Source organism: Psychrobacter sp. NC44 (assembly GCF_904846655.1).
GTDB lineage: Bacteria > Pseudomonadota > Gammaproteobacteria > Pseudomonadales > Moraxellaceae > Psychrobacter.
Genome location: NZ_CAJHBN010000013.1, coordinates 1 through 57,671 on the forward strand (window position 1 = coordinate 1; position 57,671 = coordinate 57,671).

At 43.2% G+C, this 57,671-nt stretch carries 52 protein-coding genes and 4 tRNA genes (1 of these 56 running past the window's edge); 26 read left to right on the plus strand and 30 right to left on the minus strand.

Annotated elements, in window-relative coordinates; genetic code table 11:
- Positions 1-99 precede the first annotated feature (99 nt).
- The 3 genes from JMX95_RS09990 to hemA form a co-directional block, all read right to left on the minus strand.
- Positions 100-1,233, minus strand: a complete 1,134-nt coding sequence (locus JMX95_RS09990; RefSeq protein ID WP_109591092.1) for an aminotransferase class V-fold PLP-dependent enzyme — start codon at positions 1,231-1,233, stop codon at positions 100-102.
- A gap of 388 nt (positions 1,234-1,621) precedes the next feature.
- Positions 1,622-1,798 (minus strand): hypothetical protein, encoded by a 177-nt coding sequence (locus JMX95_RS09995; RefSeq protein ID WP_170108286.1) that lies wholly within the window; start codon positions 1,796-1,798, stop codon positions 1,622-1,624.
- 100 nt (positions 1,799-1,898) lie between these two features.
- Positions 1,899-3,254, minus strand: coding sequence for a glutamyl-tRNA reductase (hemA, locus tag JMX95_RS10000; RefSeq protein WP_055123581.1), 1,356 nt, complete (start codon positions 3,252-3,254; stop codon positions 1,899-1,901).
- Between the two features lie 551 nt (positions 3,255-3,805).
- On the opposite strand from hemA, the gene JMX95_RS10005 reads away from it, so the two are divergent.
- From JMX95_RS10005 to JMX95_RS10050, 10 genes are all read left to right on the plus strand, one after another.
- The gene (locus JMX95_RS10005) at positions 3,806-5,782 is read left to right on the plus strand and encodes a tetratricopeptide repeat protein (RefSeq protein WP_201552503.1); all 1,977 of its coding nucleotides are present in this window, start codon (positions 3,806-3,808) and stop codon (positions 5,780-5,782) included.
- A gap of 156 nt (positions 5,783-5,938) precedes the next feature.
- The gene (gene lolB, locus JMX95_RS10010; RefSeq protein WP_087814722.1) at positions 5,939-6,571 is read left to right on the plus strand and encodes a lipoprotein insertase outer membrane protein LolB; all 633 of its coding nucleotides are present in this window, start codon (positions 5,939-5,941) and stop codon (positions 6,569-6,571) included.
- A gap of 66 nt (positions 6,572-6,637) precedes the next feature.
- Positions 6,638-7,600, plus strand: a complete 963-nt coding sequence (gene ispE, locus JMX95_RS10015; RefSeq protein ID WP_109591088.1) for a 4-(cytidine 5'-diphospho)-2-C-methyl-D-erythritol kinase — start codon at positions 6,638-6,640, stop codon at positions 7,598-7,600.
- 167 nt (positions 7,601-7,767) lie between these two features.
- Positions 7,768-7,843: transfer RNA gene (locus JMX95_RS10020), tRNA-Gln, on the plus strand.
- Between the two features lie 244 nt (positions 7,844-8,087).
- Positions 8,088-8,163, plus strand: a tRNA-Gln gene (locus JMX95_RS10025).
- A 110-nt stretch (positions 8,164-8,273) separates the two neighbouring features.
- Complete coding sequence (locus tag JMX95_RS10030) at positions 8,274-9,221, plus strand: ribose-phosphate pyrophosphokinase (protein ID WP_045452669.1); 948 nt, start codon at positions 8,274-8,276, stop codon at positions 9,219-9,221.
- Between the two features lie 421 nt (positions 9,222-9,642).
- Complete coding sequence (locus tag JMX95_RS10035) at positions 9,643-10,317, plus strand: 50S ribosomal protein L25/general stress protein Ctc (protein WP_045443278.1); 675 nt, start codon at positions 9,643-9,645, stop codon at positions 10,315-10,317.
- A 196-nt stretch (positions 10,318-10,513) separates the two neighbouring features.
- Positions 10,514-11,095 carry an aminoacyl-tRNA hydrolase gene (gene pth / locus JMX95_RS10040; RefSeq protein ID WP_109591086.1) on the plus strand — a complete coding sequence of 194 codons (582 nt, stop codon included), beginning with the start codon at positions 10,514-10,516 and terminating at the stop codon, positions 11,093-11,095.
- A 100-nt stretch (positions 11,096-11,195) separates the two neighbouring features.
- The gene (panD, locus tag JMX95_RS10045; RefSeq protein ID WP_045443274.1) at positions 11,196-11,576 is read left to right on the plus strand and encodes an aspartate 1-decarboxylase; all 381 of its coding nucleotides are present in this window, start codon (positions 11,196-11,198) and stop codon (positions 11,574-11,576) included.
- Between the two features lie 294 nt (positions 11,577-11,870).
- Positions 11,871-12,851 carry a calcium/sodium antiporter gene (locus JMX95_RS10050; RefSeq protein ID WP_060490271.1) on the plus strand — a complete coding sequence of 327 codons (981 nt, stop codon included), beginning with the start codon at positions 11,871-11,873 and terminating at the stop codon, positions 12,849-12,851.
- Between the two features lie 62 nt (positions 12,852-12,913).
- On the opposite strand, the gene JMX95_RS10055 is transcribed toward JMX95_RS10050, so the two are convergent.
- The 3 genes from JMX95_RS10055 to JMX95_RS10065 all read right to left on the minus strand — a co-directional run bounded on the left by JMX95_RS10055 (position 12,914) and on the right by JMX95_RS10065 (position 14,162).
- On the minus strand, positions 12,914-13,567 hold the full coding sequence (locus JMX95_RS10055) for an RDD family protein (protein WP_109591084.1): 654 nt from the start codon (positions 13,565-13,567) through the stop codon (positions 12,914-12,916).
- A gap of 241 nt (positions 13,568-13,808) precedes the next feature.
- Positions 13,809-13,885 (minus strand) — tRNA-Arg (locus JMX95_RS10060).
- A gap of 187 nt (positions 13,886-14,072) precedes the next feature.
- Positions 14,073-14,162: transfer RNA gene (locus tag JMX95_RS10065), tRNA-Ser, on the minus strand.
- A gap of 351 nt (positions 14,163-14,513) precedes the next feature.
- Here JMX95_RS10065 and JMX95_RS10070 point away from each other — a divergent pair.
- The gene (locus JMX95_RS10070) at positions 14,514-15,320 is read left to right on the plus strand and encodes a hydroxymethylpyrimidine/phosphomethylpyrimidine kinase (RefSeq protein WP_109591082.1); all 807 of its coding nucleotides are present in this window, start codon (positions 14,514-14,516) and stop codon (positions 15,318-15,320) included.
- 102 nt (positions 15,321-15,422) lie between these two features.
- Here JMX95_RS10070 and JMX95_RS10075 read toward each other — a convergent pair whose 3' ends face one another.
- Both JMX95_RS10075 and proC read right to left on the minus strand, forming a co-directional pair.
- Positions 15,423-15,992, minus strand: a complete 570-nt coding sequence (locus tag JMX95_RS10075; protein WP_060490268.1) for a YggT family protein — start codon at positions 15,990-15,992, stop codon at positions 15,423-15,425.
- 152 nt (positions 15,993-16,144) lie between these two features.
- Complete coding sequence (gene proC, locus JMX95_RS10080) at positions 16,145-16,978, minus strand: pyrroline-5-carboxylate reductase (protein WP_198332257.1); 834 nt, start codon at positions 16,976-16,978, stop codon at positions 16,145-16,147.
- Between the two features lie 218 nt (positions 16,979-17,196).
- Here proC and JMX95_RS10085 point away from each other — a divergent pair, with 218 nt between their 5' ends.
- Complete coding sequence (locus tag JMX95_RS10085; RefSeq protein ID WP_201552492.1) at positions 17,197-17,709, plus strand: GNAT family N-acetyltransferase; 513 nt, start codon at positions 17,197-17,199, stop codon at positions 17,707-17,709.
- A gap of 43 nt (positions 17,710-17,752) precedes the next feature.
- Here JMX95_RS10085 and tilS read toward each other — a convergent pair whose 3' ends face one another.
- From tilS to ppx, 3 genes are all read right to left on the minus strand, one after another.
- Positions 17,753-19,363 (minus strand): tRNA lysidine(34) synthetase TilS, encoded by a 1,611-nt coding sequence (gene tilS / locus JMX95_RS10090; protein WP_201552490.1) that lies wholly within the window; start codon positions 19,361-19,363, stop codon positions 17,753-17,755.
- 230 nt (positions 19,364-19,593) lie between these two features.
- On the minus strand, positions 19,594-20,397 hold the full coding sequence (locus JMX95_RS10095) for an acetyl-CoA carboxylase carboxyltransferase subunit alpha (protein WP_201552481.1): 804 nt from the start codon (positions 20,395-20,397) through the stop codon (positions 19,594-19,596).
- A gap of 226 nt (positions 20,398-20,623) precedes the next feature.
- Positions 20,624-22,150 (minus strand): exopolyphosphatase, encoded by a 1,527-nt coding sequence (ppx, locus tag JMX95_RS10100; protein ID WP_201560748.1) that lies wholly within the window; start codon positions 22,148-22,150, stop codon positions 20,624-20,626.
- A 472-nt stretch (positions 22,151-22,622) separates the two neighbouring features.
- Between ppx and JMX95_RS10105 the strand changes: the two genes are divergently transcribed.
- Positions 22,623-22,961 (plus strand): DUF962 domain-containing protein, encoded by a 339-nt coding sequence (locus JMX95_RS10105; RefSeq protein ID WP_227676045.1) that lies wholly within the window; start codon positions 22,623-22,625, stop codon positions 22,959-22,961.
- Positions 22,962-22,980: 19 nt separating this feature from the next.
- Here JMX95_RS10105 and JMX95_RS10110 read toward each other — a convergent pair whose 3' ends face one another.
- The 3 genes from JMX95_RS10110 to JMX95_RS10120 form a co-directional block, all read right to left on the minus strand.
- Entirely contained in the window at positions 22,981-24,729 is a 1,749-nt protein-coding gene (locus JMX95_RS10110) for an AMP-binding protein (protein ID WP_201560750.1), read from the minus strand.
- A 281-nt stretch (positions 24,730-25,010) separates the two neighbouring features.
- The gene (gene hemL / locus JMX95_RS10115; protein WP_201554985.1) at positions 25,011-26,312 is read right to left on the minus strand and encodes a glutamate-1-semialdehyde 2,1-aminomutase; all 1,302 of its coding nucleotides are present in this window, start codon (positions 26,310-26,312) and stop codon (positions 25,011-25,013) included.
- Between the two features lie 111 nt (positions 26,313-26,423).
- Positions 26,424-26,777 carry a zinc ribbon domain-containing protein YjdM gene (locus JMX95_RS10120; RefSeq protein WP_055123598.1) on the minus strand — a complete coding sequence of 118 codons (354 nt, stop codon included), beginning with the start codon at positions 26,775-26,777 and terminating at the stop codon, positions 26,424-26,426.
- A 326-nt stretch (positions 26,778-27,103) separates the two neighbouring features.
- Here JMX95_RS10120 and JMX95_RS10125 point away from each other — a divergent pair, with 326 nt between their 5' ends.
- Complete coding sequence (locus JMX95_RS10125) at positions 27,104-27,877, plus strand: YgfZ/GcvT domain-containing protein (protein WP_109590736.1); 774 nt, start codon at positions 27,104-27,106, stop codon at positions 27,875-27,877.
- A gap of 74 nt (positions 27,878-27,951) precedes the next feature.
- The gene (locus JMX95_RS10130) at positions 27,952-29,277 is read left to right on the plus strand and encodes a D-amino acid dehydrogenase (protein ID WP_109590734.1); all 1,326 of its coding nucleotides are present in this window, start codon (positions 27,952-27,954) and stop codon (positions 29,275-29,277) included.
- Positions 29,278-29,360: 83 nt separating this feature from the next.
- On the opposite strand, the gene JMX95_RS10135 is transcribed toward JMX95_RS10130, so the two are convergent.
- Positions 29,361-31,574 carry a molybdopterin oxidoreductase family protein gene (locus tag JMX95_RS10135; protein ID WP_201560751.1) on the minus strand — a complete coding sequence of 738 codons (2,214 nt, stop codon included), beginning with the start codon at positions 31,572-31,574 and terminating at the stop codon, positions 29,361-29,363.
- 251 nt (positions 31,575-31,825) lie between these two features.
- Complete coding sequence (locus JMX95_RS10140; RefSeq protein WP_170108277.1) at positions 31,826-32,515, minus strand: TetR/AcrR family transcriptional regulator; 690 nt, start codon at positions 32,513-32,515, stop codon at positions 31,826-31,828.
- A 503-nt stretch (positions 32,516-33,018) separates the two neighbouring features.
- Between JMX95_RS10140 and JMX95_RS10145 the strand changes: the two genes are divergently transcribed.
- The 3 genes from JMX95_RS10145 (at position 33,019) to JMX95_RS10155 (ending at position 35,310) form a co-directional block, all read left to right on the plus strand.
- Complete coding sequence (locus JMX95_RS10145; protein ID WP_201560752.1) at positions 33,019-33,222, plus strand: CsbD family protein; 204 nt, start codon at positions 33,019-33,021, stop codon at positions 33,220-33,222.
- A 758-nt stretch (positions 33,223-33,980) separates the two neighbouring features.
- A complete protein-coding gene (locus tag JMX95_RS10150; protein WP_109590728.1) occupies positions 33,981-34,643 on the plus strand; it encodes a PepSY domain-containing protein in 663 nt (220 codons plus the stop codon).
- 295 nt (positions 34,644-34,938) lie between these two features.
- Complete coding sequence (locus tag JMX95_RS10155; RefSeq protein WP_109590727.1) at positions 34,939-35,310, plus strand: hypothetical protein; 372 nt, start codon at positions 34,939-34,941, stop codon at positions 35,308-35,310.
- 9 nt (positions 35,311-35,319) lie between these two features.
- Here the strand turns inward: JMX95_RS10155 and JMX95_RS10160 are convergent, their stop codons facing one another.
- Complete coding sequence (locus JMX95_RS10160; RefSeq protein ID WP_109590725.1) at positions 35,320-35,631, minus strand: NGG1p interacting factor NIF3; 312 nt, start codon at positions 35,629-35,631, stop codon at positions 35,320-35,322.
- A gap of 53 nt (positions 35,632-35,684) precedes the next feature.
- Complete coding sequence (locus JMX95_RS10165; protein ID WP_109590723.1) at positions 35,685-36,332, minus strand: DNA-3-methyladenine glycosylase; 648 nt, start codon at positions 36,330-36,332, stop codon at positions 35,685-35,687.
- A 229-nt stretch (positions 36,333-36,561) separates the two neighbouring features.
- Between JMX95_RS10165 and JMX95_RS10170 the strand changes: the two genes are divergently transcribed.
- Positions 36,562-37,881: a short-chain fatty acid transporter gene (locus tag JMX95_RS10170; protein ID WP_060490252.1), complete on the plus strand. Its 1,320-nt coding sequence runs from the start codon at positions 36,562-36,564 to the stop codon at positions 37,879-37,881.
- A 260-nt stretch (positions 37,882-38,141) separates the two neighbouring features.
- On the opposite strand, the gene purC is transcribed toward JMX95_RS10170, so the two are convergent.
- The 3 genes from purC to dapA form a co-directional block, all read right to left on the minus strand.
- Complete coding sequence (purC, locus tag JMX95_RS10175; RefSeq protein ID WP_109590721.1) at positions 38,142-38,855, minus strand: phosphoribosylaminoimidazolesuccinocarboxamide synthase; 714 nt, start codon at positions 38,853-38,855, stop codon at positions 38,142-38,144.
- Between the two features lie 130 nt (positions 38,856-38,985).
- Positions 38,986-39,300 (minus strand): hypothetical protein, encoded by a 315-nt coding sequence (locus JMX95_RS10180; RefSeq protein ID WP_227676039.1) that lies wholly within the window; start codon positions 39,298-39,300, stop codon positions 38,986-38,988.
- Positions 39,301-39,335: 35 nt separating this feature from the next.
- A complete protein-coding gene (dapA, locus tag JMX95_RS10185; protein ID WP_109590717.1) occupies positions 39,336-40,241 on the minus strand; it encodes a 4-hydroxy-tetrahydrodipicolinate synthase in 906 nt (301 codons plus the stop codon).
- A 45-nt stretch (positions 40,242-40,286) separates the two neighbouring features.
- Between dapA and JMX95_RS10190 the strand changes: the two genes are divergently transcribed.
- Positions 40,287-40,589, plus strand: a complete 303-nt coding sequence (locus tag JMX95_RS10190; RefSeq protein WP_201560753.1) for a hypothetical protein — start codon at positions 40,287-40,289, stop codon at positions 40,587-40,589.
- Positions 40,590-40,679: 90 nt separating this feature from the next.
- Here the strand turns inward: JMX95_RS10190 and JMX95_RS10195 are convergent, their stop codons facing one another.
- Together JMX95_RS10195 and JMX95_RS10200 are read right to left on the minus strand one after the other, a co-directional pair.
- Positions 40,680-41,888 carry a hypothetical protein gene (locus tag JMX95_RS10195; protein ID WP_198330898.1) on the minus strand — a complete coding sequence of 403 codons (1,209 nt, stop codon included), beginning with the start codon at positions 41,886-41,888 and terminating at the stop codon, positions 40,680-40,682.
- A 273-nt stretch (positions 41,889-42,161) separates the two neighbouring features.
- Positions 42,162-43,526 carry a Do family serine endopeptidase gene (locus JMX95_RS10200; RefSeq protein ID WP_374220445.1) on the minus strand — a complete coding sequence of 455 codons (1,365 nt, stop codon included), beginning with the start codon at positions 43,524-43,526 and terminating at the stop codon, positions 42,162-42,164.
- A 972-nt stretch (positions 43,527-44,498) separates the two neighbouring features.
- Between JMX95_RS10200 and JMX95_RS10205 the strand changes: the two genes are divergently transcribed.
- Complete coding sequence (locus JMX95_RS10205) at positions 44,499-46,874, plus strand: cation:proton antiporter (RefSeq protein ID WP_227676040.1); 2,376 nt, start codon at positions 44,499-44,501, stop codon at positions 46,872-46,874.
- Positions 46,875-47,027: 153 nt separating this feature from the next.
- Here JMX95_RS10205 and tmk read toward each other — a convergent pair whose 3' ends face one another.
- Positions 47,028-47,750, minus strand: coding sequence for a dTMP kinase (gene tmk / locus JMX95_RS10210; protein ID WP_201560755.1), 723 nt, complete (start codon positions 47,748-47,750; stop codon positions 47,028-47,030).
- Positions 47,751-47,848: 98 nt separating this feature from the next.
- Positions 47,849-49,141: an endolytic transglycosylase MltG gene (gene mltG / locus JMX95_RS10215; protein WP_201560756.1), complete on the minus strand. Its 1,293-nt coding sequence runs from the start codon at positions 49,139-49,141 to the stop codon at positions 47,849-47,851.
- A gap of 153 nt (positions 49,142-49,294) precedes the next feature.
- Here mltG and JMX95_RS10220 point away from each other — a divergent pair, with 153 nt between their 5' ends.
- Positions 49,295-50,194: a DNA adenine methylase gene (locus JMX95_RS10220; RefSeq protein ID WP_201560757.1), complete on the plus strand. Its 900-nt coding sequence runs from the start codon at positions 49,295-49,297 to the stop codon at positions 50,192-50,194.
- Here the strand turns inward: JMX95_RS10220 and JMX95_RS10225 are convergent.
- Positions 50,191-50,871 carry a hypothetical protein gene (locus JMX95_RS10225; RefSeq protein ID WP_201560758.1) on the minus strand — a complete coding sequence of 227 codons (681 nt, stop codon included), beginning with the start codon at positions 50,869-50,871 and terminating at the stop codon, positions 50,191-50,193. The two genes, JMX95_RS10220 and JMX95_RS10225, sit on opposite strands and share 4 nt — an antisense overlap.
- 11 nt (positions 50,872-50,882) lie before the next feature.
- Entirely contained in the window at positions 50,883-51,095 is a 213-nt protein-coding gene (locus tag JMX95_RS10230; protein ID WP_201560759.1) for a helix-turn-helix domain-containing protein, read from the minus strand.
- Positions 51,096-51,187: 92 nt separating this feature from the next.
- On the opposite strand from JMX95_RS10230, the gene JMX95_RS10235 reads away from it, so the two are divergent.
- Entirely contained in the window at positions 51,188-51,436 is a 249-nt protein-coding gene (locus tag JMX95_RS10235; protein WP_201560760.1) for a hypothetical protein, read from the plus strand.
- Positions 51,437-51,438: 2 nt separating this feature from the next.
- On the plus strand, positions 51,439-52,269 hold the full coding sequence (locus JMX95_RS10240) for a DNA-methyltransferase (protein WP_201560761.1): 831 nt from the start codon (positions 51,439-51,441) through the stop codon (positions 52,267-52,269).
- A gap of 5 nt (positions 52,270-52,274) precedes the next feature.
- Here JMX95_RS10240 and JMX95_RS10245 read toward each other — a convergent pair whose 3' ends face one another.
- The gene (locus JMX95_RS10245; protein WP_227676041.1) at positions 52,275-53,261 is read right to left on the minus strand and encodes an aminotransferase class IV; all 987 of its coding nucleotides are present in this window, start codon (positions 53,259-53,261) and stop codon (positions 52,275-52,277) included.
- A gap of 3 nt (positions 53,262-53,264) precedes the next feature.
- On the minus strand, positions 53,265-53,930 hold the full coding sequence (locus JMX95_RS10250; RefSeq protein ID WP_201560762.1) for a hypothetical protein: 666 nt from the start codon (positions 53,928-53,930) through the stop codon (positions 53,265-53,267).
- A 444-nt stretch (positions 53,931-54,374) separates the two neighbouring features.
- On the opposite strand from JMX95_RS10250, the gene aroE reads away from it, so the two are divergent.
- Positions 54,375-55,235 (plus strand): shikimate dehydrogenase, encoded by an 861-nt coding sequence (aroE, locus tag JMX95_RS10255; RefSeq protein ID WP_201560763.1) that lies wholly within the window; start codon positions 54,375-54,377, stop codon positions 55,233-55,235.
- Between the two features lie 94 nt (positions 55,236-55,329).
- On the opposite strand, the gene JMX95_RS10260 is transcribed toward aroE, so the two are convergent.
- Positions 55,330-56,457 (minus strand): FUSC family protein, encoded by a 1,128-nt coding sequence (locus JMX95_RS10260; RefSeq protein WP_201560764.1) that lies wholly within the window; start codon positions 56,455-56,457, stop codon positions 55,330-55,332.
- Positions 56,458-56,855: 398 nt separating this feature from the next.
- Here JMX95_RS10260 and JMX95_RS10265 point away from each other — a divergent pair, with 398 nt between their 5' ends.
- Positions 56,856-57,671: the start of an acyl-CoA dehydrogenase C-terminal domain-containing protein gene (locus JMX95_RS10265; RefSeq protein ID WP_201560765.1), read on the plus strand. The gene runs 1,005 nt beyond the window's last position; only the first 816 of its 1,821 coding nucleotides appear in the window; it begins with the start codon at positions 56,856-56,858; the stop codon falls past the right edge of the window.

Genomic DNA, 57,671 nt, shown 5'->3' on the forward strand with positions numbered 1-57,671 from the left:
ATATTATAAAATATAATAAATAGGTAAAAAAATACTGAACCCTCGTTACACGGGCTCAGTATTCTTTTTACTTAAAGAACATCTTACGAGATAAAGATATTATTTCGCCAATACTTCATCAAGTGCAGTTTCAAAACGCTGTACCGCTCCGTCTACATCGGTCAATTTATCTAGACCAAATAAACCTAAGCGGAACGTTTTAAAGTTATCTGGCTCACCAACTTTTAGCGGTACACCAGCAGCGATTTGCATGCCTGTTTCGGCAAACGCACTGCCTTTATGCATATCATCGCGATCGGTATAAGCAACCACAACGCCTGGCGCTTCAAAACCTTTTGCCGCAACGCTTTCAATGCCTTTAGCGGCTAATACTTCACGAATACGGTTGCCCAATTGCCACTGCGCGTCACGCAATTTATCAAAGCCAATCTCTTTTGACTCTAAAATAGTATCGCGGAATTGACGTAAGCTATCGGTTGGCATGGTGGCATGATAAGCGTGACCGCCATTTTCATAGGCGCGCATGACATTTAACCACTGCTTTAAGTCTAAGCTAAAGCTATCTGATTCTGTATTGTCTACTTTTTCGATTGCCGCAGCGCTTAGCATGACTAAGCCTGCACACGGAGTACTGCTCCACCCTTTTTGCGGGGCGCTGATGAGAACATCAATACCCAAGTCTTTCATGTCCAACCACACACAACCTGAAGCGATACAATCAATGACCAATAAGCCGCCAACGCTATGTACAGCCGCGCTTATCGCTTTGATATAGTCTGATGATAAAATAATACCCGATGAGGTTTCGACGTGCGGCGCAAAGACCACTGCTGGCTTCTCTGCTTTAATTTTAGCAACGGCTTCATCGATATCAACGGGGGCAAATGGTTTTGGTGACTCACCCTCTTCACGATGTGCCGTCAATACCGTAGACGACTTGGCGATTTTGCCTTTTTCTAAAATTTGTGTCCAGCGATAGCTAAACCAACCGTTACGAATAATGAGGCAATCTTCATCATTGGCCAATTGGCGCGCAACGGCTTCCATTCCATAAGTGCCAGCACCCGGCACAATCACCACCGCTTCGGCGTTATACACGGATTTTAGGTCGCTAGATAAGTCATTCATCACTTGTTGAAAGACTTTTGACATGTGGTTTAAGGCGCGGTCAGTATAGACCACTGAGTATTCTAATAAGCCGTTTGGATCAATATCTTGACGTAATGCAGTCATAGGAAGCTCCTAGTTTATAGTTAGATAGTTTAATTTTCTCAAGCATTGGCTATAGCAAAATCCAGATACTCTCTTAAACCAACCTGCCTTAATAACGCTAACCAATCTAGACAACTACTGTTCGCCAACTTAGCCAAATAATGCTTCTATTAGATAACATGGGTGTGAAATAACGTTTTTGTTAAATAATCTGGCTATCAAATAGCATTGCTGACCAATAGCATAGTCGTTAGATTGCATAGCAGCTAGATACTACTATGGGTAGTATTAACTGAATATTAATATTGGGTAATAGTCGAGAGCATGACGCAGGGTTGACGATATAGCACTTTATCCTAGCGCTATTGCCGTTGGTGATTGTGTTTTGCACGCCGTGTTTTTATTGATTTTAGACAAAGTCGTACAGAACAGGTGCGCCACTATAGGGGCTACGCGGTGGTAGGCTAATAATGGTCACTAACAACTGATGAGATGAATAGGCATCAAGCGAGAACATATACACTAAGGTTTTTGGAGAATAACCGCTCGCATATAACAAAAGATTATCATCGCTTAATATACTCATAACAGCTTGATATTAGCACTGATAATGCAGGTTGACAACGATATGTTTGCGCAATAATAACGTTTGCGCCACTTATGTTTTTTTGATCAGTCCATAATGGCTATCGACGTCCGCGATGAGCCTCTTGCAGCCCAGACACCACAAAGTCTAGCAACTCACTATCCCCTTCACGGGCAGCCTTGCGCATAAGCTTCGATGGTGCGTGGGTTAGCGTCTGCGTCAGGCGGCGTGACAGCTCAATGATAATATCTTCAGGACTGGCATTATCCTGTTGTAGCTTGGCAATGGATTCATGCAGGAGTTTATCTACTTGATCCTGCGTATGCGCGCGATACTGCTGAATGTCTTTACCGACTTGGCGCACTTGAAAGCTGCGATCCATCTCAACGACTAATTGGCTAACGAGCAATTCTGCATCAACTGCTGCTTGCCTCCGCTGTTCAATATTTCCAGCGATCACGTGTTGTAAATCATCGACAGAGTAGAGATAAACATCATCGATACGACTAATGGTCGAGTCAATATCGCGCGGTACGGCTAAGTCAATCATCAACATGGGCTGATAACGACGATGTTTCAGCGCGCGCAAAGTCATGGTTTTATCGATCAACACATCCATACTACCGCTACAGCTACTAACGATATCGGCTTCTGCTAAAACTTGTGGTAACTCTTGCAAAGGTCTGACTTCTACCAAGTGACCTGCGCGGCGCAGCTCCACTGCCAGCGCTTCAGCGCGCTCAGGGTTGCGGTTGCAAATAATCACGCGACCTACACCAAGCCCAGCAATGTGGGTGGCAACCAAACGGTTCATCTCACCTGCCGCGACCACCAGCAATGTGCGACTGGGTAAATCATCAAATATTTGCGTCACCAATTTGGCGGCCGCATAGCTAAGCGATACCGCTTGAGCACCCACTTGGGTCTCATTACGTACGCGTTTGGCAGCAGCAAATACTTGATCGATAATCCAGCCAAGCTGATTACTCAGGGCTTTTTGTTCTTGCGCGAGCTGTACTGAGCGCTTGATTTGACCGAGTATCTGCGGCTCACCCAATATCATAGAGTCAAGCCCTGCGGCGACCCTAAGCCAATGGGTCAGCGCGTGAGTGTCACGGTGTACATAAAGATAGGGATCAATCTCAGACAGTGACAACTGCTTAAAGTCAGCAAGCCACGCTTTAATTTTTAAGATATGAGCACTAATGGCCGCCGAAGATGTCTGAGCACCAACCGCGCCATTAGCAGACATAGAGGGGACATCTTGCGGCTCTGCTAGCTGCGGCACAAGCGCATAGATTTCCGTACGATTGCAAGTCGAAACAATCACACTGCCATCAGTAAAGGCCTCTAATTGTTTGAGCGCGATATTCACATCGTCACCCACAAGCGCCAAACGCTCTCTCAGAGCGACTGGTGCAGTTTTGTGATTGACCCCAATGACCACTAATCTCATTATTGATAGACCATAAACATGACGCTCACCTGCCAGCCCACGCTATCTCATTATTTTTAAAAGACAGTTGTAGACGACAGCGCTGAAAGGAAGACTTTAAAAGCCGCTTATTATATCATTATTGCCAGCTTTAATTAACACTCAGCTATCGATGATAGCTATTTGCTTGTATCTGGGCACATGAGTAACAAATCAACTACCGATACGATTGTTAAAACCAATATCTATGTTTTAGCGAGTGCTTATAGAAATGGATAGAAATCATTCGCTTACTTGACGTTAACTTGTTATATTTTCACAATATTTAGGCTAAGACTTACAACCAATGAAATACCTCGTTGATACAGGTTATCGGCCAATCCTACTTTGTTAGCAAAGACTTGGTAGAGCGGCGGCTATTAATAACGGAGTAACACGGGCACTATTGTTTATCCCATCAGTCTGCTTTTATAATGTCAGGCATGGGTACTCGTTACCAATAGTTAGTTTGAAATGATTAAAATAAAATTGTCTTATCGATATAGATGAACAATGGGCGAATACGGTTATCTATGATTTTTTTTGGGTCATTATTTCGATCACAACTTGCGCATGACGACCAATCTAATCTGCGTGCTCTATTGCATGCGGTTATCGAACGTCTGTGCCAGCGTTATAAGCTAACCTTGTCGTTGGCCTTTTGCCTATGCTTAGGATCGTCTTCCGTTCATGCCAGTCATCCTGATATCTCGCTCGAAGCCCATGTACCCAAACTATCCATTGAAGCCCATGTACCCAAACTATCCATTACTGATAAGAACGACAAGGCAGTCCGTAGCGACGGTATTGATAATAGCCGCTCAACGCTACCAGCAATTGCTCCTGCCAATACACAACCAATAGAAAATGTCGCCAATATTAATGGGTTAGCGCCAACTACCTTATGGCAACCTGAGCTCAAAGAGCCTAGCCTGTATGCGCTGCTTGATGCAGAATTCGCAGCAGATCGCGGTGATAGACAACGAGCGATTACCATCTATAAGCAGCAAGCATTTAAAGAAGATGCAACTGCCGTGTTTGAAAGAGCACTCAGCCTTTCTTTACGCACTGAAAGGGTTGAGAAATCGTTACAATTTGCCAAGTCATGGCAAGACCAAAATCCGGATCACGTGCCTGCTTGGTTTTATGTGGCGCATTTGGCCCTGCGAGCTCACGATTATCTGTTAGCTGGCGAAACCTTGAATCGTATTCTGCTTTATGATCCTCGAGCGGACTTAAGCGAAATCCTTATCGGTATCTATCCAAACAATGATGAAGACAAACGTGAATTACTTGCCGCTTTGCAACCACTAGATAGCGAGCTGAATGCCTCATTGTCGGTATTGAAAGCAGGGTTACTTTACCAATTTAACGAGCCTGAGATTGCCATTGTCCATATCAATCGTGCGCTAGAACGCCAGCCTGACTACGTACCTTTTATTACGCTAAAGGCAGACATACTGCGCAAAATCGTCACGGCTGAAACCGTCGTCAATTATGTGAGCCAAGCACGCCTGCGTAATCCCGATAGTAAAAGTCTCTATCTGTACGAGATTCGCTACTTGCTTGACTTAAAGCAAAGCCAAGAAGCGTGGCAATTATTGCTGGATGCCCATGGTCGCTTTGCTGATGATGCCGAGATTACTTTGTTGGCTGCGTTGGTGAGCTTAGACATCGAAGAATATAACAGTGCCGATGAGCTACTCAACATGCTCGCAAAAAACCCCGCTTACCTTGATCAAGCTTATTATTATCTTGGTATCAGTGCCGAGCGTCAGCAGTACTTTGACCAAGCCAAATACTATCTCAACGGTGTCATGCAAGAAGACTTGGTATTAGAGGCTCGTAGAAAAGTAGTGGCTTTTGAATTGCTTAACGATGATGTAGATGCGGCGATTGCCACTTTAGAAAAGCTGCGTAAAGACTTTAACGTCTTTGCGCCAGATACCTTTGTGCTACAAGCCGATATTTTATGGCAGCAAAATGAGTCCGAAGAAGCTCTGCGCCTACTAACCAAAGCTGCTCGCAAGTATCCTGATAATGAGATGCTCTTGTTTGCACGCGCCCAGCTCCTTGACGACAAAGACGACTATATCGTTAAGCGCACCTTGCTCAATCATCTGCAAGCACTTGACCCAACCAACCTCTCCTACCAGCTCAGTTATGCGCAGCTATTGCTAGCCAATGAACGCAGCTCTGAACAAGGATTGGCATTGGCCACCGCCATCATTCAGATTCGCTATGATGATCCACGTTATGACAATGAGGTGCACCTGCAAGCGCTGAATGTGCTAGCTGGCAATGCATTGGCCAATGAGAACTACCAACAAGTCATCGACTACCTGCAAACCCCTTACGATGTGTTTCCTACCTTGCGCTCTGGCAGCTTACTGCTGCGCGCTTATCAAGGTTTAGGCAACAATGAAAAAGTCAAGGCGTTACTCGCAGACTTGCAGCAGCGCTTCTCATTTGGGCAACACAATATCAATGACCGCATACAGCTTTACTGACCCGCCATTTTATAGTGGACAAATCGTTGCGTGCTATGATTACAAGGCACTCATAAGATACTAACAGCCACGCATAACTGAGTAACATACAACCATTAAGCTAATCTATTTTCGAAACAATGATTTCGTAAATTTGTCTATCTTTGAGGAAACATCATGTCAGTATTGGTCCATGCTAATAAGCCTAATAAATTGGCGCTATTCGCTGCCGTGACAACCGCGCTCGTCATCACGTCTGGTTGTCAATCACTAAAAACAGCCAACGCTACTAACCAACCCAGCACGACTTTACAAGGTCAAAACGCTGAGCCACCGCAAAAGCTTGAGAACTTTAATATCACTGGCAAAATTGGTGTGACGATGCCCGCCAATGACACCACAGGCACTCAAGGTGGTAGTGCGTTCTATGCATGGGGGCAGCAGAATGATCGCTTTGCCATTGAGCTGATCGGCGCGCTCGGCATTGGTAAAACCAACATCGAGTATAATGGTCAAACCGCCACTTTAGTCAGCGAAAAAACAGGTACCTTAACTGCTGATGATCCTGAGACTTTGCTCAAAAAAGCCACAGGGTGGCAAGCGCCTATTTCACAAATGCCCTATTGGATATCTGGTCGCCCAGCGCCTTCCGATAGCGCACCACAGCTCGATGATCAAAATCGTTTAATCAGCTCAGTAAATGGTGAATGGACCGCAAGCTTCACCTATAAAGGGTCTGATAAGTTACCAAATAAAATCAGTGCCGTGCTGCCACAAGGCAATAAGGTAGTAATGACGATCAATCATTAAGACGTCACGTAAATACGATGAAAACTGCTTATTACTTATTACCATAGCCGTCTACAACCAAACATTATGATTAAAAACCTAGCCGCTACGCCTACTTCCACCATCACCCGCTTATCACCGGCAAAGATTAATCTATTTTTGCATATCACAGGTAAGCGTGCTGATGGCTATCATAATTTGCAAACCGTGTTTCGCTTGCTCGATTGGGGCGATTATTTGCATTTTTCAGTCACGGATGATGTGGTGATTTCTACGGTAGATAATGCCTTAGATGCCAATGAGCTCTGTCACCAACTTGTAATATTGGCTGGTGCAGAGACTATAACTATCAATATAGAAGACAACTTAATATTTAAAGCAGCACGTGCATTGCTAGCGGCTGTCATACAGTCAAATACTCTACCTGAGCAGTTAGCACAGGTGCATATCGCTTTAGATAAGCATTTGCCGATGGGTGCAGGCTTGGGTGGCGGCTCATCCAATGCCGCAACGACATTGATGACACTTAATGAAATTTGGCAGCTTAAATTGACGCAAGATGAGCTGATAAAAATTGCTGCCACTATTGGCGCAGATGTGCCAATCTTCATCTTTGGTCAGGATGCGATTGCGATGGGTATTGGAGAGCAGTTAACCGCAATCAAGTTGCCCGACCAGCAGTATTTAGTATTGACGCCCAATGCTCACGTTAATACTACCCAGCTGTTCGCGCATCCTAAATTACAACGTGATATCGCTGTGCTATCGGTTGAGACAATTAAAAATAAACAAGCTGACTATGTACAACATTTAAACACGCCCTATCACAATGTCTTTACGCCAGTGGTGACGAGCCTCGCCCATACGGTCAGCGAAGCATTACGTTACTTGCAAGGGTTAAAAGCGCAAGCACTCGGCACAGCACGAATGACAGGCTCTGGTAGCGCGGTGTTTTTGCCTTTGGATGTAAGCGTGGCTACTGACAAAGCACTTTTAGAAAAGTGGATTGAAGAGGCGCCTTGTTCTGCCTATTTAGTTCGTAATCTATGAGTTAGATTTGAGCTGTAGTACGAAGATAAAATGATTATAGATACAACGTAAAGCGTTTTATTGACCCAATATTCGTTTTGTTTTTAACCTATTTTTCAATAAACGCCATAAAAAGCCGCAAATGACTTGCAAATTCTGAAAATTTAATTATAATAGGTCGCCTCAATAGGGGTATAGCCAAGTTGGTAAGGCATCAGGTTTTGATCCTGACATCCGTTGGTTCGAGTCCAGCTACCCCTGCCATTTTTTAGTACGAAGCGTTTGATATGCAGTGATCATAGGTGGTTTATAGATAGCCGCTTATCTTATTGACATTGACAACGTCATCCCAGTTTCGGTATAGTTCGCAATGGACACCGCTAGGGAACAGTTATGTTTTAAATGGTTTATCCGTTTACAATATAGCGAACAGGTCGTGACGCTATTCTAACAATGACTTTTATTAAAAGTTGCTATTAGATATCAACGTACACAGCCTAGACATTACAGGGGTATAGCCAAGTTGGTAAGGCATCAGGTTTTGATCCTGACATCCGTTGGTTCGAGTCCAGCTACCCCTGCCATTTTTTACTGTAATAGTAGTCATCAAAACTTTTCACCACTCTTTTCTGAATTTGAGCAGTTTGACACTGCTTAGCGGTCGCTGCTTGAGTCAATCAATAGGACTTCTGTCATGCCTTATTTGGCGATTTTTACGGGTAATGCCCACCCTGAATTAGCAAAAACCGTAGCCGATCATCTCCATATACCTCTTGGTAAAGCTGACATCACGCGTTTTTCTGATGGCGAAATCGCCGTAGAAATCAAAGAACACGTGCGCGGTAAAGACGTGTTTATCATGCAGCCAACTTGTGCACCAACCAATGACAATTTGATGGAAATCATGATGATGGCCGATGCGCTGCGTCGCTCTAGTGCGGGTCGCATTACAGCAGTCATGCCCTACTTCGGTTATGCCCGTCAAGACCGTCGTCCACGTTCTGCTCGTGTGCCTATCTCTGCTAAAGTCGTTGCTGATATGCTCAATATCGTTAGTATCGATCGGGTGATGACTGTTGATTTGCACTCAGACCAAATTCAAGGTTTCTTTGACATTCCTGTAGACAATATCTACGGCACGCCTGTGCTATTGAATGACCTACAAAAACAAGATTACGACAACATCATGGTTGTTTCACCTGATGTAGGCGGCGTGGTGCGTGCGCGTGCTATGGCTAAACAGTTGGGCGATACTGACATGGCGATTATCGATAAACGCCGTGCCCGTGCCAATGAGTCGCAAGTCATGCACATCATCGGCGATGTTCGTGACCGTGATTGCGTCATCGTTGATGACATGGTTGATACCGCAGGTACGCTATGTAAAGCAGCTGAAGCATTGAAAGCAAACGGTGCACGTCGCGTATTGGCTTATATTACGCACCCTGTCTTATCAGGCAACGCACTACAAAATATCAGCGAATCTGCGCTAGACGAAGTCGTTGTTACCGATACGATTCCATTGTCTGAAGCGGCAAAAGCCTGTAGCAAAATCCGCCAAGTGAGTATCGCACCGATGCTTGCTGAAAGCTTACGCCGTATCAATAACGAAGAATCTATCAGCGCCATGTTTGACGCTTAGATTTTTAATGAGCACTTGCTCTACTTTCTGTTGGCAATGCTCGTTATAAAACACTGCTTAAGTTTAAAAAAAGCGTCAAGTATCTTTACTTGACGCTTTTTTTGCCTATTGGCGCTGCACAGTCATTTTGCGTAGGTCTTTATTATTACTACAAAATCACGTATAATGCGCGCCTGTGCCAACCATTTGTTCGATTTAATTAGGTTGGCATTCTCAAAAGTGCTGATCATGCCCAAAAGTAACGATTGTCATGATAATGACTATCCAAAAAATCGTTATGATGAGCAAATGGCTACATTTAGCAATTGCGAATTTTATTAGCAATCATAAATGTTAGCTATCATCACGTATTAGTGGATTGGTCGCAAATCCACTTTTTTATGACCAGACACTTCATCATTCTTTTTATAGGATTATATCCATGAGCATTAATCATTTTGAACTAAACGCTGTTGATCGTTCTGCTGAGCAACAAGGTAAAGGTGCGAGCCGCCGCCTACGTAAGCAGAATCTAGTTCCTGCTATCATCTATGGTGGTAACGAAGAGCCAACGTCTATCTCTATCAAAATCAACGAGCTAGTAAAGTCACTTGAATTCGAAGCGTTCTTCTCACACATTTTGACCATCAATGTTGATGGCGTAGAGCATCAAGCGGTTATCAAAGACTTGCAACGCCATCCAGCTAAAGGCTTCCCAATGCATGCTGATTTCCAGCGCGTTGTAAAAGGTCAGAAAATCAACATGAACGTTCCTGTGCATTTTGCTGGTCGTGAAGAAGCACCTGGTACTAAAGCTGGTGGTGTTCTATCAACGCTAGTATCTGATATCGAAATCGTTTGCCTACCATCACAATTACCTGAATACCTAGAAATTGACGTATCAGGCATGGAAATCGGTGATCTATTCCGTCTATCAGACATCAAACTACCTGAAGGCGTTATCATCTTTGATCTTGACATGGAAGATGCTCACGACCGTACTATCGTTAACATGCAGCCACCAACGGTTGAAGAAGTTGACGCAGACGCTGAAGAAGTTGATGCTGCTGACGTACCTGCTACTGAGCAAGGTACTGAAGACAAAGACGGCGAATAATAAACCACGGTTACATAGAGCACGCAATCTAGCGTCTGCTATGTAATACAAGGTTTGTTTAGTCAAAAAACAGCAGGTGATAAATATCTCCTGCTGTTTTTGTAAGTAAGGTTTGAAAAATAACAGATATGCTATGAATAAATAGCATAATCGCAAACCTTATGCCCCATTTATTCAATTTAAGCAGGGTGTTTTTATGGCCATAAAGCTTATTGTCGGTCTTGGTAATCCTGGTCAGCAGTATATGTTTACACGTCATAATGCAGGGTTTTGGTTTGTCCATCACTTGGCTCAGCAGTTCAACATTACCCTCTCTCATGATAAAAAGTTTCATGGAATCACAGGACGTGGGCAGATTCATGGGCATGACGTACGTCTATTGATGCCGCTCACCTTTATGAATAAGTCTGGTCAGTCAGTGGTGCCGATGGTGAAATTTTATGGCATTGAAAATAATGAGTTACTGATTGCTCATGATGAGCTCGATATTCCAGCTGGCAGTATCAAACTTAAGACGAATGGTGGTCATGGCGGTCATAATGGTCTGCGTGATATCACCCCTCATATCGGCAACGACTTCCATCGTTTGCGTATTGGTATTGGTCATCCTGGTCATAAGTCTAAAGTTAGTGGTCATGTGCTCTCAAAAGCTGCGCCCGATGAACAGATTGCCATTGATAGCGCTCTGACAGCAGCGTTTGAAGCGCTACCATTATTACTAAATGGCGATATTGAAAAAGCACGTTCACAAATTAATGGCTTCAAACTGCCAGAATAAAATCATGCTTTAACCATAATAGCCTTTTATTTTAGCAAGTTATCCCCCATTAACCTTTTGATTTGAATCATTAATCTCAGTTACGCTAAGGAAGCAACCTATGCTACTTAATATGCTTAAATGCAAATTACACCGTGCGCGCGTCACCCATGCCGAACTTCATTACGAAGGCTCATGCGGTATCGATGGTGATTTATTAGATCTTGCTGGTCTGCGCGAAAATGAGTCTATCGATATCTACAATGTGACCAATGGCAAGCGCTTTCGCACCTACGCTATCCGCGCTGAAGCGGGTTCTGGTATCATCTCGCTAAATGGTGCGGCGGCTCACATGGCAGATTTAGGCGACATCGTTATCATCTGTGCCTATGCTCATTTTGATGAAGTAGAAGCGGCAACCTACCAGCCAAAACTGGTGTATTGCAACGAAGATAACACCGTAAAAGACACAGCAAACATCATTCCGGTACAAGTGGCTTAAAGCACCAGAACACCGAAGATTTTTGGATAAAGCAAGGATAAATAATCGACTAAGCTGTTGAAGTTATTCTTATTATCCAACCAAAACCGCTATGCTAATATGAGAGCTGAATCTCCATTCTGATTCAGCTTTTTTTATGCCATTTTTATATGGCAAATTCACATTTTATACCACTCTTAAAAGATGAAGTCGTCAGAAAAATAAATGTCAGTGCTATGTTTTTAGGCTAAATGAATTTGACACGGCTAAGCGTATTTTTAGGTTTGGTATTAACACTAATAAGGAAACAGACTGATGTGGTTGGCAGTTATTGCAGTATTGATCGGACTAGCTATTCTTGTTTGGAGTGCAGACCTTTTTGTTGATGGCGCCACTGCCTTGGCAAAAAAATTCAACGTCCCCAGTTTCTTAATAGGTGTGTTGATTTTGGGTGTCGGTACATCCGCCCCTGAGATGGTCGTGTCAGTATTGGCGGCACTAGAAGGCAGCCCTGATTTGGCATTAGGCAACGCTTATGGCTCAAACATCATCAATATTGCGCTGGTATTGGGTGCAACCGTATTGATTAGCCCTATTATCATTCGTAAGGGCATCATCAAGCGTGATTTACCTCTATTAGTATTGATTACTATGGTCGCCGCATGGCAGCTGCGTGATGGGCAATTAGACCAAGCAGATGCGATTGTGTTGATAGCGCTGCTGGTGGTGACTTTAGGCATTCAGATTGTACTAAGCTTACGTGAAGGCAACCATGAGCACGAAGGGGAACCCATAGCTGAAAGCGTCGATGCTGAACATATCGAACAAACCCTAACACGGGGACTAATCAGCTTAGTTATCGGCATGCTTTTACTGGTCATTAGCTCGCGAGCTATAGTTTGGGGTGCAGTAGAATTGGCAACGCTGTGGGGCGTGAGCGAACTGGTGATTGGATTGACGATTGTTGCTGTGGGGACCTCGTTACCTGAGCTGGTATCGAGCCTATCAGCCGCCCGTAAAGGCGAACACGACATGGCACTGGGTAATATTATTGGCTCTAATATATTTAACACCTTAGGCGTCGTTGGTCTCGCAGCGCTTATAGCGCCAATCACAGTCAGTCCAATTATCTTATCACGCGATATAGTGGCGATGGGATTGGTCACCTTATTACTCTTGGTATTGTGCGGGTTTGCCTTTATGAGTAAGCGTCCATTCGGTCGCACTTCTGGATCGACTTTGGTCTTATTCTTTGTCGGCTATACTTTATGGCTGATACAAACCGTCAACCTGTAACGCTTAGAGTGTATTAACAGACCTAAAAATCTATGAACAGACTATGGCGATGATAATGTGGTCTATTTTCCTTGCTTGCGATTTCTAATCACCCGCCATAGTCCTTCATTCTCTGTTTTTGGCATTTTTAAGGTAATGGTATTCGATAGCATATCTTGCACTGCGAGACCACGTGGGTTAAAGAGGCAAAAAGCATAGTTAAAGACAAAGCCCAAAAAGGCACTGGTCAACAGAACAGCACGCGAGCCATCGATGACACTACCAATGATACCAAATATAAGTGGCATGATACTGGCCGCTAAAATCCGCTTAAATGACTGTCCCCATGTTAGCAAATGACCATTACTATTGATCGTCTTTAACCGCCAAGTCTGCATACCTAATGTCTGCCCACCGCGACGCCAAAATATCCCATAGAATCCGACTAACGTCAGTATAAAAGACGGCGTCATAACAACGTTTTGATACCACGTTGGCAGCGATTGCGCTTGAGAAGAGTCTGTACCGGTATTCATGGTCAGCAATGTACCAATCACGGTTAGCAAGGTACCGACCAAAAACAACAACGCTAAAATCAACATGCCATCATAGAGAATGGCTGCCATACGGGTGCCAGGTTTAGCAATCGCTAGCTCTTCACTTTCAGAGGCATGGCGTGCTGATGCTTTAGTTTTAGCATAAGATTTGGTAGGTCGTTTAGGTAAACTTTTTGACATGGTACAAGCTCATAGCAAGCAGTGAATAGTGGCTCTATTGTACCGTAATTCACTGTACTATCGTACATTATCCTAAGATGCCGTAAGTCATATAACAATGTGGTATAACCATGTCGTATGACTCATCAGCTCATAAAACTATAACACAGAAATTGCAGACATAAAAAAATCGCCAAATTGTCATAAGACAGGCGATTATTTTAATGTTTCTTTAACTGGGTTAAAGAATTGATGATGCAAATGGTGCGCTTGGAGAGATTCGAACTCCCGACCCCTTAGTTCGTAGCCAAGTGCTCTATCCAACTGAGCTACAAGCGCGTACTTTGCACATCATTTACTGCGTTGTTAAGAAACAATTGCAGCAAATTAGGTTGGTTATTATATAGATAATTTCGCTTGTGTCAACATCTTTTTTTATTAAAATCAAATTATTTTTTGCTTTAATAAAATAGAAGATTATTAACGCTTTTATATCGCGTTACTACTCTACTAAAAACCGAATAAATGGAGGTGAAGGAGGGATTCGAACCCTCGATACGCGCAAACGTATGGTTCCTTAGCAGGGAACTGGTTTCAGCCACTCACCCACTTCACCAAACGATGTAAGACTTTTTAAGTTCTAAAAAATAGTATTATTGCTGATAATACGTCTTATCCCGTGGGCGAGTATTATAGCAAAGCCAAAACGAATTGCAAGCACTGTCTACGAATTTAATGCAGTTTTTATCATATTTATTTGTTTACATGGTTTCATAGCCTCTTGAGCAGCTCAAATATCAATAAAAACTAGTAAAACGATATTTAAGTTAGTCAGCACGCTCTGGGTTGTTGTTAATTGATTAATTAATGGATTGTCTATGTACCATCTCTCGCCTACTATGGCTTTTTTAGCAGTGGGTGTCTATAGTATTTGTTACTCATTTTAGATTATGTCAAAGGAATTTTTATGCGACCAGTGGTACTGTGTTTTTCAGGATTAGACCCCTCAGGCGGCGCTGGATTACAAGCGGATATAGAGGCCATCGGTCAAGCAGGTGCGCATGCTGCCATTGCTTGTACAGCTATTACCATACAGAACTCGCAGCAAGTCTTTGGTTTTGAAGCTTGTGCAGCAAATTTGGTAAAGGATCAGGCCACCGCAGTACTCGATGATTTGCCTGTTGCAGCTATTAAGTCAGGTATGTTGGGTACGACTGATAATATCGCTATGCTGACTCAATTGTTTGCCGAGCGCCTTATCACCGCTGATACGCCATTTGTATTAGATCCCGTATTGGTTGCCAATAGTGGTGGCAGTTTGGGCGATGAAAAGACGCTCGTTAGCGCATTTAGAGAGCTGTTACCATACGCGACCCTTATCACACCGAATACTCATGAGCTACGCGCATTAAGCGGTGAGCAAGACTTACATATTGGCGCGCAAAAATTATGCGCTCAAGGCACTTATGCCGTATTGGTAAAAACCTCACACGACTTTGATAGCGGCGATATAGAGCAGTATTTGTATATAAAGGGTGAGATGGTACATAAAAGCACCTTGCCGCGCTTAACAGGCGAATTTCATGGCTCTGGCTGTTCGCTTGCCAGCTTTATCGCTGGACGCTTAGCAATGGGTGATGCGCTTATCGATGCAGTAAGGGCCGCAGACAGCTGGATTACCCAGACGCTGCGTGCCGCTGATGCACCGCACCCTAATAATGAGCAAGCCCAATTAATACCCAATCGTTTTATAGACTTTCAGCATAACCGCTAAATGATCAATAAAAAAAGGGCGCTCTATATCTCGTAGAGCGCCCTTTTTTAGATAGCTATTGGTAATATTAGATAGCAGCTTTCAAGTGACCATTAATCCAGCTCAACCCAACATCGGCATGAAGCTCGCGGCAAAGCCACCAATAAACATCTCAAGCAAAATAAAAGCAATGAATGCGACCATTGGTGATAAATCAATCATGCCCAAGTTTGGCGTGATTCGACGAAATGGTGCCAAGATTGGCTCCGCTAAATTGACAATGATACCAATAATCGGATGCTGAGATTGGGTAAATACCACAATCCAGCTGACAATGATGGAACCAATGACGAGATAGCGACACATACGTAAAAAGTCTAATACCAAGCTGATAGTACCAGTGAAAAATAACGGTACAGGAGCGATACCTTTATGTGTCAGTGCTGCTTTTCCAGAGATATCGATCAAACGAATCAAAAACATCAAGACGATAGCCGCAATACTGATACGCCCTTGCCCGACGGTTGGAAAAATACGCCCAAACACGTCGACAATGTGCGTTGCTTTGTAGGCAGGCGCAATCATGGGATTGCTGGCATCCATCCCTGCAAATTGCAGCATAAAGCGAATAAACACCAACATCATGGCGAAGGTGGTGACCAAATCAAAGATTTGAAATAACATGTTGTTCATGAAGTGCTACTCAATGTGACATTATTAACAGGTTTTGGGATGACGACTGTCATTACTAGGTGCTTGGTATTGGTGCTTAATATTGGTGCTTAATATTGGTGCTCAGGCGCGTCATTCGCTTTTAGCAAATAACGCGCCTGAGATATGGATGATTATTTACTCATCTCTTCACTCAAGGCTTGGCTACGGTCATAGCAGGCCTGCATAGCCTCAACGATTTGACCACCGATATCATTGGCTTGCATTGACTCAACAGCGGCTTGGGTTGTCCCATTTGGCGAGGTGACCTTGCGACGCAATTCGGCAGGTGCATCCTCACTATTCATCGCCATTTTTGCCGCGCCTAGCATGGTTTGCATAGCGAGCGCTGAAGCCTGCTCTTTATCCAAACCTAAAGCCACTGCCCCGTCAATCATGGATTCAATGAAGTAAAACATATACGCTGGCGCTGATCCTGATACGGCGGTTACCGCATGCATGTGTTCTTCATTATCGACCCACATGACCAATCCTGATGCTTCCATCACCGCCGTTGCTAACTGCTTTTGTTCAGCAGAAATATTATCAGTACCGTACAGACCCGTTGCGCCCATTTGAATCATTGCAGGGGTATTTGGCATCGCACGGACGATATTGTCATAGCCACCCAACATGTCAGATAAAAGCTCAGTCGACAAACCTGCTGCCACTGAAATTACCAACTGCTTGTCTAAGACATCCGCAAAGCTACTGACTACCGCTTTCATCACTTGCGGCTTGACCGCCAGCACCACAATGTCAGCATCGATAATGGCAGCTTTTGCATCAGCAGTTGGATCAACCGTATTCAGTCCTTTAGCAGCCAATTGCGCGCGCGCTTCACTGCTAGGATCAGCAACGGTAATTAAACTCGGTTTGACACCGCAGCTAACAAGCCCGCTAATCAAAGCCTGCGCCATATTTCCGCCACCGATAAAGCTGATTTTCTTATTATCTAATACTGACATACATGTCTCCTATTCAAAAATCCAAAGGTACTCAAACTAACATAATGATAGGTAAAATGACACTCAGTTTACCATACTGCTACTGGCATCGTTTGATAAATTGACGGCATCTAACCCGGTTGTAAGCTTCATCGAACCACTGAATTGCCATGGACTATTGCTCAACCAAACGGTTAAATTAACAAGGGCATTATATAAAATCAGTGACGGAGAGTAATATGTTTTTCATTCGTAAAGCTAACCCAAAGGATTATGCAAACATTGCTAACATTCACTTCAAAAGTTGGCATGCCGCCTATTTAGATTTGCTACCAGCGTCCTACATCAATGATAAAAACAACTTATGTAATAAAACAAAAATGTGGCAGGAGTTAATAGCGCATCCTGATGTTATTGTCTGGATAGCATATGATGTTCATAATAATAATTTGGGGTTTATTGGCTACTTCATTAATAATAAAAATTATGAAATTACCACGTTGTATGTTTTGCCCGACTATCAAGGATTGGGTATAGGCACTCAATTAATGACAGCATCATTACAAGCCCTCTTAGAATCTCATATCCATGCCCATTTTTATTTATGGGTATTAGAAAATAATGTGGCTGCTATTGATTTCTATCAAAAATTTGGCTTTGTAGCTAATGGCGAAAAGAGTGAAGAATGCTACAAAAGCATGCCAATAATAGATATCAAAATGGTTAGAAAACTTGTTGACCTAATGCCCTAGCCCTAGATAACCTAAACCTCCTAAAATATTTAGGTTACAAATATTAAAAAGCGTTATTGATGCTTAGACTGTTTCTAATAACATTGTTTTTAATAGCACTATTTCTAATAACATTCCCTCTAATAGCACTGTCTAAAACACCAGTATTGTCTATCGTGTCTATTAGCGACCTACTCGTCCCTAGTATCCAGCTCTCAAAAGGTGATACCAGTAATAATGGCCACTCTTTATCCTGCTGTACGGATACGGCAACGGCACTGACCACCACCAAACTCTCGCGCAACCATACAGGTACACCAAGCGTTTGATATAGCTTCTTGCCCGCTTGTGGACGTGATGCCAAGGCAGTTTGCACACGCTGCTGACGACCTAATGGTGCGAAGGTAATCTCAAACTTCTCATCACCATCTTGGTCGCTGTCTAATAGCTCTGCCAAGGCATTTGGCATCATTTGTGCTTGCCAAGTAAATTTACTATCCCTGCGTAAGGTAACTGATACAGACTGGGCAGCCTCTGAATCAGCATCAGCCACAACAAAATCAGATAAGGGTTGAATCTGTTTGGTAAGCGGCAACTCAAGCCATGTCAACCAATCGCTGCTGAGACGATAAAGCTGCTGACGGTAGCGGCAAATCGTATAGGACTGCTTGCGAGCTTGCCAAAAAAGCGCCGTTTGGTGATCAGGATCTTCACGTTGGCTTAGCATAAATACATCATCGACCAGCTGCTTAGCAGGCGGTAACGGTTCATCTTGACCGAGCCAATGATGCAATAGTTGCCGCTGACGATAAATGGGTAATGCTTGTAGCTTGTCTATATTTAGCACACGCTGGGCAGACGATAGCTGTAATGATGCTACCTCTATCTGCTGTAAATCTTCTGCCGCTTGTGCATTGATTATTAATTGGGCATCACGCAATAGCTGTGCGCTACGGGCGATATTGTCAATGACATTGGAATTATAGGTTGCCAATACTGGCATGATGTCGAGGCGTAGCCCACTACGTACATTATCGCCAGCATCATTGGTTGGGTCATCGATATAAGGGAGCTTTAGGCGCTGAGCATAATTGCTGATATTGGCGCGTTTGACCGTCAGCCAAGGTCGCCATAATGCCATACGCTGTGTGCCTTGCGTTTGGATACGCCACGGCTGCATACCCGACAGACCATTCACCCCAGCGCCTTGTATCAGCCGCATCAGCACCGTCTCTGCTTGATCATCGGCATGATGCGCTAAGAGCAATACATCATCTTGATTGAGTTGCGCTCGCATGACATCATAACGAGCCTGCCTTGCGGCTTGCTCATCATGACCATTCACTTGCGCACGTAAAATCCGACACGGTATCTGCTGCACTGCTGCCCAGTTAGCAACATGTGTCGCCCAAGTGTCACTATCTGCTTGCAAACCATGATTGACATGCAGCAATTGCGGCAAAAATGGCAACTTACCTTGGCGATAGAGCTGCACACACAGCGCAGCCAATGCTAATGAATCACGACCACCACTACACGCCAGCCAAAGCCGTCGACCGTGCAGCTGTTCACCATATTCAGCCATACTGCTCAATAATGCTTGTGCCAGATCGGCATCGACAGGCAAGTCTGCGATTGGCTTCATAGGATGCGAGAGGATTGCACTGCTGGTCATAATCAGCCTTATTTATTTAGCATGCATACATGAATTGACATATAAATGAATCAGCTTATACGTCAGCTACTACATCAGTTACAGCGTCAGTTAGCACCTATATTAACAGCCACAAAAAAACGCGCCATAAAATGACACGTTTTTATTTTAGCATTAAGACTCAGTCTCTAATATGAAAAGCTTTGTGTCCATGAATAGAAGCTTAGTAACAGAGATGTCATAGCGACCAATTAAGCAGGCAACATCACTTCTGAGTTAAAGGTTTTCAGCTTCTCATAACGTAGCTCACAACGCGCGTGTGCGTCTAAATCTTTAATCTCATCTAACTGCTCAGCAATAAGTGCTTTCAAGGCGATCATGACTGGTTGCGGCTTGATATGTGCGCCTTCACCTTCTTCAATGACGGCATCAATCAGCCCCATTTGATATAAATTAATCGCATTTAATTTCAAGGCTTCACTAGCGTCTTGTGCTTTTTCAGCTGTTTTCCACAGGATAGAGGCACAGCCTTCCGGAGAGATAACCGAATAAATACTATTTTGTAGCATATTGACTTTGTCACCAACACCAATTGCCAACGCCCCACCTGAGCCGCCTTCACCGATGATAGTCACGATAATAGGCACTTTTAGGCTAGAAAAAACGGCGATACTTTCTGCAATGGCTTGCGCTTGTCCGCGTTCTTCCGCGCCAATACCCGGATAAGCGCCTTGAGTATCGACAAAGGTCATCACAGGGATATTAAAGCGCTCAGCCATTTTGACCAAACGAATCACTTTGCGGTAGCCTTCAGGATTGGCCATGCCAAAGTTATGGGCAATACGCTCACGGGTACTGCGACCGCGATGTTGACCAATTACCATCACAGGCTGATCATCAAAACGCGCCAGACCACCAAGAATGGCTTTGTCATCGGCAAAAGCACGGTCACCGTGCAGCTCATCGAATTCGGTAAACAACTGATTAACATAGTCCATAAATAATGGACGCTTGGCGTGCCGTGCAAGCTGCACACTATCCCAGACAGTGCTCATAGACGCTTCCCTTTAATAATTATACTTAATGTATTTATGTTTAAGAATAATATCGTTATCGATTTTTAGATAATGAAAGTACAGTTGTAAACTCAATAGAGGCTATAGTAGCACATCTTAAATGGCATGACATTACTGACAAAGCCGCTTTTGTTACGTTAATCTATAGCATACTCATTACAATAGTAACGGCATCATGTTGATCGTCAGTGCAAAGCAGGGCTGTCTAGCCCTCAACCACGCTCAGCGTCACGCCCCATTTGGCAAACTGCTCAATCTCAGTATGCAGATCCGGCAATAAGAAAGCGTAATGCTCACTGCTATTGGCAACGGTGATTTGCCAGCAATGATCGTCCATGGCTTGTAACTGTAATTCTGGTAATTCATAATCGCTGCGGCTGTGATGCGCCAGTACGGCCAAACGTAGCAGCAGACAAAGATAAACGAGCTGATTACCACCGATAGTACAGGTCTGCTCTAACATATCAGACTTGAGCTTACGACGATGATTGAGCATCAGCTGTGCCATGCGCTTTTGATCGACTTGCGAGAATCCTGGAATATCAGAATACTCAAGCAAATACGCGCTGTGCTTATGATAACTACTATGACTGATGGCCAATCCTATCTCATGCAAGAAAGCCGCCCGTCTGAGTAAATCACAATCATCATTGGTAAGGGCGAGCTTCTCCTTCACTTGCTCAAATAAATGACGACTGGTTTTCACCACTTGTTTGGCTTGTTTTTTGTCCCCCGAATAACGCTTAATCAGCGCCAGCACACTGCGGTCACGAACATCTTCGCTAGCAAAGCGTCCAAGCATGTCGTACATCACACCTTCACGTAGTGCACCATCTGAGTAACTAATGGTATCGACACCCAGCACTTTCATGACTGCACGCAGTACCGCAACGCCTGCTGGGAAGACGGCTTTGCGATGTTCCTTAACGCCTTCTAAATCGATGTCATCGACGTTGCCAATTTTAAGCAACAGTTTCTCTAACTTTTTGACACCTTTATAAGTGATGCGCTCTTGCTCATCAGCCCAGCCCTTAGAGACCAGCACATTACGTACCGCTTTAATCGTCCCACTCGAGCCAACCACACTACTCCAGCCCAATTTTTGATAACGACCCTGAATCGCTAACACTTCTTTGCGAGCGGCTGATATCGCATTATTAAAGGCTTCTTTCGTGATTTGACCATCAGAAAAGTACTTCTGGGTAAAGGCGACACAGCCCATCTGTAAACTCTCGGTCAACAGCGGATCGAACTCTTGACCAATGATAAACTCTGTCGAACCGCCACCAATATCGATGACCAAACGCTTGTCACTACTGGCATTGGTGTGTGAGACGCCCAAATAAATCAAGCGCGCCTCTTCTCGTCCCGCGATAATCTCGATGGGTTTCGGCAATATTTTATTGGCACGGGCAATAAAGTCATTGGCGTTTTTGGCTTGACGTAAAGCGTTGGTCGCAACCACGCGAATGCGTTCGGGTGGTACCGAATCCAAACGTGCCACAAATCGGCTCAAACAGTCAAGACCTCGCTGTGCAGCTGCCGCACTTAAGATATTATTTTCATCCAAGCCTGCGGCGAGCTGGACTTTTTCAGACATAGAAACGACTTTTCGCACCTCACCATGGTCAAGACGCGCAATGGCCAGATGAAAACTATTGGAACCGATATCAATGGCTGCCATCATTTCATCATCAGCAAGCGGCGGATTTGTAAGGTAGTCAATAGGCATAAGAGGAATCGTTACCGTGTTGGATAAAAGGGAGAGGATATGGGCTAAAAATCAGACGATTGAGTCATATAAACATCGTAGCTGCACCAAATAGTGCCATTTACGCAAAGCGGCTCACGTATTTGACGTAATTTTCGCCATTAAAGCATTTATGCCAAACACTGGCAAGTGACCCAAATGCTAATTAAGCAGCAAGCACATCATCAACAAAATAACAAATGCGCCATAAACATCCATTGCTTGTGTTAAGGATAGCGTTTTGCTACATTAAAAACGACCAATATTATAATAAATAACAGTTACTTAATGACCGCCTAGCCGTTTTAGTAAAACAGAAAGCACTCTAATTACTCGCCCTAATATCTATACTCAATAAACGATTAGCAAGGAAGCTAAACAAATGAATCAAACGACCACACAAAACACTACCAAAAACGCCGATGCTCAAGCGGTCAGCAATGCTAAAAAAAACATGATGACAACCGTCAGCCCAACAAAGCAGAAATTTTATGACTTCTATTTAGCTGAACATCAAAACATGGCTTGTCGCCGCTTACATTTTGCTGGTAGTAGCTTTGGCTTATTGGGACTCGCAAAGTCGGTCAAAACCGCTTCGCCAAAACCATTACTTAAAGGCATCGCTGCTGGATATGCTTGCGCTTGGGTCGGTCATTTTTTCTTTGAAAAAAACAAACCTGCCTCGTTCAAATTCCCGCTAAAAAGCTTTGCTAGCGACTTTCGTATGTACAGTGATGTCCTACGCGGTAGACTCAGCTTAAAAGACCGTAAATTTGATAAAATTGGACGATAATAACTCGCCCCTAGCCCAACTAACGTAAAGACTTACGTAATATTTTTCCTACCGCAGTTTTGGGCAATTCATCGATAAACTCGTATGACTGCGGGCGTTTATAACCTGTCAAACGCTCACTTGCAAAGTCTTGTAGCTCCTCTACCGTCAAACTCGAATCTTTTTTGACCACAAACGCTTTGGGTACTTCACCGCTGTGCTCATCTGCAATACCAACCACCGCGACTTCAAGTACTTTCGGATGCTCTGTCAATGCCGCTTCCACTTCGTTTGGATAGACGTTAAATCCTGAAACCAGTATCATGTCTTTTTTGCGATCCACCAGCGTCAAAAATCCATGTTCATCTAGCACACCAATATCACCTGATTTAAAATAGCCATCCTTTGTAAAAGTATCTGCATTGTCTCGTTGCCAGTAACCACGCATGACCTGCGGGCCTTTAATACAAACCTCGCCCCGTGTACCTATTGCACAAGTTGCACCTTGTTCATCAATGATTTTAATATCCATCATCGCAAGTGGCAGACCAACGCTACCATTAAAACGATCTATACCAGGTGGATTAAAAGAGATAACTGGTGCAGTTTCGGACATGCCATAACCTTCATTGATAATCATACCAGTGACTTGTTGCCACTGATCAGATACGGCTTTGATGATTGCGGTGCCGCCACCAATAGATAGTGCCAAGCGACTAAAATCAAGGTTGGCAAACTTTAGATGATGCAGCATACCAATAAATAAGGTATTAACCGAAGGAATGACATGCGGACGATGCTGCTCGATGATATTGACTAATCCATCGATATCACGCGGATTGGTGACCAGTATGTCTTCCCAGCCGCCATAAATGCCTAGTAAGCCGCAAACGGTAAATGAGAAGATATGATAGAGCGGCAACGGATTGAGTATTTTAATCTGCTCGCTACGACCCGCTTCAATCGCATGACCAAACATCGCATAACACTGACAGACATTGGCCATGACATTGTAATGCGTGAGCATCGCGCCTTTTGGCTTGCCGGTCGTGCCACCCGTATATTGCAGTAAAGCTAAATCTTCACGCTCGATAGTAACAGGCTGATATTGCTCAGCGTGGTATGCACTCATAATATGGGCAAAGCTTATATTCTGCTCTGAGATATTTTTTGCAGCATTATCGGCTGTGGTTTGATTGGTTTGATTGAATTGACGAGTAGTATCGGCTGACGGTTCAAGTTGGGTAAGCAAAGCAATATCGTTATCAGCAGGTGCAGCACTCGGATTGACGGAACAATGTACGACGAATGAAAGTTGCGCTTTGACTGCATCATCTAACTGATCGTAAGCAGAGGTCATACCATCGAGGACAATCAGCACACTAGCTTGAGCATCCGTCAGCTGATGTGCCAATTCATAATGGGTATACATCGGATTGACATTCACCAATACCGCGCCTGCTCGCAGACAACCAAGTAACACCACGGCATACTGCAATATATTGGGTAATTGCACAGCAACACGGTCGCCTTTGCTCATTCCTTGTGATTGCAAAAAAGCAGCAAAGCGGCGGCTGGCAATATCCAATTGTGCAAAGGTAAGGGTGGCGGGCCCCATACTAAAAGCCACAGAATCACTATGCTGATCTATTTTGGGTTGCAATAAATCTAGCAGGTTGTGCTTGTTCTCTAATACATCTAAATTATTTCTTATTCCATATTTCTCATATGAGGCTTGCCATAACGGTGGCGTATTACTGCTAGGCATATCATTAATGCTTGTAGTCATCAGTTGGCGTCCTTGCTCAATTGTCTTGATTCATCTCAGAATAGCATAATTTATTGTTTATTTTGCAATCACCCAAAGAAGGAATTGTCTTCGTCCTAGTTTTTTAGTTTATGCAATCATCGTCAGAAAATCTTTATCTTTCATAGTGAAAATCAGAAAAGGATAAATATTGGGCACAAAAAAACCAGCATGATCTCTCATACTGGTTCTTGTAAGTACATACATTTTAAACAGATCTTAAATAAACAAGGTCTTAAATAAACAAGGTCCTGAACAAACAGTTACGCTTTTGCCATTTCTGCAAAAATTTCGTCAGCGGCTTTAATCGACGCATCAATATCTTCATTGCTGTGTTTAATTGACATAAAGCCTGCTTCATAAGCAGACGGTGCCAGATAAATACCGCGATCCAACATGCCATGGAAGAACGTATTAAACACCGTCATATCACACTCTGTCACGTCATCGAAGTTCTTTGGCGTGTCAGTTTCATTGTCTTTAACAAAGAACATGCCAAACATACCGCCCAATTTATTGGTACGCATGTTGATGCCATGTTTGTCAGCTGCCGCTTGAAAACCGCCTACTAGACGATCAACTTTCGCTGCTAACTCAGCATAAAAGCCATCTACGGTTAAGTCTTCAAACATCGCGATACCCGCACGCATTGCCAGTGGATTACCTGACAATGTGCCGGCTTGGTAGACGCCGCCGAGTGGCGCAATGCAAGACATCACTTCTTTTTTACCACCGAAAGCACCAACTGGCAAACCTGCACCGATGATTTTACCAAAGCAGGTCAAATCAGGATCAATACCGAAGTATGCTTGTGCGCCGCCCAGTCCGACACGGAAGCCCGTCATCACTTCATCAAAGATCAGCACTGAACCGTTGGCAGTACATTCTGCACGCAAGGTATCATGGAATTCTTGGGTCGGAATGACCATATTCATGTTGCCAGCGATCGGTTCTAAGATCACGCAAGCGACTTCTTCGCCCCATTTCTCAAAGCAATCTTTAATCGCTTGTGGGTCATTATAAGGAATCGTAATGGTGTGCTTAGCAAAATCAGCTGGCACACCTTTTGATGTTGGCTCGCCAATATCTAGCATGCCCGAACCTGCTTTTACCAATAAGCTGTCTGAATGCCCATGATAGCAGCCTTCAAACTTAACGATTTTGTCACGCTGGGTATAGCCACGAGCCAGACGAATTGCACTCATGGTCGCTTCTGTACCGGAGCTGGTCATACGAATCATCTCAACGCTTGGGACAATTTCGCAAATTTTATCGGCAACAGTCGTTTCAAACGGCGTTGGCGTACCAAAACTTAAACCATCATCCGCTGCTTTTTTGACCGCATCAATCACTTTAGGGTGCGCATGACCCAAAATCATTGGACCCCAAGAGCCGACATAATCGATATAAGCATTGTCTTCGGTATCATAAATTTTGCTGCCGTTAGCACGGTGCATAAAAATAGGCGTGCCACCGACACCAGCAAAGGCACGGACTGGCGAGTTTACGCCGCCAGGAATATGTTTTCGGGCTTGCGCAAATAGCTGTTCGTTTTTAGTGCTCATCATTATTCTCTACTTATTATTTCTTTAATATTGGTTCTGTCTTATTTTATTAAAAATAACTTTGCGGCTTGTTGTTAATGCTTAGCAGATTTTTAAAGCACATTTAATAATTTATGCTTTTTTAACAACAGATGATTTAAGCTTCATTGGGCCAAAACCATCAAGTTTACAGTCAATATCATGACCATCAGAGGCATCGGGCAGCAGGCGAATACCTTTTGCTTTAGTACCGACTTTAATAACAATCGATGAACCTTTGACTTTTAAGTCTTTAATCACGGTGACGGTATCGCCATCTTGCAGCTCATTACCGACCGCATCACGAATGACCGCGTCTTGCTCTTCAGCTTGTGCCGCATCGGTTTCAGCCGCAGTCCATTCATGAGCACACATGGGACATACCAGTAACGCACCATCTTCGTACGTATATTCAGCATCGCATTTTGGGCAATTGGGTAAGCTCATAATTTCCTCGTCAGCCGTGATAAATTGGGTGTATTCTAGAGCTAACATTGTACCGTAACTCGCCAGCTTTAACCAATCGCTTCGCTCGTAAATGCGGTGCTGTGACTAATTGATAGATTCGCTCATGTCTTACAGCGGACGTTTTTTATCACACAGTGTTTTGTGGTACTCTGCTTTAACTAAATTTGGTTTGATGGCCATATATCTTTAGATGGTAAAAACCTCAATATTTACTTTAGCAATTACTTTAACAACTCAGTATTCACCACAATATCTGAGGCTATGGCTACTGATAACGATAGCGACTTATGAATAGGATAATAATAATGACTCAATCAAACGTATCGACCCTCTCATCAACATTGCCACAATTTGTTCAACTAACGATTCAAGGTGAAGATGCAGAAAAATTCTTGCAGGGTCAGCTAACCTCTGATGTCACCAAGCTCGGACTCAGTTATCAAGCAACGGCGCTTAGCAATTTAAAAGGTCGCATTGATTTTGGTTTATGGATAAAAAAACAAGCTGAAAAGCATTATGATGTGGTTATCAGTGCCGATTGCGCTGAGGCTTTTCAAGCCCATTTAAAAAAGTTCGGTGCCTTTTCAAAATTTGACACCAGTGCGCCCGCGCCCATTTATCCTTGCGTGCTTGATGACGTGCCAACCTTTAGCCATCAAGAAGACCACAATAAGCCAACCGATACCCAAGCGTGGATGCAAGAGAGTCTTGCCATTGGCAACTATTGGATAGTTGCTGCAACCCAAGGTCTGTTTCAGCCACAAGAGCTGCGTCTGCATCAGCGCGGCGGTATGGACTATGATAAAGGCTGCTATCTTGGTCAAGAAGTGATTGCCCGTATTTATTTTAAGGCAGCGCCAAAAGCGTTTTTACATTATGTCAGCGGCGCAGGTGACGTGCCAGCAGCCGGTGACAAGCTAGAAAAAATTCAGGTGGTTAATGCGATTGCCGATGACACTATTAATGGTAATGGTTTTAAAGCATTGGTCGTTGCCCGTCCAGAGCATTTAGCCGATAGTGAGCTTACTATATTAGACTTACCGCAAGCGCTGCAAGCCGATGTTGCGCGCCAAAAATAGTGCGATATGATGAGTGACGCGTAATAAGCAGCACTCGTCAAAACATTTTTACTAAAAAAGCAGCAGAGTAATCTATGACCCATATTGCGGTACTCGGAGCGGGTGTGGTGGGCGTGACCACCGCATGGTATCTTCGCCAAGCAGGCTACGATGTGACCGTCATTGAGCGTGAGCCAGCTGCCGGTATGCAGACCTCATTTGCCAATGGTGGTCAAATATCTGTCTCGCACGCAACCCCTTGGGCCAATCCTGCGGCTCCTATGAAAGCGCTTAAATGGCTGTTTCGCGAGGATGCACCGCTGCTGTATCGCTTGCGTGCTGATAAGGCGCAGCTTAAGTGGGCGATGCAGTTTTTGCAAGAATGCCGTGCAGATAGAGCCGATGCCAATCTGGTACAAATGGTACGTTTAGGCTTGTATTCACGAGATGCACTACAACAGCTGCGTGCTGATATTGATATTGATTACGAGCAGCAAACGCGCGGTATTATGCATTTTTATACCAATCAAGCGGAATTTGATGCCGCCATTGCGCCAACGGAGCGCATGCAAGAGTTAGGCTGTGAGCGTCATGTCATCGATATCAATAATGCCGTTAACTTAGAGCCTGCGCTTTACCCTATTGCTCATAAGCTAAAAGGTGCGACTTATACCAGCCGTGATGAATCGGGTAATGCCCATTTATTTACCCAACGCTTAGCCGAGCGCTGCATCGAGGCTGGCGTTAAGTTTTTATACGATACCGAGATTCTGGCGTTAAACACTGACGACTATTCTGCGCGCCCGCATGTGCATAGTATTACCATTCAACCTAAGGGAGAAAACGCGCAAACCTTTAGTGCAGACAGCCATGTACTGGCATTGGGCAGCTATAGCGTATCGCTCATGAAACCGCTGCATATTCATCTACCTATTTTCCCTGCTAAAGGCTACTCGGCCACTTATCAAATCAACCCTCGCGCCCCGCATCTGGCACCCTTTGTCAGTCTCATTGATGATGAGTTTAAGCTGGTGACATCACGCCTTGGCGACAAGCTACGCGTCGCTGGAACAGCAGAATTTAACGGCTACAATTTGGATTTAAATAGCACCCGCTGTGCAGCCATTACCCGCCGTGTGCAGCAGTTATTTCCCAAAGGTATCATCGCCAATTCTGTACAATACTGGACAGGGCTGCGTCCGATGACACCTTCTAATGTGCCGTTAATTGGGCGCGCGCACAGAGGTCAAGTCCGTCATGGCAGTCATAATGTGGATGCTAGTTTTGATAATTTATGGCTTAATACGGGTCATGGTACGCTTGGCTGGACGCATGCTTGCGGTTCGGCGCAGGCTATCAGCTTATTGATACAAGGTGAGACGCCGCCAGTCGATTTTGATTTTGTTGGCCTAGTAACGTAAGAATAAGAAACGTAAAAAAGGCGCTACCAATATAAGTCAGCGCCTTTTTTCTTTATATGGAAGACTTTTATTCTAGAACTATTTTATGCAGCGCTCCCTGATTTCATATCGAAATCAACGTCAGAATCAGCCGTCTCCAAATCAGTCGCTTCTGGCGCGATTGCTTCCAATTGTACTGGTACACCATTGACTGCCGCATTGCCACTTAGCTGATCGATTAAGGTATCGTCCGTCAAATCATTGACACTGACGCCCGCATGCGCTTGAGCGATTTTTTGTCTTACCCCTTTACGGCCGTGACCCCAACCATGGGGGATACTCACCACTTTGGGCATCAGCTCATCCGTCACTTCTGCTACGATCGTCACACTACCCACACGCGACGTTACTTTTACGTTTTGACCATCCTCAATACCGTACTCTTTCGCTGTTTCAGGATGCAGCATCAAAGTACAGCGCGGCTTACCTTTTACCAAGCGATAGCTGTTGTGTAGCCACGAATTATTACTGCGTACATGACGACGACCAATCAATAGAATTTGCTTGTCATCATAGTCCTGCATCATCTCCTGTACGCGCTCTAAATCTGCTTGATAAAAATCAACATTGAGATGAATCTGCTTATCTTTGTGTTTTAACGCTTGTGGCAGCATAGTTTTGAGCGATCCCAAATCAATTCCATGCGGATTTTCCTTCAATTGCTTTAGATTGAGACCCTTATAAGGCCCACGTTTTAGACCTTGATTAAGCACAAATTTCGGACCCAAAACTTTTATTATTAGGCGTTCAACTTTGGTTGCAAGGGCGGCTTTTTTATCCAAGCGTTTCGCCAGCTCTAAGTAAATTTGCCAGTCATGCTTGGCGCTTCTTTGCTTAGCAAACAATGCCTCTGAATATTTGGCAACGTTATGGACGGCAAAATTGTTAAAGGTGACGTCATAATGATCGCGCTCTAGCGGCGATACCGGTGGCAAAATGATATGCGCATGACGGCTGGTTTCTGTGACAAAGTAGTCAATAGCGACCATAAAGTCTAAGTTGGCAAAAGCCGTATCTAACTTTTCACCATTTGGCGTGCTGAGTACAGGGTTGCCCGCGACAGTCATAAAGCCTTTTAACTGCCCCGCCCCTTCTACCAACATCTCATCCGCCATTGCCACGACGGGATAATCGCCATTAAAATCAGGCAAGTTACTCACGCGGCTATGGCGCTTACCTAAATAACCTGGGCCTGAGTTATTGACCACGTCGACCGCAGGATTGGGGAACATCAGACCACCCACTTCATCAAAACGACCTGTGACAATATTAATCAGCATGATTAGATATTGACTCAGTAAGCCAAACTCTTGCACCGAGACGCCCATGCGCCCATAACAGACCGAGCTTTCGGCTTCACAAAACTCTTTGACCAGTCGTTTAATCTCTTTTGCCGCAATGCCAGTAATCTCAGCAACGGACTCGGCGCTATAGTCTTTTGCAAAGTCTGCAATGCGTGCAATCTCTGGCACGAGCGCCGCCGCTCTACTATTTTTAGCATGTGGCTTATCCGCATATCCTTGGAGATAAATTTCATTGAGCATGGCAAGCAAGAGCAAAACATCGGTCGCTGGGCGGATAAAATGATGCTCGCTAGCAATATCTGCCGTTTCGGTGCGTCTTGGATCAATGACTACCACTTTACCATCACGCGCTTTGATATCTTTTAGTTTTTGACGCATATTTGGTGCGGTCATAATACTGCCGTTAGACGCTAGCGGATTGCCACCAATGATGAGCATATATTGAGTACGATTGACGTCAGGCACAGGGATGCGCAGCATATGCCCGAACAGATGCATGCTAACAATGTGATGCGGCAACTGGTCGATGGAAGTCGCAGAAAAGCGACTGCGCGTCTTGATACTGGTTAATAGATGCTTAATAGTTAACATGCCGCCCAAATTATGGACATTAGGATTGCCTAGATAAATACCGAAAGCGTTTTGACCATGTTTTTTCTGTACCGACTGAATACCGGCGGCAACCTTATCGAGAGCTTCAGCCCAGCCAATCTCTTTCCAACCGTTAGCGGTTCTCTCAACGGGATGACTCAGGCGATCACTGTCTTCATGCAAGTCTTGCAAAGCAGTCGCTTTTGGACAAATATACCCTTTAGAAAATGGATCATCTTTATCGCCTTTAATCGATAATACCTTTGCTCCATCGTGCTTTATTTCAATACCGCACATTGCTTCGCATAAATTGCAGGTTCTAAAATGTGTTTGTTCATCCGTGTGACTCTTTTCACTAGCCATGGTCGCGCTCCCTGTTATTTTTTACTATAGTCATTCCACTATAAAAGTATTACTGCGTTAATCTCGTTTGAAGTATTAAATAGACATCTACACTCGGTTGCCTTGTACTACTTTTAAATTGAATCGACTATAGCGCTTTCACTATATAAATTCCGTTTTATAAGTTTAATATGGTTGCTAAATTTGCTCATCTTGAAACTATTGAGCATTAGTTAAAGCTAAGCATTACTAAAAATTAATAAGCTAAATAACTAGCCATCTACTCTGCGCTTGTCTTTGGTGAAAAAATGGCTAAAGACGCCATCAAAGTTTTTGCACAATATCTCAATAGCTTGCTGCCGTGAATAACGCTGCTGATGACAGCCCAATATCAATTCATGTACTTGGGCGGCAGCGACATCAACACAGAGATTAACCTCAAATCTATCAAAAGAGCACTCGGCTGACTGCAACCCTGCTATAAATATTTTGGTCCACTCGTCTCTTATCTCTATGATTAGACTTCCCAACCCGTTACGTTCTATGTTTGAATCAAAGCGCAGACTGTCTTCGAGCAAACGTTGAAATAAAGTGATGTTTTGAAAGGCGGCATCAAAAATCAATGTTAGGCATTCCTGACAACGATCATTGAAATCCTCTTTAGACAGCGTTGGATAGTCTTTAAGCATATTTACCCATGCCATGCGCATCGGCGATAAATAGTTGTCTTTAAGTTGCTTGCTTAACACCTGCTGCAACGCATCTAAACTATAAAAATGATTATAAAAACTTGGCTGAGCAATACCTGCGCCTTTCGCGATTTTATTCATGCTCATACCAAGAGCGCCCTCTACGCTATACAGCTGCAAGGCACTTTTGAGTAACGTATGACGCGTTTTCGCCTTTGCCAGCTCGCGTTTTGTTTCCGGTTTTTTAGCACTTACGCTGTTAAGTACATTCACTATCAATCTGCCCCAACTTAATCTATAAAACAATTGTCATTTCAACTATAAGGCTATAGTCATTTAAACAAGAAGTCTATCACTAAATATTTAACCTTACTCATTCTTGATGATTCGTTTTAACCCATCCTAAAACAATCATAAAAAATAGCCGCCATATTTATGATGACAGCTACTTTTTTTATTCCTATATTTACAGCGTGTGATGACGTCATTTTTTATAAATCATTGCCAGACTTGTTGTTTCTCTTTACGTATGTCACTGATAAAACACTTCATTCATTACACAAATGGACGCTGCATAACATAGCTGTGCAGATTTCAATAATGGAGCAACACTCTCAACATTGCATATACAGACATGGCGATGGTGAGCACTTATATTAGATATCACCAGTTAACTGATTCATAAGTACTGATAGCAGCTGAGTAAAATGTCGATTAAAGACAGATGGAATAATTGTCTCAATAACCAACTTTATAATAAAAGAAGGAACATAAAAATGAACGAACATACTCTAAAAGGTGAATGGAAACAAATAAAAGGCTCAGTAAAGCAAAAATGGGCTGATCTTACTGATGATGATTTATTACACGTTGAAGGTAGCCGTGATAAATTGGTCGGAAAAGTTCAAGAACGTTATGGTCATAGCAAAGATGATGCTGAACGTGAAGTAGACGCATGGCGTACTGAACATAAATACTAGTAGATAATCATGCTTGTAAGAAGCATGAAGATAAAAATTTTATAAGCAGATTATTTAAACAAAAACCGTATTAGTTTCTAATGCGGTTTTTTTATGCTGGACTTATCACCAACTTGATCTATATCACATAATTTTAAGAGATAAAACTCAAAGTCCAGACACGATAAAACCGCATAGCAATTAACTGTTATGCGGTTTTATTGTTAACCATCCATGTTACCTATCACTACTGTTTCCCATGCATCCTTGCATAATATTCAGTATATTGTGATACTGGGCATCCTGCCCTTTTTACTACAACTACCAGCATTAACTACTGATAGCAGCAAAGGGTATGTGTCCTTACTCCACTTATCATTATCATCCTGATGCTAATAAGTGAATCATTATCCTTAATGCGGTTAACTCAATCCTTGAGTCACATTCCCTAATGCCGTGTGACTATAATGCCTAATTCCTAACCTGATGTTAAGTCGCGTAAGCGTCATTTCGTGTAAGCATATGCTTACATGATTCATATTCGTTACCCTGATTACAACTTATTAACGCAAAAGACACTTATCATCAAGCTTCGTACATTATGATAGATAATGTAAGAAAATATTTCAAAGCGCCTAATGGTAATGACGATGGTAATAATCAATTTGCCAGTAAGTTATGAATACGATTATATGAAAAATTTATAGAGTGCATACGTGCTCGGCTATCACCAGCAATGATGCGACGGGTAATTTAAAAATATTATAGGATGTTGGATCATGAAAATTCTAAAGCCTTTCTCAATTAAGACCATTATATCTACTGGTCTTGCGGTTACATTATTGGGTACTACAGTTGGGTGTGCCGTCGTCGGTTCAGGGTATGATAATTACCCAGTATATGGTGGTAATGATGATTATGGTAACGCTGACTATAACCGTATTAGTCAAAAGCTACGCGCTGATCTGCGCCGTAAAGGCTATCAGGTTATGGATATCAAATCCGATAACTACCGTGGCAATCGCATAATGACCGCTTATGCCAAAAAGAACAACCAAGCATACGAGCTAAAATACACGTATCCTGATCTAAAACTTATTAGCTCAAATAAAAAAGCTTGGTCTAATGTTTGGCAAGACGATAGATATGACAAAGACCATTACAACAAAGACAAATATAAAAATAATGGCAAGCATAAGAATAATAAGCACTATAAAAATGATGATATCGAAGATAACATTAAAAGAGACTCGCGTTATCCAGCAATTAAGCAACGTGCGATCAATAAAATACAAGGCATGGGCTATCGGGTCAACGACATTGAGTTGGAAGAAAAGAACGGACGCGGCGTGTTCGAGATTGAAGCCAAGCGCGGCTCACAAGAGTATGAAATACGACTTGGTTACCCAAACTTAAATGTGATTAAGATTGAAAAAGACTAGGGCATGTCCTCCATTCAATTGATAGTTATAGTCAATCCTATATAAATCAGATACGGTATCAGGCTCGCTTAGTCTACTACTTATAGTACTTTCGCTTGCCTTCCTTGAATCTAAATTATATTGAACCGACTATATTTAAGCGCATTAAAAATGAGAGTAGCAAAATAAAGCTATTAAATAAAGTTTTGGCATCGTTTCTTACTTGATGCCTTCGGTCAAATAAGCCAGCCCTTGGTTTATTTGACCCTTTTTTATAAAAGAAGCAAAAATATTTTTGACATCATAAGAGGATTTGATGAACCACCATACTTTATTAAAAACCACTACTAGCGCCAGTATGATTGCAGTGTTGCTGACGATAACGACTGGCTGTGTCACCGCACCTGGTTATAATGCTTACGGCGACCTTTACGAAGATGTTTATAAAGACAGTAAGGTCTACAAAAAGCACAAGAAGACCATCAACTCCATTGATAAAGAGCTTTATCAGCCTGCTATCGAGCAAAGGGCTGCCAATAAAGTCAGCAATATGGGTTATCGAGTCAAAGACGTCAAATACAAAAAAGGTGACAGTAAAATAAAAGTAAAAGCCAAACGCGGCAGTGAAGATTACAAAATCGAGCTTGGCTATCCGAGTTATAACGTGATTAAGATCAAAGAGGATTGATAGCTAACCCTAAAAGTCTAATACTTCAATCACATTATAGGCAGGCGTTTCATAAGGATGCGCCTGCTTTAACGCCTCGACGACCTGTATAATATCAGCATCAGCCACTACCATTTCTACCCGCCATTCCTCAACGGTTTCCAGTCGATCATGTGCTCCAATATTCGGATTACTGCCTGCCAGTGGCATAAATTGCCCTGTCCCCTGCACTTGCCAACAGCACTGTTCATAATTGCCAATCGTCCCAGCGCCCGCCGAAAATAAAGCGGACTTGACCTGCTCTAATGCTGTATCTGGAATAAAAACGGTCAGTTTATACATGTATTACTTCCTTCCAGTCTATTTAGAAAAACAGCCATCAACTATCAATCTTACTATTTTTTGGATAACGAAGGATGGTCTGTCCAAATGTAGCGTAATAACCACTCTTTTGCCTCGCCCGCATAATCAATGCCAATCCGTGGACGCAGCGATACTGGCGGCTTGCAACCGTCGTCTTCTATCCAAACGGCTGATGCTGGATGAATGGATTTGCCATACAAGTCACGGTCGATTTGTAAACGCTTGGTCAGCTTACCGGGACCAGCGAACTGCTTGGGATGAATCAGTTGTTGATCTAAGCTCAATAATTGCTCATCTCGCAAGCGGCCACTATCTTCTGCTAAAAACCCCGCACGTATCAGCACCGACTCAGGGGAGTCGATAGCACCACTGATTAAATTGAGCATATGATGGACGCCATAAGTCAAATACACGTAAAAAACACCACCTTGCTCATACATGATTTCAGTGCGCGGCGTTCGACTGCCAGCATGTGAATGACAAGCGGGATCGCCCGCACCGATGTAAGCTTCGGTTTCTGAGATACGCATACGTAGTATTTTAGGCGTGCCATCCGTATCTAACAGCTTTCTACACAGCACTTTACCTATTAAGTCAGCAGCGACCACACAGGTTGGTCGAGTAAACCATGATGGCGCTAAAATAGTAGGCTGCGCCGTGGAAGTTTGAGACGTTGACATTAGTAATGACCTTTTATGCTTTTATATCATTGAATAATTAATAAGTTATCATAAAATTAAGAAAAGGTATGGCACACAGTGTTTAAGGAATGTTTAAACAAACCTTGCAAGGTCGATATAGCATTCAAAAAGATGATTTCTGCTGAATGAATAAGCATAAAAAAGGAAGAATGAGGTAACATTGGAATGAGGAATGAAACGTAAACTTAGACAAAAAGGAAGTCAAAAAATGAAAGGGATTACACGCTTCTCGAATAGCTTGATGGAAAAATATTTACCAGATCCATTTCTGTTCGTCATTATTTTAACCTTGGTTATTTTTGTAATGGGCTTAGGTTTAACCGACTCTTCACCGGTACAGATGGTGGCGTTTTGGGGTGAAGGCTTCTGGGCTTTGCTGGCATTCTCAATGCAAATGGTGTTGGTGCTAGTAACTGGTTTTGTATTAGCAAGCAGCCCCATATTTAAAAAAGGGCTGGGTAAACTTGCCAGTTTCGCAAGCTCGCCAGGTAGTGCGATTATACTGGTCACCTTAGTATCGCTTGCAGCAAGCTGGATTAATTGGGGATTTGGCTTGGTCATTGGGGCATTATTTGCCAAAGAGCTGGCGAAGCGTGTCGAAAATGTCGATTACCGTTTATTGATTGCCAGCGCCTATTCTGGATTTATCATTTGGCATGCCGGATTCTCTGGGTCGATTCCATTATCCATTGCAACAGCAGGCCATCCCTTCGTTGATAAAATCGGTGTTATTCCAACAAGTGCGACCATCTTTGCTAGCTATAACCTAATTATCGTCGCAGCATTGGTTATTATCGTCCCTTTATTAAACCGTCTGATGATGCCAAAAAAAGAAGATACGATTACGGTAGATCCAAAACTTCTAGTAGATCCTATCCCTGAGGATCTGCCAGCCAAATCGGATATGACACCAGCAGAACGCTTAGAAAACAGCTGGATTTTATCAATGGTCATTGGCGTATTGGGCATCGCCTTTATCGTGTATTATTTCGCACAGAACGGTTTTGCTCTAACGCTCGACTTGGTTAACTTTATGTTCTTGTTTCTTGGTATTATATTTCACGGTACACCTCGCAAGTATTTGATTGCAGTTCAAGAAGCGGTTAAAGGTGCAGGCGCTATCATCGTCCAATTTCCTTTTTATGCAGGCATTATGGGAATGATGACAGCTTCGGGGTTGGCAGGTGTGATGTCAGAAGCGTTTGTCAACGTTTCAACAGCGGAGACGCTACCACTTTTTGCTTTCCTCAGTGCAGGACTCGTCAACTTTTTTGTTCCTTCAGGTGGTGGACAATGGGCAGTACAAGCACCAATCATGTTAGAAGCGGCGGAAATGTTGGGTAGTGATCCGTCACGAGTTGCTATGGCTGTAGCATGGGGTGATGCTTGGACAAATATGATTCAGCCATTTTGGGCATTACCAGCACTGGCGATCGCAGGTCTAAAAGCCAAAGATATCATGGGTTTTTGTGTCATCGTGCTGATTGTCAGTGGTGTTGTGATTGGTTTAGGACTCTTGTTTTTATAATAAATCCTATAACTCCAACATTAACTATTTTAATAAAGAGGTTGTTCTTATCTTTAGATAATAATGAAGTAAATCAAATAGCAGTGGAGCTATTCAGAATAGCCATATTTGATAATAACGACTACCTTTAGGTCAAAGCCTTTATATTATTAGTCGTAAGATAAACACGAAGATTAATTTAAAATCACAAAAAAACTGAGCACATGGCTCAGTTTTTTTTACGCTAAAGATTGACCTGCAGTGCAGTGCCAATCAAACATCTAGCTTAATGGCACACCAATACGGTTAGCCACTTCTTCATAAGCTTCAATGACATCGCCTAATGATTGACGGAAGCGGTCTTTATCCAGCTTCTTCTTAGTCGTCTTGTCCCAAATACGGCAGCCATCTGGTGAAAACTCATCCCCTAAGACGATACGGTCATGGAACACACCAAATTCTAGTTTGAAATCAACCAGTATCAAATCACCTGCTTCGAATAACGCCTTTAACACTTCATTTACTTGATGAGTCAGCTCTTCCATTCTTGCCAGTTGTGCTTCGGTTGCCCAGCCAAGAGACACAGCAAGTGACTCATTGACCATTGGATCACCCAGCGCATCATCTTTATAAAACAGCTCATAAGTAGGTGGCGTCAATGCTTGCCCTTCTTCTAAGCCTAAACGACGCACCAAACTGCCCGCAGCAAAGTTACGCACCACGCACTCAACCGGAATCATATCCAAACGCTTGACCAATACTTCATCTTCAGACAATTGCTTTTCAAAATGCGTTTCGATACCAGCATCAGCCAATTTTTGCATGATGAAAGCATTAAAACGATTATTGACGACGCCTTTGCGGGCTAACTGTTCAATACGCTTGCCATCAAGCGCTGAAGTATCATCACGGAAATGTAGAATCAAAAGATCATTATCTTCAGTTTCATAGACAGATTTGGCTTTGCCTTTATACAGCAGTTGTTGCTTTTGCATTATGGGAATTCCTGTTCGTTCAAGCTTATGTGGTAAAAACGCGCAGCGACCGCTGATTTTTGTATGACAGAATGAATAATATTTACATTAATCACTGTAAAATGTCAGCGGTATAAATAAGGGAATAGCTTTAATTCGAAGGACTACTGACAGCGCGCTCAGGCTTCGGTAGCTGGTACTGATTACCTGATTCGTTCTGTAATTTCAGCGTATTTGCACCAGCATTAGGAGTTGCATACAAAGGTACAAAAGGCGCTGGTTCTTTGTTAGCAGGCAGCTCTATTGGCACAAGCTTCTTGCTTTGCTGATATTCTAAGCTACCATTGTCACGCTTACTAAGTAAGTTTTTAGCACTTTGGCAACCGCTCAATACTAAAGTACTTCCCAATATTAAGGTCAGCAGCGCAGGGAATATTTTTGCAGTCGGTGATGATGTTTTCATCATATTATCTCTCTGAGTTAGCATTTACACGCATCATTTTATAATAAGTTCGCACGCACCAAGGCGTCATCAATAGTGGCATGATGTTGTTCAGCCAACCATACCAAAGGCAGACGAATACCAGTATCTATCATACCCATTTTATGAAGCGCATATTTTGCTGGGATAGGACTTGACTCAATGAACAAGTCACGGTGTAAATGCTTGACCACATCATGTACTTTATGAGCCGCATCAAAATCACCACGAAGCGCCGCTGTAAAAGTCTCGCTCATCGCTTTCGGGGCGACGTTGGCAGTGACTGAGATATTACCTTTACCACCAAATGTCATCAAATCAAGCGCCGTACTGTCATCGCCAGATAGCACGACGATTCTATCGCCCACTGCTTTGATCAATTGCTCACCGCGAGCAATAGAGCCTGTGGCATCTTTAATTGCGACGATATTATCGATATCAGCCAGACGTTCTACGGTCTCTTGTGCAATATCAACGACCGTACGTCCTGGCACATTGTAAAGCATCTGCGGGATATTTACCGCGCGCGCGATAGCCTTATAATGTTGGTATAAGCCTTCTTGTGGCGGCTTGTTATAATAAGGCGCAACCAATAATGCACAATCTGCACCAGCGTCGGCAGCATCTTGGGTCAGCTTAATGGCTTCCATCGTATTATTGGCACCTGTTCCAGCAATCACTGGTACACGACCTTTGACATGCTGAACAAAGTAGCGAATGACATCGCTGTGCTCTTGCATAGATAATGTCGCTGACTCGCCAGTAGTACCAACGGCAACGAGACAATGTGTGCCTTGCTCAATCTGCCAATCTATGAGATCCGCCAGACGTTTATAATCAACCGTGCCGTCAGGATGCATGGGCGTTACCAAGGCTACCATTGAGCCTTGTAGTCGGGTTTTGATCTCGTCGTATGCTGTGCTCATAACCGTGCCTTACTGTATTATCCTAGCTTTTTTCAAAGCTGTCACATGATAGGTCGTTGGCAAGTGTCAATGATTACGTCTACACCTGTACTCATATTGTGTACATTCATAGGCGCCATTGGCAATATCTTGCTTGATATTAATGCTAAGTATTTTTTATTATCAATCTTTTTCTATGATAAAAGCGTTAACAATATAGATGCTAAAAATCGTCTTGGCCTTATTTTTGCCAATGACCGACAACGCTTATTTAATACTAAAAATAGAATAATAAAAACGCCTGCTAGTGTAGCATATTTTGATTTGACCGCTATCAATCAATTAACGTTCAATCAATTGAATTGCTGACATGCCGTTACAACCTACAAACCAACAGCCTTATTATTCAACTCTCAGTTTAGCGCAATGAATCAGCGCTGATAAGTCTTTTGAGTCATGTTAACGAATCGTCAACACATCGATAGTGGGGCGATACAAGCGAAAAGGCAACCCTCGTGTACCAATACCGCTACTGACAAATATCTGCGCACTGCCATGTTGGTATAAACCCCGCTGCTTACCCATGCGGCTATTATTCAACAGGGTTGACTGCTCGCTACTACGTGCGATATTTTTTTGTTTTTGTGCCAACCATATATTTTTTTGAATCGCCTTTGCTGCACCAGTAATCAATAGTGGTCGTGGCTGTAAGGATTTTGGCAAATCGCTAATACTATCAAATCGTGAAGCCAAGATGATGACGGGCTTCGTGGTATTAGCAATTTCAGCACCAAGCGCGGCTTTATCAGACGCATTTGCCTCTTCAATATCAGCAAACTGTTTAGGAACATCTTGCCAGCCGCAAAGCACGGCGACGGTTGGGCTATTTTCCAAATTTTGCTGTCTAAAACCCTCTTTATTATTTTTAGAATAACTCGCACTGGGCATTACTGGAAGCGCATTAGTAGCCCTAGTACATTTAAGTGGCAGCGAGGTACACTGTTGACCAATATAGCTGATATCAAGCACATCAAAGGCACTGGACAACGTATCTTCTAATAACGGCTGTCCTTGCTTAGTCGTATTAATCGATTGATAACGCAAGTCTGAGGTACTCATCACTGTATAAATAGGCTTATTAACCCCTTTAAACAACATGAGCTGACCCACTAAATCAGCACTTGGATAATATAACCAGTCGCCTGTAATCAGCACCGCATCTGCTGGTAACGCATTGATGGTAGCAACCAGTTTACGAATATGACGCGGCTTGCCGCTATACAAGCCTATGCGTAAATCAGCCAATACGGCAACCGTCAGCGGTGTGGATAAATCTAAGTCGATTGCATGATGATCTAAACGTAAACGATTGGGTTGTATCACCACGGTATAAAAATAGAACCCCATTGCAAATACGGCCACTAGCACGAGTGTCAGTGATAGCTGCGGCAGTATCGGCAACATTTCTTGCGACCAACCTATCACCAACAGCAAAGCCCAAACGGGCATAGTATAGGCAGCATAATATAGTGCCAACTTCAACCAAATACGCATAAAACGTTTGGTAGGATTGGCATTGAACGTTTGTAATCCTGACCACAGTACAATATACGCAAGCAATACTGCTGTCGTAGAGATACTTAGGATATAAAGAGCATGGTCAGTCATAATTACCTGATGGTTACGGAAGGGTATGAGCCTAGCAACTGGCTTACCCTATATTAGAACGTATAGAGCGATAAATAAATCGCTCAATGAATAAGTTAGTGACAGTGTTGGAGCTTTTTGAATCATGGGTAAAAAAATCAGCCATTATAGGGGTCGAGCTCTATCATAGACAAGTAGAATTATTGACGCGTCTGTTATGCCATGCTCAATTGCTGCCCCGAACACCCATTACCCATTACCCATTACCCATTACCCCTACTAAGCTATCAAGGCTTACTCAATACGTAAACCAATAATCGCGGGAATACCTTGGCGGATAATTTCAATGGTCACTACGCCTTTTTTGGGCAATGATGAAATCGCGCTTGAAAAATCCGTGACCTTTTTAATTGGCTTTTGGTGAAAATTGGTAATCACATCACCTGCCAATAGACCTGAGCGCGCCGCCAATCCCGTTGGGTCAACTGTGGTAACCAAAATGCCCGTCTTATTATCCACTGCGATTTCTGCTTGCTCATCAGCGGTCAAGTTACGTAAACGCAAGCCTAACTGCACCTCATCATTCTGCTGATCGCCGCCTTGTGCTCTCACATCATTGGGCGCATAAGTGAGTTTGCCGCTGATGGTCATCTGCTTACCATTACGCTGAATCTGTGCGCGGAAGCTATCGCTCGGTTTGGCACGATTGAGCAAGTTTAATAAATCTGAGGCGCGCATAATTTGCACTTCATTATATTGCAAAATGATATCGCCAGGTTTTAGACCAGCTTTTTGTGCAGGTGAGTCTGGTGATACTCTTGTCAGTAGTGCACCTTGAGGACGATCTAGGTTATAAGCTTCTGCTAAATTGCGATCGATGTCTTGTGGATAAATACCTAAATAAGCACGTACCACTTCGCCATCGGTTTTTAGCTGCTCGTAAATATCCATCGCCGCATCAATCGGAATGGAAAACGACAGACCCATGTAACCACCAGTACCACTAAAGATACGCGAATTAATACCAATCACTTCACCGCGCTGATTAAATAGTGGACCGCCTGAGTTACCAGGGTTCAATGCCACGTCTGTTTGGATAAATGGCACGCTGGTATCGCGTGAAAAGCTGCGTGATTTAGCACTGACAATGCCCGCCGATGCTGAGTAATCAAAACCAAATGGCGAACCAATAGCTAGTACTGGCTCCCCTACTTTCAGAGCATTCGAGTCGCCGATAGGCAAAGCGGGAAATTGGTTGCCCGAGACTTTTAGCACTGCCACATCAGAGCGCTCATCACTACCAACCAAGGTTGCATCAAGCTCCGTTCTATCGTTAAGAGTAACAGTGATTTTATCAGCGCCCTCCACCACATGATGGTTGGTTAGCATATAACCATCGGCTGTGACAAAAAAAGCCGTGCCATAAGCATGCTCAATTGCTGGCGTGGCAGCCTGATCAGGAATACGTAAACGATCACCAAAGAACTGCCGCAACAATTCGGCTGTTTGGGCTTTGGCAAGCTCAGCCTCGCTGACGGTCTTGGTGACATTTACGCGGGCAACGGCTGGGGTAACTTGCTGTACTAAGTCAGAAAAATCCGCCGTGGTGACGACAGCTTGAGCGCTCGCCATGGCGGTGGCAGTGACGCCAGTAACCATCGAGGTACTGACAGCAAGCACCAGCGCACTACGTTTTAACCAATGCGGCACATAAAACTTAGATTGCGCTGTAAGCATATTGATAGGCATGTTGTCCTCCATATAAGTAATCGTTGTTATTTTTAATCGTTATGTTTTGGCTACTATCGCTAGTGAGGCGTATACGATGTTTTAATTTTAACCAAATCCGTATATGACAAACGTTGCATCGGCACTTAATGTTATGACGGCCAACCTTTTTAGTCGCCATCTAGTCGTTTATTAGATTACTGTTTTTTATACCCTTATGCCATCGACCATTCGCCTTTCCTTATATAGACACCCCAAAACAATGATCATCCTCGCTAGGTGCATGATAAAGACGGCTACTGTATGATATGTCATCGTGCTATTTTGTCATTATTCCGATCATGTAGGATAACCCAAGGCGCGATTATTTGACCCAGTTATTGTATATTTTTACCGCTGCCTACTGATATCGTGGTAGATACGGCCTTGCTCAGCATGAAATAAAAGCATGTTATGATAGCAAGCCAAATAACTTTTCAAGCAAACTAAAGTCTATAAATAATCATTATTGACTATTGTTTTATAAAGCTGGCTATTATCACCCTTATTTTTCATCTTTTGCATCACTAGAATAATGCGATGGTCGATTCAAGATAAATGGATAAAAAAAGTCGCGTGACAGTACTATCAATAATAGACTGAGCGAGCGTGATGCCATATACGATTTATATGAGATTGACGATTTTTTCTAGCAATGCTTTTGTCTTTACTACTCTATAGTAGTTATATCATATCTAGCTCATGTTGTGATTCATGATGGATACCATTGTCGTCGCTTACGTTTTATAGAGATGTGTCTTTATAGCGAGTAGCGTCAACTTATTACTATACTACTGGCAGCCGCGACTCTAAAAAAGCGGTTGATAGCTATAAAATACGACAAGATTATAAAAGGATCAATTTATGGATACCGCCCTATTATTATCTGGCGTGGTTGGGATTGGCATTGCTGCCCAATGGTTGGCTTGGTATTTAAAGCAACCGTCCATTTTATTTTTATTACTGATTGGCATTATCGTGGGCCCAGTGCTGGGAGTCTTCGATCCTGACTTGGTGCTGGGGGAGCTGATGTTCCCCTTCATCTCTTTGGGCGTGGCGATTATCCTATTTGAAGGCTCGCTAACGTTAGAGTTTGACGAGATTAAACAGCATGGCACCGTGGTGCAAATGCTGGTGTCGGTCGGTGTACTTATCACCATTGCTATCGTGGCGTTATCGACTTATCTCTTATTTGATGTCGATCCACTGATTGCTTTGCTGTTCGGTGCGCTCGTGTGCGTCACGGGTCCAACGGTGATTATGCCGCTATTACGTAGTGTGCGTCCCAATAAGACCATCTCTAACATCCTCAAATGGGAAGGTATCATCATTGACCCAATCGGCGCTATTGCCGTGGTTTTGGTCTATGAATACATCATCTCCGGCGGCGAAGCCAGCAGTATCTTATTGTTTGCCAAAATCGTGGTATTAGCGACAGCGATGGGTATGGCAGGCGCTTGGCTGCTTGCCTTCTTGATGCGTCGGCATATGATTCCTGAGTTTTTACGCAATGTCTTTACGCTTGCCTTTGTGTTGGTGTTATTTTCAGTATCGAACCATTTAGAGCATGAGTCTGGGCTATTGACAGTCACTGTATTGGGCGTGGCGCTGGCGAATTGGCCAAAATTCCCACGCGATACGATTTTAGAGTTCAATGAATCTTTAACCATCCTTCTTATCTCTGTGCTGTTTATTATCCTTGCAGCACGTGTAGAGCTAGAAAGCTTACTTAGCGTGGGTTTCGCAGGTCTGGTGTTACTTGCTATCGTCATGTTTGTGGCGCGACCCTTATCCGTTTGGGCATCGTCTATTGGCTCAAACTTAAAGACCAATGAAAAGTTGATGATTAGTTGGATTGGGCCACGTGGTATCGTTGCTGCAGCTATCTCATCACTGTTTGCTATTCGTCTGCAAGAGTACGATATCCAAGGTGTTGAACTGCTCGTGCCCTTAGTATTCATGGTCATTATTGGCACGGTTATGATTCAGGGCTTGGGGGCAAAAATAGTCGGCAACTTGCTGGGTGTCCGTGAGCCTGAGACCAATGGTATTCTTATCGTCGGCTCAAATCCCATTGCGCTTTTGGTAGCAACTTCTCTAAAAGATCAGGGCTTTGATGTCATCGTCGCACACAACAACTATACCAATATTGCCCGCGCACGCATGAGCGGTCTGCGTACTTATTTTGGCAATCCCATCTCTGATCATGCCGATCATCATCTTGACCTGATCGGTATCGGTCGGCTGTTTGCCATGAGTATGGACAAAGAGATGAACACCTTATCTGAGATTCATTATCGTCATGAATTTGGTGAGCGCAAATTGTACCGTCTCAAGTTCAGCGACGAAAAGGTCAAAAGCGAGCGCGATGATAAGCAAGGCAACTTCCACTCGCAGTGGCTGTTTGGCAAAGATGTCACTTATACCAAGCTTGCCAGTATGCTGTCGAAAAAAGCCCGTATCAAGATTACCAACATTACTGACAGCTACAGCTTTGAGCAATACAAAGCCGACAATAAGCAATTCGTGCCGCTGTATACAATCGACAAAGAAGGCAAGCTACACGTCATTACCGATAAGTTTGACGGCATCGTGCCACGCGATCGCAAGCTCATCTCACTGGTAGTGGAAGATGAAGTACAGCCAAAACCTGTCGACGTGACACCCAAACAAGAGCAGGCGCGACTGGCAGCTGATGCTAACTTTGAGTCCAGCTCAAAAGCGCCTGAAAAGCGTAAAGAGAAAGAGCTGAGCGATGATAGTGTTGATGCAACAGAACAATCCACTGCCACTGATAGCGACAGCGCTAAAGAAACAATTGCTGAGCAGGCAATCACTGAGCAAAATGCAGATACTGAGGTATCAAACCATTCGAGCAGCAGTGCTGGAACTAAAACCACGCCAGACACCTTGAATGACAAAGTAATAACGTCAAAAGATAAGTCTATTGGCGTCGTTAATAAAGGCATCATATCAGCCAACTCGACAGCGACTTCGAAGGCAATTCCTAAAAACAAGGTGTCTAACAATAGTAGTACGAATGGTAATGGCAACGCACCTAAAACTAAGAAGGGCGCGCTTGATCCAAATCGTCTACCCGACTCTGGTCAAGATAATACAACCAATGCAAGCTCTGATGGCGATATTACTAAAGGCGATGTCACTAAAAACAATATTATTAACAAAGACAATGTTCAAGAAATTTCAGATAATAAAGCGGTGAATAAACAGGATAAATAATCGTTGCCACAGCTTTGTTTTAACACAGTTTTGATAATATCTTGATGACTGTTTTGATACTTTATAGAATATAACAGTTTATAAATCACAAAAGCCCCAACGCAATGTTGGGGCTTTTTATTTGGCTAGGTGATGGCTTTATAAAATCAGTGACTAAACATCAACTCTGCCTTGTACCGCCTGCCATACTCGCGCGCTCACCTCATCGGCTGTGCCTGATGCGTCAATGCGCTGTATCCGTTCGGGGTGCTGAGTCGCCAGCGTGTTAAAGCCTTTATGCACCCAAGTAAAAAACTCGGTCGCTTGCTGCTCAAATCTATCAGCGGCGCTACGTTTATTAGCGCGTGCCATGCCTTCTAATACGGGCAAATCCAGCCACAATGTCAGCTCAGGTAGTTGCGGCACAAACTGCTCGATAAGCGATTCAATTTTGGCTCGTACCACCGCATCGCCATGTGCCCGCCCAAAGCCCTGATAAGCAATGGTGGAATCGGTAAAACGGTCGCATATTACCCACGTCCCACGTTGCAGCGCTGGCAAAATCACTTGCTGCATGTGGTCGCAGCGCGCCGCAAATAGTAGCAATAGCTCTGTATCATCATTGATATCGGTCGCAGGGTCCAATAAGATAGCGCGCAAACGTTCTGCAAACAGGCTACCACCCGGCTCACGGGTACGCAGATACGCAATATTGTTATCGTCTAAGCGTGTGCACAGCTGCTCAATGGCAGTCGTTTTGCCTACGCCCTCAGTACCTTCAAAACTGATAAAACGCCCTTGATTGAGTGCGATATCATTGATGTCATTGCTTGTTTTGGGCTGACTTGCTTGCGACTGGACTGTTTGAGATACGTGGTCTTGTATAGATGCTGACATGATATGACCTTATGTCATTGATGAGCGTTATGTCTTTATGTCGACAGTTGCATAACGCTCATTTCACGATAGGTTTGAAGAAAAGATAGAGGATTAAATTACTGCGGCGGGGTTTGTGATTTTTTCTCACGCATGACGCCGAGATATTCTTTTACCGCTTGATTGTGCGCCGCCAAGCTATTGGTAAATTTGTGCCCGCCATTACCTGTCGCCACAAAGTACAATGCGTCACTATTTGCTGGATGCAAGGTCGCTTCGATAGAGGCGGCCGATGGTAGCGCGATAGGTGTTGGCGGTAGGCCATCAATTTGGTAAGTGTTATAAGACGTTTTTTCATCAATGTCTTTACGGCGAATGTTGCCTTCATAGCGACTGCCCATACCATAGATGATGGTCGGATCGGTCTGCATTCGCATACCTTTATCCAAACGATTTCTAAACACCGCAGAGACCAAAGGACGCTCTTCTGCCACACTGGTTTCTTTTTCGATAATAGAGGCCATTACTAACGCCTCATAAGGCGTCTTATAAGGTAAATTGGGCGCACGATTTTCCCACGCTTCAGTCAATACTTGCTGTTGACGCTTATATAAATCAGTCAGTACCTGCTTATCAGTGCTACCTTCACCATAATAATAAGTATCGGGGGCAAACCAACCTTCAAGATTGTGATTGACGATAGGGTCGCTACTATTAATCACTTCATTTGGCAATATACCGACCAAATCCAACGCTTGAGCAATACCAGCATTGTCTCTATCATTGCCACTATCGTCGGTCAGCACCTCTTTTTTGATGCCTTTATTGTCTCTTAATGTTTGATACAAGTCTTTAGAGGTTTTGCCTTCGATGATTTGCACTTTTACCATCGATGCTTTTACCCCTTGCCCAAGTATATGTAGCGTTTCAGCAAAGGTAGGGTTTTCTGGTAATTGATAAATACCAGCATGTAAGGGGCCATCGACTTGTGTTTTCATATAGAGCTTGGCAATCGTGGCAGAAAACAGCGGGATTTGCTGTTGCCACTGCGGCAGTAAGCCATAATAGCTCTGACCCTGCTCAATAGTGACCATTTGCTTTGGCTGCTCAATCCGCCCAAACAATGTCTGATAGACCATCACTAAGAAAAACGCAGCGATAAGCCCCAGCACTAGCAACACTTGATAACCACGCTGCATAAAGAACGATTGATTATCCGCTTTATATTCGCGTGGCTTAGCCGCTCCACTGATGAGTGACACATCTGTCGCTGGCGTTTCCTCTACTCCATCAACTGCTGGTTGCGTGTCTGGTAGTGTGGTATCGACACGCTCCTCAACACTGCTATCTGGTTTATTCGATGGCGTTTCATTAGGACGTTCAGGAGGCGTTTCAGATGTAGGCTTGCTCATGGCAACTCGCGAGGCAGAAGTTTGCTAGAATTTAGCACTGAACCGTGCGATTTTCAATGGTATTTGCTTAGCTTATGAATTATCTTGGTTAAAAATGCTATAATTTTGCGCTCAAATTCTGCAATACAATCTATGAGAAGAAGGCAGTTAGTAATGGCAAAACCATTCGTAAAATGGGTAGGCGGTAAAAGCCAATTAATATCAGAAATCACTCAACGATTACCTGAATACGTAAAAAATGGTATGCCATATATTTATGTTGAGCCTTTCACTGGAAGCGCAGCATTGGCGTTGCATCTTTTAGATAGTGAGCATCCACCTTCTGCAATTATCTTAAACGATATAAACACTGACTTAGTTAACCTATATAAAGTTGTAAAGTCTTATCCTCATGAATTGCTAGAATATCTAAAAGCACTTCAATCAGAATATGATGAACTTGAAGATAAGGAAGCTAAACAACCTTATTATTATGCTAAACGCGACGAGTTTAATACACGAGAAGCTGACGATATCAAGCATGCTGGTCTATTTATCTTTTTAAATCGTGCAGGGTTCAATGGTTTATATAGAGTAAATAGTAAGAACAAGTTTAACGTCCCTATTGGGAGCTACAAGAAGCCAAACTTTGTTTTTGAAGATACAATCTTACAGGCTTCAAAAACATTAACGAATGTGGAAATATATAATCAAAGTTACGAAGATACGCTTAGCCATTTGGAGCAATCGAATAAAAGCAATTTACCTGCCTTCTTCTATTTTGATCCACCTTATAAACCTTTGAGTGAGTCTTCTAGCTTTACATCTTACTCTAAAGATAGCTTTGACGATGAAGATCAAGAAAAGCTAAAATCTTTCTGCGACCTACTAGATCAAAAAGGCTATCAGTGGCTGCTTAGTAATTCTGATACTACTAACCTTGATGCTAAAAATACGTACTTTGATACTCTTTATTCAAACTACAAAATCGAGAGAGTTAAGGCTAGTCGCAGCATTAACTCTAAAGGCTCAAAACGCGGTCAAATTAATGAGTTACTTATTAGGAACTACTAAATAATTCGTTTGCTCGGTATGACGCCATTTTGTATATCTTTCATAAATGATTTCTGAAAGTAGAAGGCATGGTTTTTATTTGATACGTTGCGACCTAGAACATCTGAATAAATAGGATTGTAAGTCCCATCTTTTCTCTTAGAGTCTTTACTCCTAATTTGAATATACTTGCCATTTGAAGTATGAATATAACCATCTTTAGAGTTATCTAGATGTTCTAGTATCTGTTGTTTGATGTCAAGGAAATCTAATCGGTAAAGCTCTTTCAGCTCTTGGTTCTGGTTAGAGTCTATGTGGTAAGCGGGTAAAAAATACCAATCTTCTGGTTTTTTATTGTCTGGCTTTACAACTGGTAAGTAAAGAAGGTTACTAATCTTATCCAACAAACGATTCGTTTCTGACTCTTCAAAAAACAAGCTATCAAAATCTTTTGAAATCTGTGTGATAAACATTGTTTGATCAGGCATACCACTGGGTAATGATTGATTAGTTTTCAACTCACCATCGGAAAAGTCTGTCAACTTACTATCATTAGGCATATTAAGTAATTCTTGTAAAAACTGCCCAGCATTACCTTTATTTACTGCAAAACCTGAAATATCTTCTTTTAACTTCAATTCGCCGAACCTTTTGTTATAAAGTTCTGGTAATCGAGAAAACACGTCTTCTAACTTCATATCTTATCACCTTAAAATGTAAACAATTCTGACAAGCTCATCTCAAACGTATTAGCAAACACTTCAATATTTTCTAGCGATGGGTTGCGCTCGCCTCTCTCTACCATGCCAACGTAATTCTTATGAAAGCCTGTTAACTCACCTAACTGCTTTTGACTTAAATCACTTCCTTTACGCAACTCACGAATTCTTTTGCCAAATTTGACTAAAATTGTTGTTTCCATTTGCTTTATTCTCAATAATTGGTTAATATTAAAAAACACACAATAAGTGTCTTTCTTAATATTCTTAGATTTTGAAGACAAGGAGGCTTACGATGATAAATATTGAAAACCTCACTATTAATATCGGTACTAAATCATCAATATCTAATGAATATTTAGACTCACAAGACTCTTTAATAGTGAGAGATGAATTAGTAAGTATGCTTCGCACCATCAGCAAAGATGAAAGATTTTCCAAACAAACGGTTGTTATTCCTGATGATTGTGGGCAGTATGGTTTTGCAGAGGGAGAGTTTAATTTACCCGATCTTCTTTACTTCTTAGCCGACATGCTGGAATAGACATGGAAAGTCATTCATTTTTTCAAAGTAACAATTTGGATTTTAATTTATTCAAAGGTGACTGTTTAAAGGTTATGCCTCTTTTAGATAATAATGTAGACATGGTCTTTGCTGACCCACCTTATTTCTTGTCCAACGATGGATTGACAGTAAAAAATGGTAAAATCCAGTCCGTCAATAAAGGTCAGTGGGACAAATTAATTAGCGACGATGACGCTTATAATTTCACCTATCAATGGTTATCTACTGTCCGTGACAAAATGGCAGATAATGCAACTTTATGGGTCAGTGGCACACACCATAATATTTTCACTTTAGGTCGTATACTACCTGAGTTAGGTTTCAAAATACTCAATGTTATTACATGGGAGAAGACTAATCCACCGCCCAACTTTTCTTGTCGGTTTTTTACTCATTCGACAGAGTTTATCATTTGGGCAAGGAAACACCCTAAAGTACCGCACTATTTCGATTACGATTTGATGAAACGATTAAATAACGACAAGCAAATGAAGGATGTTTGGCGCTTGCCAGCTATTGCCAAGTGGGAGAAATCTTGTGGTAAACATCCAACACAAAAGCCATTGGCGTTATTAGCACAGATTATATTAGCATCTACTAAAAAAGACGCCTTAATTCTTGATCCTTTTGCAGGTTCTTCCACAACAGGTGTTGCAGGCAATGTACTAGGAAGGCGTTTTATAGGTATTGAACAAGAAACTGAATACTTAAAACTTAGCCAAGCTCGCTATGAAGATCTTCAAAGCGACGGCAGGAAAGAGCTTTTTAGACAACATTTTTATCGTTTACTGAATAAAGAAGATAGTAATTAAACCACTCAAAAACCTACCATTTCACCCGATAATAACGTCAGGCTACTCATTGGCATGACACCGCGCAGCGCATTGCAAAAGAATAGCTGGCTTAGTCGTGGCAAATCCTCATCTTTTAATGAACTGATAATGACGGGATGTTTGCTAGTCGATAACGCATCGATAAGCACTTGCCGCATCACGCCAGCGACGCCCGCTTGCGCCATCGAAGGTGTATACCATTGACCAGTGGTTAGATAGTTTGCATTGTCTTCATAAAGCGGTAGCGTAGACAATTTTTCTGATGACGTTTTTTCTGATGATAGTGTTGATAAAGGCGAGTCTGACAACTGATAGAAGACATTGCTCATGGTACCTTCAACCCAGCACCCACTCATATCGCGTAGCAGACCTTCGCCGATGCTTGATTTAATATTGTCTTCCGATACTTGGGCTTTGATGCCTTGTAACTCACCACTTGCCAGCACATTATCGAGGCGATTGAGGCTTTTGAGTCCGGCTAATGGTGGCGGTAAGCAAGCAAGCTGCGAAGATAGGCAAATGGCAGAACTGATAGGCTGCATCGGGATTAAGCATCCATCAGGCAAGCGTAATTGCTGAGTCGTAGTGACGGTCATCGCAGAGGATTTTAGCCAAATCTCACAATCGCTACCAGATGCGGTTGGCACATAGCCATAACCACGGACATCTTGCACGGCGCGAGTCACCATCAGTTTCAGCATGCCTTGTTGTAGTTGCTCGGCATGCGTCTGCAATAAAGCCATGACAGAATGACTGTCTAATTCAAGTTGTAAAGCTTCAGCATGGGAAATAAGGCGCTGCTGATGATGAGCCAACCACAGTATCTGCCCATCGATGACCCCCATCGTGGTAAAAAACCCATCGCCATATGCCAACCCACGATTGTCTAGCGATACTGTGTCTGAGATATCCGTCGTAGCACTTGATGGATGTATGCATAGCCAATTATTGAGCGGCATGATAGCAAGCACAGCTTACTTCTTATCTGTTTGGGCAGCAGATTTATTGATGACCAACATACAACTGTAGAACTCACATTTTGCCAGTTCTATTTTTTGACCACCGATGACTTTATTTTTGATAATTTGACCATTAAGCATATCAGAAATCAGTTGTCCGCCCTCATCACCCATCAGTTGGCGGGCAAGCTTATGCGCTTTTTCGGCATGGTTTTGGCTTATCTCTTTTTCTTTATCAGAGTCAGTAGGATTGGCAAAGTACCAGCCCAGTTCGAGATATTTTTCAGAATCAATCAGATCCAAATACGGCGCATCGGTATCCATAAAGCGATATTTGGCGGCTGGATTACTGGCATAGTCGAGGCTGTTCTCATCAGTGCTCATGACCTTGCCAAAAGTCGCTTTGATCTCATCTAAATTATCGACGTTCAGTGACGCTACATTTTTAGTGCCCCATCCCGCAACGTCATATTTCACTTGTGTACCTTGCTGAGCAGTAGCGCCGTCTAAATCGGCGTTCGTCGCAGCATTGTCCTGTACTAGCGCATCGTCAGCGACGGTTTGCTCGCTCATATCGGCATCTTTTTGGGCGTCGTCTTTACTGCTATCACAGCCACTAAGCGACACGCCGACTGCCATTATCGTACCGACCAAGAGGGTCTGTAGGCTATTATTCCACATGGGCAATTTACTCACACTTTTAGATGATTCTCAAAATAGTATTAACGAGCAGGCAGATAGGCCGCTGATAATGGACATTATATTTTATAAATAAGCGTTCTTATACTTGGTATTTTATGACTCAGTTTGTTATGTCAGTTTCCTATGACTTGGTTTTTGACAGTTCAGTTACTGATGGTTATGCAACTGCCAAAATATCAATATAAAATTTTCATACTCTCTAGTTTACCCAACTGCTTAACACTTGACCACCCTTTACGTTACGGATAACGCTCCCAGACAGTACAGATTTGTTAAAGACCTAACCTGTCAAAAAACCTACCTATTCAAGTGTTTACTCGTTAGACCACCGATTTGTCAAATATCGCGTTATCCCTTATGATGATTGTATATCAATGCCCTTCTACTGATTAATTTTTGCCTCTTACCGCAAGCAGACCTATTATGACCCAGCATTTTATCGTTATCGGCAATCCCATTACCCACAGCAAATCCCCTGAAATTCATACGTTATTTGCAGCGCAGACGGATATTGAGATTAGCTATCAACGCCAATATTGCCCCGATGATGCAGCCAGTTTTACCGCGGTGCTTGAGGCGTTTTTTCAGGGCGGCGGCGTTGGAGCCAACGTGACTGTACCTTTTAAACAAATCGCTTATGACTGCTGCGCGGCGCGCGGTGGTTTATCGGAGCATGCCAAAGTTGCAGGCGCAGTCAATACACTGTTACTAAATAAAGCGCTGGTGAAAAGTGGCGTGCCAATCACCGAGGCATTGTATGGCGATAATACCGATGGACAAGGACTGGTCAATCACATCTTAAGTTTGGATTGGCCATTGAATGGTGCACGTGTGGCACTCATTGGTGCAGGCGGCGCAGCACGTGGGGTGATATTGCCATTGATTGAAGCCGGTATCGCACATCTTACGATTGCCAATCGCACGCTGAGCAAGGCAACAGCGTTAGTCACTGAGCTTAGCGCGGCAAGCACGGCTATTCATGAGCAGCAGATTGAAACTTGTCGCACGGCGGATTTAAATGGACCGTTTGATATTATCATCAATGCGACTTCTATTGGTTTATCAGCAGATACGCTACCACTAAGCGACACGCTAAACGGTGATTATGCTTATGACATGATGTACGGACGCACGCTGCCGTTTTTGCAGCATTTTTCTGCACGTGGCGCACAGATTTCTGATGGTTATGGCATGCTCATCGGGCAAGCAGCGCTAAGTTTTGCGCGTTGGACAGGTCATACGATCGATGTTGTGCAAGCGACTGAAACGCTACACAGTCGTTAATCGAAAATTGACAAAAAAAAGCCGCATGAACTCAGCTCATGCGACTTTGATTAATACTTTATTTCAAACGTACTGATGATTTGACACTCATCAATTAGCCAAAGCGCGCCAGCAGCCAGTTTTCGATACGCCGTAGCGGTATGCGTAAGTTGGTTGAATGCATCACTACTCCGCCGCTCAGACCCACCAAGCAGCCAATCACAGTATCAAAAAGGCGCGTGCGAATCACTTCTTGATAGGCGGACTCAGAAAACGGTAAACCGCTGCCATATTCTGCAATAAATATCGTCAACGGCGTGATAAATATGACTGCCAAACCATAATGTCGATCCACCAACGTCTCGATACAAAGCATCATCGTCAGTATCGCCAGTGCCACCCCCCATATTGATAATCCCCAAGACAACATCCAACTCGCCAAAACCACGCCCAATACTGTACCAAGTAAACGATGTATTTGCTTAATCCACATGGTACGCAAATGAATACCTTGGATAATCAAAAAGCAACTAACTGCTGCCCAATAGGGGTTGGACAGCTGTAAAGTAACGGCGATGAGCAAGGCTAAACTGACAAAACTGGCGACAATCAAACTTTCAGTAATGGTATCTGGCTCGTAGCTATAAGTAGGCGTCGGCGTCGCTGGGCGCGTTGCCAGTAAAAATAACGAATACAGCAATGCCATCACTAAAGCAAAGCCACTGCCAAGCATCACCAGTCCAGTTGCACGTAAGATGTCTTCCAAAGCCAGCGGTATAAATAGCGCAATAGCACCTGCCATCATCACAAACAGTCCCGCTGGCGGCGGCTGACGATAATAACGTCCAAAAATCACAATACCAAACGCCATTAGCGTAAATATCGGCAGCTTTAATAGCGGGACTTGCTGAGCAATTAGACCGAGCGCAAAGCACAGCGACATGGCAAAACCCCAAGCCATCACCGTCACCAATCGATACGGCAGCTTGCCCACTAACGGTATATTTAAAATAACCATCGCCCCCAAAGACGCTTTAATACCTGACGATAAAGCACCAAAATAAGCGCCCACAAACACGGGGAAACTGATGGCAATCGCCGCGATAATTGGCATATGCCACGGTCTCTTACTACGGTTCACTGTCAGCAGATGCGCCAGCTCCCCATCAATTAAAGCCTTTATGCGAGCAAATAACGCTGTCAGCCAAGATGCTCGCGTTGCCTCGCGCTTGGATGCGCTCATAATTGGCTTTCCTTATATCGTAAATGCAGTTAAAAAATGTTTTTTTGATACGGTTACATCTATCATAAATAGGTACTTAACCACAGACACTAATAAAAACTGAATCCATCAACCCATAAATTAATGTTTTGATTTAAAATATTAATTATGAATATTAGTTATTAGTTATATATTTGTCGCTATAGAAGACTTATACTGACAGTAACGCCGCGACAGCTGTTTTTTATCAAGGATGCCTTAACGGCAATCAAAATGGATGAGCTGTTTTTGATAAATCTGAATGACGAGCCGTGATATCGTCTATTCTTACCCCAAATGATTAAACACCCTTTTACATGAAACGTGGCTCAAATACCGAGCTAGCCATTTATGATAGCGAATAACTAAAGAGAGCGACTATGTTAACTTACAAAGCACCTTTACGTGATATCAAGTTTTTAATAAATGATGTTTTTGACTTTCAAACTCATTATAAAGATTTGGATAATGGCGAAAATGCCGATCCTGAAACCGTTGATATGATTCTTCAAGGGATGGCAGATTTTGCTGAAAATGTCTTAGCTCCTTTATACCAGCCAGCAGATGCTGAAGGTTGTCATTTTGAAAATGGTGTGGTCACAACCCCTAAAGGCTTTAAAGAAGCTTATGATCAATTTGTAGAAGGCGGCTGGCAAGGTATTTCTTACCCTGAAGAGTACGGCGGTATGAACTTACCGACCTCATTGAACTTAATTAAAGCTGAAATGATCGGTACGGCGAACTGGCCATGGGCAATGTATCCTGGTCTATCAACTGGCTGTATCAATACCATTATGCAATATGGTACCGATGAGCAAAAAGAAACCTACTTGCATAAATTGGTCGAAGGCTCTTGGGCTGGTACCATGTGCTTGACTGAACCACAATGTGGTACGGATTTGGGTCAAGTTAAGTCTAAAGCCATTCCACAAGATGACGGCTCTTATAAGCTTAGCGGTACTAAGATTTTCATCTCAAGTGGTGAGCATGATTTAACGGAAAACATCGTTCATATTGTTTTAGCTCGTTTGCCAAATGCACCAGAAGGCACACGCGGTATCTCATTATTTATCGTACCGAAATTCTTGCCAACTACTGAAGGTGAAATTGGCGAGCGTAATGGCGTGACTTGTGGATCGATCGAACACAAAATGGGTATTAGCTCATCGGCTACTTGTGTCCTAAACTTTGATGAT

Excerpts from the sequence above, each read along its gene's own strand:
- JMX95_RS10250 (WP_201560762.1), bottom strand. The coding sequence starts at position 53,930 with ATGTGGAATAATAGCCTACAGACCCTCTTGGTCGGTACGATAATGGCA.
- hemA (WP_055123581.1), bottom strand. The coding sequence starts at position 3,254 with ATGAGATTAGTGGTCATTGGGGTCAATCACAAAACTGCACCAGTCGCT.
- JMX95_RS10195 (WP_198330898.1), bottom strand. The coding sequence starts at position 41,888 with ATGACTGACCATGCTCTTTATATCCTAAGTATCTCTACGACAGCAGTA.
- mltG (WP_201560756.1), bottom strand. The coding sequence starts at position 49,141 with ATGAGCAAGCCTACATCTGAAACGCCTCCTGAACGTCCTAATGAAACG.
- ispE (WP_109591088.1), top strand. The coding sequence starts at position 6,638 with ATGATTAAAAACCTAGCCGCTACGCCTACTTCCACCATCACCCGCTTA.
- JMX95_RS10225 (WP_201560758.1), bottom strand. The coding sequence starts at position 50,871 with ATGAAGTTAGAAGACGTGTTTTCTCGATTACCAGAACTTTATAACAAA.
- JMX95_RS10005 (WP_201552503.1), top strand. The coding sequence starts at position 3,806 with ATGATTTTTTTTGGGTCATTATTTCGATCACAACTTGCGCATGACGAC.
- JMX95_RS10150 (WP_109590728.1), top strand. The coding sequence starts at position 33,981 with ATGAAAATTCTAAAGCCTTTCTCAATTAAGACCATTATATCTACTGGT.
- pth (WP_109591086.1), top strand. The coding sequence starts at position 10,514 with ATGGCCATAAAGCTTATTGTCGGTCTTGGTAATCCTGGTCAGCAGTAT.
- tmk (WP_201560755.1), bottom strand. The coding sequence starts at position 47,750 with ATGTCAGCATCTATACAAGACCACGTATCTCAAACAGTCCAGTCGCAA.
- JMX95_RS10155 (WP_109590727.1), top strand. The coding sequence starts at position 34,939 with ATGAACCACCATACTTTATTAAAAACCACTACTAGCGCCAGTATGATT.
- JMX95_RS10095 (WP_201552481.1), bottom strand. The coding sequence starts at position 20,397 with ATGAGCACTGTCTGGGATAGTGTGCAGCTTGCACGGCACGCCAAGCGT.
- JMX95_RS10135 (WP_201560751.1), bottom strand. The coding sequence starts at position 31,574 with ATGGCTAGTGAAAAGAGTCACACGGATGAACAAACACATTTTAGAACC.
- JMX95_RS10145 (WP_201560752.1), top strand. The coding sequence starts at position 33,019 with ATGAACGAACATACTCTAAAAGGTGAATGGAAACAAATAAAAGGCTCA.
- JMX95_RS10070 (WP_109591082.1), top strand. The coding sequence starts at position 14,514 with ATGCGACCAGTGGTACTGTGTTTTTCAGGATTAGACCCCTCAGGCGGC.
- JMX95_RS09990 (WP_109591092.1), bottom strand. The coding sequence starts at position 1,233 with ATGACTGCATTACGTCAAGATATTGATCCAAACGGCTTATTAGAATAC.
- JMX95_RS09995 (WP_170108286.1), bottom strand. The coding sequence starts at position 1,798 with ATGAGTATATTAAGCGATGATAATCTTTTGTTATATGCGAGCGGTTAT.
- JMX95_RS10050 (WP_060490271.1), top strand. The coding sequence starts at position 11,871 with ATGTGGTTGGCAGTTATTGCAGTATTGATCGGACTAGCTATTCTTGTT.
- JMX95_RS10260 (WP_201560764.1), bottom strand. The coding sequence starts at position 56,457 with ATGAGCGCATCCAAGCGCGAGGCAACGCGAGCATCTTGGCTGACAGCG.
- JMX95_RS10240 (WP_201560761.1), top strand. The coding sequence starts at position 51,439 with ATGGAAAGTCATTCATTTTTTCAAAGTAACAATTTGGATTTTAATTTA.
- JMX95_RS10125 (WP_109590736.1), top strand. The coding sequence starts at position 27,104 with ATGACTCAATCAAACGTATCGACCCTCTCATCAACATTGCCACAATTT.
- JMX95_RS10200 (WP_374220445.1), bottom strand. The coding sequence starts at position 43,526 with ATGGTTACTGGCGTCACTGCCACCGCCATGGCGAGCGCTCAAGCTGTC.
- JMX95_RS10160 (WP_109590725.1), bottom strand. The coding sequence starts at position 35,631 with ATGTATAAACTGACCGTTTTTATTCCAGATACAGCATTAGAGCAGGTC.
- JMX95_RS10035 (WP_045443278.1), top strand. The coding sequence starts at position 9,643 with ATGAGCATTAATCATTTTGAACTAAACGCTGTTGATCGTTCTGCTGAG.
- JMX95_RS10180 (WP_227676039.1), bottom strand. The coding sequence starts at position 39,300 with ATGATGAAAACATCATCACCGACTGCAAAAATATTCCCTGCGCTGCTG.
- purC (WP_109590721.1), bottom strand. The coding sequence starts at position 38,855 with ATGCAAAAGCAACAACTGCTGTATAAAGGCAAAGCCAAATCTGTCTAT.
- panD (WP_045443274.1), top strand. The coding sequence starts at position 11,196 with ATGCTACTTAATATGCTTAAATGCAAATTACACCGTGCGCGCGTCACC.
- JMX95_RS10110 (WP_201560750.1), bottom strand. The coding sequence starts at position 24,729 with ATGACTACAAGCATTAATGATATGCCTAGCAGTAATACGCCACCGTTA.
- JMX95_RS10130 (WP_109590734.1), top strand. The coding sequence starts at position 27,952 with ATGACCCATATTGCGGTACTCGGAGCGGGTGTGGTGGGCGTGACCACC.
- JMX95_RS10205 (WP_227676040.1), top strand. The coding sequence starts at position 44,499 with ATGGATACCGCCCTATTATTATCTGGCGTGGTTGGGATTGGCATTGCT.
- JMX95_RS10120 (WP_055123598.1), bottom strand. The coding sequence starts at position 26,777 with ATGAGCTTACCCAATTGCCCAAAATGCGATGCTGAATATACGTACGAA.
- JMX95_RS10085 (WP_201552492.1), top strand. The coding sequence starts at position 17,197 with ATGTTTTTCATTCGTAAAGCTAACCCAAAGGATTATGCAAACATTGCT.
- hemL (WP_201554985.1), bottom strand. The coding sequence starts at position 26,312 with ATGAGCACTAAAAACGAACAGCTATTTGCGCAAGCCCGAAAACATATT.
- lolB (WP_087814722.1), top strand. The coding sequence starts at position 5,939 with ATGTCAGTATTGGTCCATGCTAATAAGCCTAATAAATTGGCGCTATTC.
- JMX95_RS10220 (WP_201560757.1), top strand. The coding sequence starts at position 49,295 with ATGGCAAAACCATTCGTAAAATGGGTAGGCGGTAAAAGCCAATTAATA.
- JMX95_RS10165 (WP_109590723.1), bottom strand. The coding sequence starts at position 36,332 with ATGTCAACGTCTCAAACTTCCACGGCGCAGCCTACTATTTTAGCGCCA.
- JMX95_RS10055 (WP_109591084.1), bottom strand. The coding sequence starts at position 13,567 with ATGTCAAAAAGTTTACCTAAACGACCTACCAAATCTTATGCTAAAACT.
- JMX95_RS10105 (WP_227676045.1), top strand. The coding sequence starts at position 22,623 with ATGATGACAACCGTCAGCCCAACAAAGCAGAAATTTTATGACTTCTAT.
- JMX95_RS10235 (WP_201560760.1), top strand. The coding sequence starts at position 51,188 with ATGATAAATATTGAAAACCTCACTATTAATATCGGTACTAAATCATCA.
- dapA (WP_109590717.1), bottom strand. The coding sequence starts at position 40,241 with ATGAGCACAGCATACGACGAGATCAAAACCCGACTACAAGGCTCAATG.
- JMX95_RS10230 (WP_201560759.1), bottom strand. The coding sequence starts at position 51,095 with ATGGAAACAACAATTTTAGTCAAATTTGGCAAAAGAATTCGTGAGTTG.
- aroE (WP_201560763.1), top strand. The coding sequence starts at position 54,375 with ATGACCCAGCATTTTATCGTTATCGGCAATCCCATTACCCACAGCAAA.
- JMX95_RS10030 (WP_045452669.1), top strand. The coding sequence starts at position 8,274 with ATGCCTTATTTGGCGATTTTTACGGGTAATGCCCACCCTGAATTAGCA.
- JMX95_RS10170 (WP_060490252.1), top strand. The coding sequence starts at position 36,562 with ATGAAAGGGATTACACGCTTCTCGAATAGCTTGATGGAAAAATATTTA.
- JMX95_RS10075 (WP_060490268.1), bottom strand. The coding sequence starts at position 15,992 with ATGAACAACATGTTATTTCAAATCTTTGATTTGGTCACCACCTTCGCC.
- ppx (WP_201560748.1), bottom strand. The coding sequence starts at position 22,150 with ATGCCTATTGACTACCTTACAAATCCGCCGCTTGCTGATGATGAAATG.
- tilS (WP_201552490.1), bottom strand. The coding sequence starts at position 19,363 with ATGACCAGCAGTGCAATCCTCTCGCATCCTATGAAGCCAATCGCAGAC.
- JMX95_RS10190 (WP_201560753.1), top strand. The coding sequence starts at position 40,287 with ATGATAGGTCGTTGGCAAGTGTCAATGATTACGTCTACACCTGTACTC.
- proC (WP_198332257.1), bottom strand. The coding sequence starts at position 16,978 with ATGTCAGTATTAGATAATAAGAAAATCAGCTTTATCGGTGGCGGAAAT.